General features: G+C 70.6%; 50 protein-coding genes and 5 pseudogenes (1 of these 55 only partly in view). 28 read left to right on the forward strand and 27 right to left on the reverse strand.

The genetic code is table 11. The features are described 5' to 3' along the window. Nucleotides 1-161 precede the first annotated feature (161 nt). Nucleotides 162-1,514 (reverse strand): NAD(P)-binding domain-containing protein, encoded by a 1,353-nt coding sequence (locus ACH4MY_RS36305; RefSeq protein ID WP_398008842.1) that lies wholly within the window; start codon nt 1,512-1,514, stop codon nt 162-164. Between the two features lie 114 nt (nt 1,515-1,628). Between ACH4MY_RS36305 and ACH4MY_RS36310 the strand changes: the two genes are divergently transcribed. Then, entirely contained in the window at nt 1,629-1,994 is a 366-nt protein-coding gene (locus ACH4MY_RS36310) for an ArsR/SmtB family transcription factor (protein WP_398008843.1), read from the forward strand. Next, nucleotides 1,991-2,485 (forward strand): GNAT family N-acetyltransferase, encoded by a 495-nt coding sequence (locus ACH4MY_RS36315; RefSeq protein ID WP_398008845.1) that lies wholly within the window; start codon nt 1,991-1,993, stop codon nt 2,483-2,485. The genes ACH4MY_RS36310 and ACH4MY_RS36315 overlap by 4 nt, the downstream gene beginning before the upstream one ends. A gap of 26 nt (nt 2,486-2,511) precedes the next feature. Here the strand turns inward: ACH4MY_RS36315 and ACH4MY_RS36320 are convergent, their stop codons facing one another. From ACH4MY_RS36320 to ACH4MY_RS36335, 4 genes are all read right to left on the reverse strand, one after another. Continuing rightward, on the reverse strand, nt 2,512-3,672 hold the full coding sequence (locus tag ACH4MY_RS36320; protein WP_398008846.1) for a hypothetical protein: 1,161 nt from the start codon (nt 3,670-3,672) through the stop codon (nt 2,512-2,514). Between the two features lie 245 nt (nt 3,673-3,917). Further along, nucleotides 3,918-4,973 (reverse strand): ArsO family NAD(P)H-dependent flavin-containing monooxygenase, encoded by a 1,056-nt coding sequence (locus ACH4MY_RS36325; protein ID WP_398008848.1) that lies wholly within the window; start codon nt 4,971-4,973, stop codon nt 3,918-3,920. Beyond that, nucleotides 4,970-6,049, reverse strand: coding sequence for an ACR3 family arsenite efflux transporter (gene arsB, locus ACH4MY_RS36330; RefSeq protein WP_398008850.1), 1,080 nt, complete (start codon nt 6,047-6,049; stop codon nt 4,970-4,972). The genes ACH4MY_RS36325 and arsB overlap by 4 nt, the downstream gene beginning before the upstream one ends. Further along, on the reverse strand, nt 6,046-6,354 hold the full coding sequence (locus tag ACH4MY_RS36335) for an ArsR/SmtB family transcription factor (RefSeq protein WP_398008852.1): 309 nt from the start codon (nt 6,352-6,354) through the stop codon (nt 6,046-6,048). The genes arsB and ACH4MY_RS36335 overlap by 4 nt, the downstream gene beginning before the upstream one ends. Before the next feature lie 113 nt (nt 6,355-6,467). On the opposite strand from ACH4MY_RS36335, the gene ACH4MY_RS36340 reads away from it, so the two are divergent. From ACH4MY_RS36340 to ACH4MY_RS36350, 3 genes are all read left to right on the forward strand, one after another. Continuing rightward, nucleotides 6,468-6,887: an arsenate reductase ArsC gene (locus ACH4MY_RS36340; protein ID WP_398008854.1), complete on the forward strand. Its 420-nt coding sequence runs from the start codon at nt 6,468-6,470 to the stop codon at nt 6,885-6,887. 6 nt (nt 6,888-6,893) lie between these two features. Next, complete coding sequence (gene trxB / locus ACH4MY_RS36345) at nt 6,894-7,874, forward strand: thioredoxin-disulfide reductase (RefSeq protein WP_398008856.1); 981 nt, start codon at nt 6,894-6,896, stop codon at nt 7,872-7,874. A 275-nt stretch (nt 7,875-8,149) separates the two neighbouring features. Next, the gene (locus tag ACH4MY_RS36350) at nt 8,150-8,932 is read left to right on the forward strand and encodes an IS5 family transposase (RefSeq protein ID WP_398008858.1); all 783 of its coding nucleotides are present in this window, start codon (nt 8,150-8,152) and stop codon (nt 8,930-8,932) included. On the opposite strand, the gene ACH4MY_RS36355 is transcribed toward ACH4MY_RS36350, so the two are convergent. After that, nucleotides 8,898-9,392, reverse strand: a complete 495-nt coding sequence (locus ACH4MY_RS36355) for a hypothetical protein (protein WP_398008859.1) — start codon at nt 9,390-9,392, stop codon at nt 8,898-8,900. The two genes, ACH4MY_RS36350 and ACH4MY_RS36355, sit on opposite strands and share 35 nt — an antisense overlap. Nucleotides 9,393-9,703: 311 nt before the next feature. Here ACH4MY_RS36355 and ACH4MY_RS36360 point away from each other — a divergent pair, with 311 nt between their 5' ends. Continuing rightward, the gene (locus ACH4MY_RS36360; RefSeq protein ID WP_398008861.1) at nt 9,704-10,714 is read left to right on the forward strand and encodes a recombinase family protein; all 1,011 of its coding nucleotides are present in this window, start codon (nt 9,704-9,706) and stop codon (nt 10,712-10,714) included. Between the two features lie 33 nt (nt 10,715-10,747). Here the strand turns inward: ACH4MY_RS36360 and ACH4MY_RS36365 are convergent, their stop codons facing one another. Both ACH4MY_RS36365 and ACH4MY_RS36370 read right to left on the reverse strand, forming a co-directional pair. Further along, on the reverse strand, nt 10,748-11,356 hold the full coding sequence (locus ACH4MY_RS36365) for a transposase (RefSeq protein ID WP_398008955.1): 609 nt from the start codon (nt 11,354-11,356) through the stop codon (nt 10,748-10,750). Continuing rightward, nucleotides 11,242-11,853 carry a winged helix-turn-helix domain-containing protein gene (locus ACH4MY_RS36370; RefSeq protein ID WP_398008863.1) on the reverse strand — a complete coding sequence of 204 codons (612 nt, stop codon included), beginning with the start codon at nt 11,851-11,853 and terminating at the stop codon, nt 11,242-11,244. The genes ACH4MY_RS36365 and ACH4MY_RS36370 overlap by 115 nt, the downstream gene beginning before the upstream one ends. Before the next feature lie 563 nt (nt 11,854-12,416). Between ACH4MY_RS36370 and ACH4MY_RS36375 the strand changes: the two genes are divergently transcribed. Next, the gene (locus ACH4MY_RS36375) at nt 12,417-12,908 is read left to right on the forward strand and encodes a DUF5655 domain-containing protein (protein WP_398008865.1); all 492 of its coding nucleotides are present in this window, start codon (nt 12,417-12,419) and stop codon (nt 12,906-12,908) included. A 96-nt stretch (nt 12,909-13,004) separates the two neighbouring features. Here ACH4MY_RS36375 and ACH4MY_RS36380 read toward each other — a convergent pair whose 3' ends face one another. Beyond that, complete coding sequence (locus ACH4MY_RS36380) at nt 13,005-13,751, reverse strand: DNA-methyltransferase (RefSeq protein WP_398008866.1); 747 nt, start codon at nt 13,749-13,751, stop codon at nt 13,005-13,007. A gap of 565 nt (nt 13,752-14,316) precedes the next feature. On the opposite strand from ACH4MY_RS36380, the gene ACH4MY_RS36385 reads away from it, so the two are divergent. From ACH4MY_RS36385 to ACH4MY_RS36415, 7 genes and pseudogenes are all read left to right on the forward strand, one after another. Next, nucleotides 14,317-15,459, forward strand: a complete 1,143-nt coding sequence (locus ACH4MY_RS36385; RefSeq protein ID WP_398008868.1) for a C40 family peptidase — start codon at nt 14,317-14,319, stop codon at nt 15,457-15,459. A gap of 90 nt (nt 15,460-15,549) precedes the next feature. Then, nucleotides 15,550-15,858, forward strand: coding sequence for a DUF6112 family protein (locus ACH4MY_RS36390; protein WP_263550123.1), 309 nt, complete (start codon nt 15,550-15,552; stop codon nt 15,856-15,858). Further along, a complete protein-coding gene (locus tag ACH4MY_RS36395; protein ID WP_398008870.1) occupies nt 15,858-16,547 on the forward strand; it encodes a hypothetical protein in 690 nt (229 codons plus the stop codon). Before ACH4MY_RS36390 ends, ACH4MY_RS36395 begins: the two co-directional genes overlap by 1 nt. A gap of 27 nt (nt 16,548-16,574) precedes the next feature. Further along, nucleotides 16,575-18,005, forward strand: a complete 1,431-nt coding sequence (locus ACH4MY_RS36400) for an ATP-binding protein (protein ID WP_398008872.1) — start codon at nt 16,575-16,577, stop codon at nt 18,003-18,005. A gap of 137 nt (nt 18,006-18,142) precedes the next feature. Beyond that, nucleotides 18,143-18,787, forward strand: a pseudogene (locus ACH4MY_RS36405) (SCO6880 family protein); the annotation flags it as partial. Between the two features lie 203 nt (nt 18,788-18,990). Beyond that, nucleotides 18,991-19,209: pseudogene (locus tag ACH4MY_RS36410) on the forward strand (helix-turn-helix domain-containing protein); the annotation flags it as partial. Between the two features lie 1,239 nt (nt 19,210-20,448). Continuing rightward, nucleotides 20,449-21,635 (forward strand): annotated as a pseudogene (locus tag ACH4MY_RS36415) (dihydrofolate reductase family protein). A gap of 16 nt (nt 21,636-21,651) precedes the next feature. Here the strand turns inward: ACH4MY_RS36415 and ACH4MY_RS36420 are convergent. Together ACH4MY_RS36420 and ACH4MY_RS36425 are read right to left on the reverse strand one after the other, a co-directional pair. Next, nucleotides 21,652-22,497: pseudogene (locus ACH4MY_RS36420) on the reverse strand (IS5 family transposase). Nucleotides 22,498-22,638: 141 nt separating this feature from the next. Then, on the reverse strand, nt 22,639-22,785 hold the full coding sequence (locus ACH4MY_RS36425; RefSeq protein ID WP_398008874.1) for a hypothetical protein: 147 nt from the start codon (nt 22,783-22,785) through the stop codon (nt 22,639-22,641). A gap of 128 nt (nt 22,786-22,913) precedes the next feature. Between ACH4MY_RS36425 and ACH4MY_RS36430 the strand changes: the two are divergent. From ACH4MY_RS36430 to ACH4MY_RS36460, 7 genes and pseudogenes are all read left to right on the forward strand, one after another. Then, nucleotides 22,914-23,093 (forward strand): annotated as a pseudogene (locus tag ACH4MY_RS36430) (universal stress protein); the annotation flags it as partial. 127 nt (nt 23,094-23,220) lie between these two features. Next, nucleotides 23,221-24,693 (forward strand): AAA family ATPase, encoded by a 1,473-nt coding sequence (locus ACH4MY_RS36435; protein ID WP_398008957.1) that lies wholly within the window; start codon nt 23,221-23,223, stop codon nt 24,691-24,693. Nucleotides 24,694-24,814: 121 nt separating this feature from the next. After that, on the forward strand, nt 24,815-25,144 hold the full coding sequence (locus tag ACH4MY_RS36440; protein ID WP_398008876.1) for a CBS domain-containing protein: 330 nt from the start codon (nt 24,815-24,817) through the stop codon (nt 25,142-25,144). Then, a complete protein-coding gene (locus ACH4MY_RS36445; protein WP_398008877.1) occupies nt 25,138-25,269 on the forward strand; it encodes a hypothetical protein in 132 nt (43 codons plus the stop codon). Before ACH4MY_RS36440 ends, ACH4MY_RS36445 begins: the two co-directional genes overlap by 7 nt. 417 nt (nt 25,270-25,686) lie before the next feature. Further along, nucleotides 25,687-26,145, forward strand: coding sequence for a Crp/Fnr family transcriptional regulator (locus ACH4MY_RS36450; protein ID WP_266971796.1), 459 nt, complete (start codon nt 25,687-25,689; stop codon nt 26,143-26,145). 27 nt (nt 26,146-26,172) lie between these two features. Further along, nucleotides 26,173-26,811: a CBS domain-containing protein gene (locus ACH4MY_RS36455; RefSeq protein ID WP_398008879.1), complete on the forward strand. Its 639-nt coding sequence runs from the start codon at nt 26,173-26,175 to the stop codon at nt 26,809-26,811. 51 nt (nt 26,812-26,862) lie between these two features. Next, a complete protein-coding gene (locus ACH4MY_RS36460) occupies nt 26,863-27,549 on the forward strand; it encodes a response regulator (RefSeq protein ID WP_398008881.1) in 687 nt (228 codons plus the stop codon). 6 nt (nt 27,550-27,555) lie between these two features. Here the strand turns inward: ACH4MY_RS36460 and ACH4MY_RS36465 are convergent, their stop codons facing one another. The 4 genes from ACH4MY_RS36465 to ACH4MY_RS36480 are packed head-to-tail and all read right to left on the reverse strand — an operon-like array spanning nt 27,556 to nt 33,726. Then, complete coding sequence (locus ACH4MY_RS36465) at nt 27,556-29,289, reverse strand: GAF domain-containing protein (protein ID WP_398008959.1); 1,734 nt, start codon at nt 29,287-29,289, stop codon at nt 27,556-27,558. A gap of 51 nt (nt 29,290-29,340) precedes the next feature. Continuing rightward, nucleotides 29,341-31,959, reverse strand: coding sequence for a cation-translocating P-type ATPase (locus ACH4MY_RS36470; protein ID WP_398008883.1), 2,619 nt, complete (start codon nt 31,957-31,959; stop codon nt 29,341-29,343). 7 nt (nt 31,960-31,966) lie between these two features. Then, complete coding sequence (locus tag ACH4MY_RS36475; protein WP_398008885.1) at nt 31,967-32,827, reverse strand: universal stress protein; 861 nt, start codon at nt 32,825-32,827, stop codon at nt 31,967-31,969. Continuing rightward, on the reverse strand, nt 32,824-33,726 hold the full coding sequence (locus ACH4MY_RS36480; RefSeq protein WP_398008886.1) for a universal stress protein: 903 nt from the start codon (nt 33,724-33,726) through the stop codon (nt 32,824-32,826). The genes ACH4MY_RS36475 and ACH4MY_RS36480 overlap by 4 nt, the downstream gene beginning before the upstream one ends. Nucleotides 33,727-33,972: 246 nt before the next feature. Here ACH4MY_RS36480 and ACH4MY_RS36485 point away from each other — a divergent pair, with 246 nt between their 5' ends. Both ACH4MY_RS36485 and ACH4MY_RS36490 read left to right on the forward strand, forming a co-directional pair. Next, nucleotides 33,973-34,596, forward strand: coding sequence for a CBS domain-containing protein (locus ACH4MY_RS36485; protein WP_398008888.1), 624 nt, complete (start codon nt 33,973-33,975; stop codon nt 34,594-34,596). A 22-nt stretch (nt 34,597-34,618) separates the two neighbouring features. Beyond that, nucleotides 34,619-35,608, forward strand: coding sequence for an Acg family FMN-binding oxidoreductase (locus tag ACH4MY_RS36490; RefSeq protein WP_398008890.1), 990 nt, complete (start codon nt 34,619-34,621; stop codon nt 35,606-35,608). Nucleotides 35,609-35,616: 8 nt separating this feature from the next. Here the strand turns inward: ACH4MY_RS36490 and ACH4MY_RS36495 are convergent, their stop codons facing one another. Genes ACH4MY_RS36495 through ACH4MY_RS36505 form a run of 3 tightly spaced genes read right to left on the reverse strand, consistent with a single transcriptional unit; the run spans nt 35,617 to nt 39,856 of the window. After that, nucleotides 35,617-38,007, reverse strand: a complete 2,391-nt coding sequence (locus tag ACH4MY_RS36495) for a glycoside hydrolase family 65 protein (RefSeq protein WP_398008892.1) — start codon at nt 38,005-38,007, stop codon at nt 35,617-35,619. Then, nucleotides 38,004-38,777, reverse strand: coding sequence for an HAD family hydrolase (locus ACH4MY_RS36500; protein ID WP_398008894.1), 774 nt, complete (start codon nt 38,775-38,777; stop codon nt 38,004-38,006). Before ACH4MY_RS36500 ends, ACH4MY_RS36495 begins: the two co-directional genes overlap by 4 nt. Further along, a complete protein-coding gene (locus ACH4MY_RS36505; RefSeq protein WP_398008896.1) occupies nt 38,777-39,856 on the reverse strand; it encodes a zinc-dependent alcohol dehydrogenase family protein in 1,080 nt (359 codons plus the stop codon). The genes ACH4MY_RS36500 and ACH4MY_RS36505 overlap by 1 nt, the downstream gene beginning before the upstream one ends. A 177-nt stretch (nt 39,857-40,033) precedes the next feature. Between ACH4MY_RS36505 and ACH4MY_RS36510 the strand changes: the two genes are divergently transcribed. The 4 genes from ACH4MY_RS36510 to ACH4MY_RS36525 all read left to right on the forward strand — a co-directional run bounded on the left by ACH4MY_RS36510 (nt 40,034) and on the right by ACH4MY_RS36525 (nt 43,391). After that, on the forward strand, nt 40,034-41,461 hold the full coding sequence (locus tag ACH4MY_RS36510) for an MBL fold metallo-hydrolase RNA specificity domain-containing protein (RefSeq protein WP_398008898.1): 1,428 nt from the start codon (nt 40,034-40,036) through the stop codon (nt 41,459-41,461). 75 nt (nt 41,462-41,536) lie between these two features. Beyond that, on the forward strand, nt 41,537-42,190 hold the full coding sequence (locus tag ACH4MY_RS36515) for a CBS domain-containing protein (protein WP_398008900.1): 654 nt from the start codon (nt 41,537-41,539) through the stop codon (nt 42,188-42,190). 53 nt (nt 42,191-42,243) lie between these two features. Beyond that, the gene (locus ACH4MY_RS36520) at nt 42,244-42,726 is read left to right on the forward strand and encodes a BON domain-containing protein (protein ID WP_398008902.1); all 483 of its coding nucleotides are present in this window, start codon (nt 42,244-42,246) and stop codon (nt 42,724-42,726) included. A 5-nt stretch (nt 42,727-42,731) separates the two neighbouring features. Then, the gene (locus ACH4MY_RS36525; protein WP_398008903.1) at nt 42,732-43,391 is read left to right on the forward strand and encodes a DUF4389 domain-containing protein; all 660 of its coding nucleotides are present in this window, start codon (nt 42,732-42,734) and stop codon (nt 43,389-43,391) included. Here ACH4MY_RS36525 and ACH4MY_RS36530 read toward each other — a convergent pair. From ACH4MY_RS36530 to ACH4MY_RS36560, 7 genes are all read right to left on the reverse strand, one after another. Then, the gene (locus ACH4MY_RS36530; protein ID WP_398008905.1) at nt 43,361-46,090 is read right to left on the reverse strand and encodes a cation-translocating P-type ATPase; all 2,730 of its coding nucleotides are present in this window, start codon (nt 46,088-46,090) and stop codon (nt 43,361-43,363) included. The genes ACH4MY_RS36525 and ACH4MY_RS36530 overlap by 31 nt on opposite strands. Nucleotides 46,091-46,718: 628 nt before the next feature. After that, nucleotides 46,719-47,222 carry a flavodoxin domain-containing protein gene (locus ACH4MY_RS36535; protein WP_398008907.1) on the reverse strand — a complete coding sequence of 168 codons (504 nt, stop codon included), beginning with the start codon at nt 47,220-47,222 and terminating at the stop codon, nt 46,719-46,721. Continuing rightward, nucleotides 47,219-47,680, reverse strand: coding sequence for an Hsp20/alpha crystallin family protein (locus tag ACH4MY_RS36540; protein WP_398008909.1), 462 nt, complete (start codon nt 47,678-47,680; stop codon nt 47,219-47,221). Before ACH4MY_RS36540 ends, ACH4MY_RS36535 begins: the two co-directional genes overlap by 4 nt. Nucleotides 47,681-47,898: 218 nt before the next feature. After that, the gene (locus ACH4MY_RS36545) at nt 47,899-48,312 is read right to left on the reverse strand and encodes a CBS domain-containing protein (RefSeq protein ID WP_398008911.1); all 414 of its coding nucleotides are present in this window, start codon (nt 48,310-48,312) and stop codon (nt 47,899-47,901) included. 242 nt (nt 48,313-48,554) lie between these two features. Next, nucleotides 48,555-50,957 carry a phosphoenolpyruvate synthase gene (ppsA, locus tag ACH4MY_RS36550; protein WP_398008912.1) on the reverse strand — a complete coding sequence of 801 codons (2,403 nt, stop codon included), beginning with the start codon at nt 50,955-50,957 and terminating at the stop codon, nt 48,555-48,557. A 128-nt stretch (nt 50,958-51,085) separates the two neighbouring features. Beyond that, nucleotides 51,086-52,096, reverse strand: coding sequence for a universal stress protein (locus tag ACH4MY_RS36555; protein WP_398008914.1), 1,011 nt, complete (start codon nt 52,094-52,096; stop codon nt 51,086-51,088). Continuing rightward, nucleotides 52,093-52,998: a universal stress protein gene (locus ACH4MY_RS36560; RefSeq protein ID WP_398008916.1), complete on the reverse strand. Its 906-nt coding sequence runs from the start codon at nt 52,996-52,998 to the stop codon at nt 52,093-52,095. Before ACH4MY_RS36560 ends, ACH4MY_RS36555 begins: the two co-directional genes overlap by 4 nt. A 224-nt stretch (nt 52,999-53,222) precedes the next feature. Between ACH4MY_RS36560 and ACH4MY_RS36565 the strand changes: the two genes are divergently transcribed. Continuing rightward, nucleotides 53,223-54,086, forward strand: a complete 864-nt coding sequence (locus ACH4MY_RS36565) for a universal stress protein (protein ID WP_398008918.1) — start codon at nt 53,223-53,225, stop codon at nt 54,084-54,086. 238 nt (nt 54,087-54,324) lie between these two features. Here the strand turns inward: ACH4MY_RS36565 and ACH4MY_RS36570 are convergent, their stop codons facing one another. Then, the gene (locus ACH4MY_RS36570; RefSeq protein ID WP_398008920.1) at nt 54,325-55,032 is read right to left on the reverse strand and encodes a helix-turn-helix domain-containing protein; all 708 of its coding nucleotides are present in this window, start codon (nt 55,030-55,032) and stop codon (nt 54,325-54,327) included. Then, a protein-coding gene (locus tag ACH4MY_RS36575) for a universal stress protein (RefSeq protein ID WP_398008921.1) crosses the window boundary here: on the reverse strand, nt 55,032-55,240 show its 3' portion. Its footprint extends 691 nt past the window's final position; 209 of the gene's 900 nt are visible here — the last part of the coding sequence; the start codon falls outside the window, past its right edge; the stop codon is at nt 55,032-55,034. Before ACH4MY_RS36575 ends, ACH4MY_RS36570 begins: the two co-directional genes overlap by 1 nt.

Genomic DNA, 55,240 nt, shown 5'->3' on the forward strand with positions numbered 1-55,240 from the left:
GGTGGGGGGGTTGTGGGGGGTTTTCTGGCGGGGTATGGCTTTTTAGACTTTCCCCGGGGGGGTGGTGGGGGGGGCGGCCGGGGGGGGGGGGGGGGGGGGGGGCCCCCCCCCCCCCCCCGCCCGGGGCGCGCCCACGCCGGCCTTGGTGTTGGGCATGTTGGTCAGCAGCCGCCGGAGGCGGGGGCGCCGATGGTCAGGGTCGCGGGGGCCGCGCAGCAGCCCCCGCCGCTGGCTTCTTCGGCGGCCTGGGGCTGGTCGAAGAGACCCGCCCCGCCGCACACGCCGGTCTCCGGGAGGGTCAGCTCCACGCGTTCGGCGGCTTCCTGGTCGCCGGCGAGGTGGGCGGCGATGGAGCGGACCTGCTCGTAGCCGGTCATGGCCAGGAAGGTCGGGGCGCGGCCGTAGGACTTCATTCCGACCAGGTACACGCCCTTCTCCGGGTGCGAGAGCTCGTTGACGCCGTGCGGGTAGACGGTGCCGCAGGAGTGCTGGTTCGGGTCGATCAGCGGGGCCAGCTCAGTGGGGGCCTGGAGGCGCTCGTCGAGGCCGAGGCGCAGTTCGGAGACGAAGGACAGGTCGGGGCGCAGGCCGGTGAGGACGATGACCTCGTCGACCGGGTCGAGGCGGCGTCCGTCCTCGGCGACCAGGACCAGGCGGTCGCCGTCGCGTTCGACTGTGTCGGTGCGGAAGCCGGTGACCGCGTCGGCGTATCCGTCGTCGACGGCGGCCTTGGCGGCGAGGCCCAGGGCGCCGCGGGCGGGCAGCTGGTCGGCGCTGCCGCCGCCGAACGTGGAGCCGGAAATGCCGCGCCGCAGGATCCATACGGCGTGGGTGCCGGGCGCTTCCTTGGCGAGTTCGGCGAGGTAGGCCAGGGCGGTGAAGGCGGAGGCGCCGGAGCCGATGACGGCGGTGCGCTTGCCGGCGTAGCGGGCGCGGGCGGCCGGGTTCTTGAGGTCGGGGATCCGGTAGGAGATCCGGTCCGAGGCGGCCTTCTCGCCGAGGGCGGGCAGGCCGTCGCCGCCGATGGGGCTGGGCGTGGACCAGGTGCCGGAGGCGTCGATGACGGCGGAGGCCAGGATGCGTTCCTCGGTGCCGTCGGCGTTCACGATGCTGAGGGTGAAGGGCTGCTGCTCGCGGTCGGCGTCCACGATCCGGTCGCGGCCCTGGCGGGAGACGCCGGTGACGGTGGCGCCGTAGCGGACCTTGACACCGAGGACGTCGGCGAGCGGCTGGAGGTACAGGTTGGCCCAGTCCGCGCCGGACGGGTAGCTCGCACCGTCGGGGGCGCTCCAGCCGGTGGGGGCCAGGAGCTTCTCGGCGGCCGGGTCCACAAGCTCGGACCAGGTGGAGAACAGCCGTACGTGGCCCCATTCGCGTACCGCCGCGGCGGCGGCCGTTCCGGCTTCCAGGACCAGGGGCGTGATGCCGCGCCCGGTGAGGTGCGCTGCGGCTGCCAGGCCGGCGGGGCCCGCTCCGATCACGGCGACGGGCAGGGCTTCGGTGGATGCGTTCACGGCGGGCTCCCCAATTGATTCGACGTCTGTCGATGTCCTGACGCCTCAAGAATGCCTCCGGTATCGACGTTCGTCAACATAGACATCTGTCGAAGTTCGAAGGATGATGGGGGCATGTCCACTGTGAAGGTGTTGCCGCTGCTGGAGCCGGAGGCCGTGGCCCCGTGCTGCCCGCCCCTGACCGAGCGCCCGCTGACGGCCGAGGAGGCCGAACGGACCGCGCTCATGTTCAAGGCCCTCGGCGACCCGGTACGCCTGCGCCTGTTCTCCGCCGTCGCCTCCCACGAGGGCGGCGAGGCGTGCGTGTGCGACATCTCCGACGTAGGCGTCTCCCAGCCCACCGTCTCCCACCACTTGAAGAAGCTCCGCGAGGCGGGCCTGCTCTCCTCCGAACGGCGCGGGACCTGGGTGTACTACCGGGTCGAACCCGCGGTGCTCGGGGCCATGGGCCAGCTCCTCACCCGCGCGGCCGCCGCATGACCCTCACCGTCGCGCCGCTGACCAGCGCGCACGCGGACGAGGCCCTGGCGATCTACCAGGCGGGCATCGACGAGGGCAACGCCACCTTCGAGACCACCGCACCGACCTGGGCCGAGTTCGACGCGGCGAAGCTGCCCGAGCACCGCTTCGCCGCCCTGGACACCGACGGCAAGCTGCTGGGCTGGACGGCCGCCACCAAGGTGTCCGACCGCTGCGCGTACGCCGGAGTCGTGGAGCACTCGGTCTACGTCCACCCCGCAGCCCGGGGACGCGGCGTGGCGGGGCGGCTCCTGGCCGCCCTGGTGGAGTCGACCGAGGCCGCGGGGATCTGGACGATCCAGTCCGGGGTCTTCCCCGAGAACGCCGCCAGCCTCGCCGTCCACGTGCGGGCCGGGTTCCGGGTCATCGGCACCCGTGAGCGCATCGGCCGTCACCACGGCATCTGGCGTGATGTGGTCCTGCTGGAGCGCCGCAGCCCCCGCGTGATGTGAGGTCAGGCCATGGTCGGGGGACCGGTTCACGGTGCCGGGGGCGGTCCGGCTCGGTCGTGTCCGACCACGGTGCCTTCTTCGAAGGCCCGGTTCCAGGCTTCGCTGTAGATCTGCAAGTCCTCTGCAGGCAGTTCGAGGTCCCCGTGTACGCGCACGGTGGTGGTGTCCCACGGCCGTCCGTCGCGGCGGGGGGTGAGCAGGACACCGAGTGTGGAGGATTCGTCGGTTCGGGCGGTGCGTGAGGTGACCTCGTGGTGCCGAAGCTGCACGTAGGCCGAGAAGGCGGCCTGGACGTCGCGGTCGAAGCGGGTGGCCGCGCCGACGATGAGCTGGCGTGTTCCGTCCTCGTGGAGGAGGCGCCGGAAGCGCCATTTGCAGTGCTCATCGGGCACGTACGGGACATCGCGGAGCATGTCCAGCAGCAGGTGACCCCACTCCGCCCTGGCCGATACGGGAAGCCGGTCGAGGTCGGAGAGCACGGTGAAGCGGTTGAGCTCGGTCATCGAGTCACCGAGCCGGGTGAGAGCGATGTCTTCGAGCATGATGCGGATCATCCGGTGGACGTTCGTGCCGTCGCTGCCCGCGGGAGCCTGCGGCAGCCGCGGAGCGGAGAACAACGTCCCGCCGGCCCCGACCAGCTCGGTGTCGATGTCCGCAGGGGGTGCGGCAGCGTCTGCGGCGGCGAACTCGTAGTACCGCACGGGCTCGTCACCGAGGGGTACGGCAGGTTCGTCGGCGGCCCGGAAGAGGTAGTCGAGTACGGCGGTCGTGGAGCGCAGCTGATCGAAGAGGAAGTCCCAGTCACGGCGGGTGAGCGCGATGGCGGGCATGCCGAGTGTCTGCCATGTGGCCACGGCGTTCCGCGGTACGCGGGGGTGGTCCAGCAGGAACACCGCAATCCATTCGAACGCGTTGCCGTCGACGCGCAGTGTCCGGTCGCGGCCGTTGACCATGTCCGAAGGCACCATGCGCAGTTGCCGTACCGTGCCCTTGGCCTGGCTCATCGCCTTGGCCGCCACCTTCTGAATCCAGATGATCTCCTGGGCGTCGGCTTTGGGGTTGATGGTTCGGGCCTTGACCTGCACGACCGCGCCGCGGTTGCCGGCCAGGAGCAGCCGGTCGCCCAGTTCCCGGCGGCCTGATCCCTTGGTGGCGTGAGCGGCCTGCCGGAACACGAAGTCGGGCATGCCCCAGACGGCCGCTGCCGTGTGGGTCGCCTCTTCGGCTCCGGGGCCGTGCTCGATGTGGGATGGCAGAGGCAGGGCGGGTGGTATGCGACGTATGTGGGTGCCGGCGGGGGTGTCCACGATGAGCGTGAGCGCATCAGGGTCATCGTCTTGAAGGGGAAGCCACAGGCCGGGTGCAGGAGGTCGCGTCACGTGGCCATTAGACGCAATATTCAGCCAGGGTGTCCTGATCTTTGCGAAATCTGTCAGTGCACAAGGTCGGCGATCTGGCGGGCGGCTTCCCGGGCGGGGCGGCCGGCGCCGATGAGGGTGGCGGAGGCGGGGCCGGTCCAGTCCCCGTAGCCGAGCAGGTGCAGGCGCGGCTCGTCCACGGCGCGGGTGCCGGCGGTGGCGATGTGGCCACGGCTGCCGCGCAGGCGCAGGGCGGCGAAGGGGGCGAGGGCGGGCCGGAAGCCGGTACACCAGATGATCGCGTCCGCCTCGGCCCGGGTGCCGTCGGCCCATTCGACGCCGGTGGCGGTGAGGCGGGCGAACATCGGCTTCGCACGGAGTAGCCCGGCGTCGCGGGCGGCACGGACCGGGGGTACGGCGACGATGTCGCCGAGGGAGGCGACGCCGCCGCTGTCGGTGCGTCCGGCGTCGAGGGCCTGGCGGCGGGCGGTTGCGGCGTCGAAGAGGGCCCGGCCGTCGATGTCGTCGGCGAGGTAGCGGGGCGGCCGCTGGGTGACCCAGGTCAGCTGGGCCGTGCCGGTGAGGTCGGCGGCGATCTGGGCGCCGGAATTACCTGCGCCGACCACGACGACGCGCTGCCCGGCGAACTCGGCGGGGCTGCGGTACTGCACGGTGTGCAGCTGACGGCCGGTGAACTCCCGGCGGCCGGAGACGGCGGGCAGGAAAGGCCGGGTCCAGGTTCCCGTCGCGCTGACGACCGCACGGGCCTTCCAGTCGCCGCCGTCCGTCTCGACGCGCAGGAAGGCGCCGTCGCGGTGGACGGCCGAGACCCATACACCGCGGTGGACCGGCAGCTCGTAGCGCTTCTCGTAGTCGGCGAGGTAGGAGACGACGTGCGCCGCGTCCGGGTAGAGCTCGCCGGGCTGGGGCGGCATGAGCCGGCCGGGCAGGGAGGAGCACTGGGCCGGGGAGAACAGGTGGAGGGAGTCCCAGGTGTGCCGCCAGGCCCCGCCCGCGTCCGCCTGGGCGTCGAGGATGACGTGCTCGACGCCCAGGCGGCGCAGGTGGTAGCCGGCGGCGAGCCCGGACTGGCCGCCGCCGATCACCACCACATCGGTGCGGAAGGTCACGCGACCGCCGTGAACTTCTTGCGCCAGGCCAGCGATACGTAGACCAGCGCGACCAGGACCGGAACCTCGATCAGCGGGCCGACGACCCCGGAGAGGGCCTGCCCGCTGGTGACGCCGAAGGTGGCGATGGCGACGGCGATGGCCAGCTCGAAGTTGTTGCCCGCCGCGGTGAACGCAAGGGTGGCGGTTCGGTCGTAGTTCAGACCGATGGCCTTGCCGAGGGCGAAGGTGCCGAACCACATCACCGCGAAGTACACGAGGAGCGGCAGTGCGATCCGGATCACGTCCAGCGGCTGGGAGGTGATGGTCTTGCCTTGGAGGGCGAAGAGGATGACGATCGTGAACAGCAGCCCGTACAGGGCCCATGGGCCGATCTTCGGCAGGAACTTCGCCTCGTAGGTCTCGCGGCCCAGCTTCTTCTCGCCGATGCGGCGGGTCAGGAACCCGGCCAGCAGCGGGACGCCGAGGAAGATGACCACGTTGAGGGCGATCTTCCACATGGAGATGTCGAGGTGCTCGCCGTCGCCCAGGCCCAGCCAGCCCGGCAGCAGGTCGAGGTAGAACCAGCCCAGCACGCCGAAGGCGATGACCTGGAAGACCGAGTTCAGGGCGACCAGGACGGCGGCGGCCTCGCGGTCGCCGCAGGCGAGGTCGTTCCAGATGATGACCATGGCGATGCAGCGCGCCAGGCCCACGATGATCAGGCCGGTGCGGTACTCGGGCAGGTCGGCCAAGAAGATCCAGGCCAGCGCGAACATCAACGCGGGGCCCAGAATCCAGTTGATGACGAGCGAAGAGATCATCAACTTGCGGTCGCCGGTCACCGCGTCGAGCTTGTCGTAGCGGACCTTCGCCAGGACCGGGTACATCATCACGAGCAGGCCGACCGCGATCGGGAGGGAGATCCCGCCGATCTCGACCTTGGCGAGGGCGTCGTTCAGGCCGGGGATCAGGCGGCCGAGCCCGAGGCCGAGTGCCATGGCGAGCAGGATCCAGACCGCGAGGAAGCGGTCGAGGGTGGAGAGCTTCCGGACGACCGAGGAGTCCTCGGCGGCGGGAGCTTGGGTGGGGGTCACGGACAGGCCCTCTTGTTCTCGGCAGCGGTGCGAGCGGACTCGGCCAGGTCGGCGAACTGGCCGGCGAGCTGGGCGATGACGTCCGGGCGCAGCTTGTAGTACACGAAGCGGCCGCACGGCTCGGTCTCCACGACCCCGGCCTCCCGCAGCACCTTCATGTGGTTGGAGAGGTTGGTCTGCTTGGCCCCGGTCTCCTCCACGAGGTGCGTGAGGCAGAGCGTCTCGCGGGCGAGCAGGGTCACGATCTGAAGCCTGAGGGGGTCGGCCAGGACTCGGATCACTTCAGTGTCGACTGACGTCATCATGGACTGATACTGTCACATCACTCCAGGCTGACACCAGTCCGGCCTGACCTGTGATGGTCGGATCGGGACCGGACGGTCTCGAAATCCCCCGCTCGCACACGAAGGAAGAGTCGATGTCCGCCACCCCGATCGCGTCCGTGCTGTTCGTCTGCATCCACAACGCAGGCCGCTCCCAGATGGCCGCCGGGTTCCTGCGCCACCTCGCGGGCGACCGCGTCGAGGTCCGTTCCGCCGGCTCCGTGCCCGGCGACAAGGTCAACCCCTCCGCGGTGGCCGCGATGGCCGAGCTGGGGATCGACATCTCCGACCAGCAGCCGAAGGTGCTGACCCCCGAGGCCGCCCAGGCGTCCGACTACATCATCACCATGGGCTGCGGCGATGCCTGCCCGTACTTCCCCGGCAAGACCTACCTCGACTGGCGGCTCGAAGACCCCGCGGGCCAGGGCGTCGAGGCCGTCCGACCCATCCGCGACGAGATCAAGACCCTCATCGAGGGCCTGATCGCCGACATCGACGCGAAGCCGGAGGCGTAGCCCGCCATGACCATAACGACCCAGGCCGGCGACGTGCGCGACGTCATCGTCATAGGCTCCGGCCCCGCCGGATACACCGCCGCCCTCTACACCGCTCGCGCCCAGCTGAAGCCCCTGCTCTTCGGCAGCAGCATCTTCGTCGGCGGATCCCTGACGACCACCACCGAGGTCGAGAACTTCCCCGGCTTCCCTGAGGGCGTCGACGGACCGGACCTCATGGCGAACATGCGGGCCCAGGCCGAGCGGTTCGGCGCCAAGATGATCGACGACGACATCGTGGCCGTCGACCTCACCGGCGACATCAAGCTCCTCACCGACTCGGAAGGCACCGTCCACCGCGCGAAGACCGTGATCATCGCGACCGGCTCCGGCTACCGCAAGCTCGGCCTGCCCAAGGAGGACGAACTCTCCGGACGGGGCGTGTCCTGGTGCGCGACCTGCGACGGGTTCTTCTTCCGGGACCGCGACATCGTCGTGGTCGGCGGCGGCGACACCGCCATGGAAGAAGCCACCTTCCTCACCCGCTTCGCCCGCTCCGTCACCATCGTCCACCGCCGCTCCACCCTGCGCGCCTCCAAGGTCATGCAGAACCGGGCCTTCACCGACGACAAGATCTCCTTCGCCTTCGACAGCGAAATCGCCGAGATCAAGGAGAGCGACACCAAGCTCTCCGGCGTCGTACTGCGCGACACCTTCACCGGCAAGACCCGAGACCTCGACGTCACCGGCCTGTTCATCGCGATCGGCCACGACCCGCGCACCGAGCTGTTCACCAGCCAGCTCGACCTCGACGACGAGGGCTACATCAAGGTCGAATCCCCTTCGACCCGCACCAGCCTGCCCGGCGTCTTCGCCGCCGGCGACGTCGTCGACCACACCTACCGCCAGGCCATCACCGCAGCCGGCACCGGCTGCGCCGCAGCCCTCGACGCCGAGCGTTACCTCGCCGCGCTGGCCGACCGGCAACCGGCTGCCGTCACGATCTGACCTCAGTGGCCGTTGTTCTATCGATCGTGGTGGGCGTGAGTTCGAGTGTGGTTGCCCGGCCGGGTGATCTTCTGGTGCTCTGGGCATGAAGGCAGGGCCTCCCGAACAGCTCGTGGGTGTCGAATCCATCCGAGCGTCAGGAGACCCTGGTGCCGCAGTCTTTCGTGTTGTCCACCGCGTCGTCCAACTCGTCTTCCCGGTCGTGTGACTGCCTCGCCCACGTGTACGGGAATGCGGTTGATCGTCCGAGCCGGGAGCCTCGGTATCCGTCGGACATGACGGACGCGGAATGGGCTGAGGTCCGTGCCGCGCTTCCGGTGCCGGCCTGGCTGGAGGGCCGGGGCGGGCAGCCGGAGGGCTACTGCCACCGGCAGATGGTCGACGCGGTCCGATACTTGGTCGCGGGCGGTATCTCCTGGCGGGCGATGCCCGTGGACTTCCCCGCGTGGGACCGGGTTTACGCCTTCTTCCGGCGCTGGCGCGACAAGGGCTGGACGGCCGAGTTCCATGATCGGCTGCGGGACCGGATCCGTGAAGTGGCCGGACGCGACCGGGAGCCGACCGCGGGCATCATCGATGCCCAGTCGGTGAAGGCGGCCGCGTCGGTGCCGGCCGCGTCCAGGGGCTTCGACGGCGGCAAGAAGGTCAACGGCCGTAAGCGCCGCATTGTGGTGGACACCCTCGGCCTGCTCTTGGCCGTCGTGGTCACGGCGGCGTCCGTCACCGACCGGGACGCCGGACAGAAGTTGCTGGCCCGGCTGTGCGAGCGGCACTGGCGCATCACGCTGGTCTGGGCCGACGGCGGCTACACCGGCCAACTCGTCGACTTCGCCCGCAACGTGCTGCGGATCGCGCTGACGGTAGTCAAACGCAGCGACGACACCACAGGCTTCGTCGTCCTGCCGAAAAGATGGCTTGTCGAGCGCACGTTCGCATGGCTGATGCACTCACGCCGCCTGGCCCGCGACTACGAAACCCGCACCGACAGCGCCGAGGCGATGATCAGGTGGTCGATGAGCATGGTCATGAGCCGCCGCCTCGCCCGGCGACGGCGCTGAACATCCCCGGTCGTCCCTCCGCGATCCAGCCTCGCGCGGCCAGGCGTTTCACCTTCGACCGGACGCCCTCCACCTTCGCGGGCACCGGCTCCAGCCCGACCGCCACCGCGAGCTGCCGACAGTCCATCGCCCCGGCACCCGACCCGCTCTCACCAGTCAGAGCATCCACGAGTTGCTGGTAATCCGGCGCCAGCACCGCAGCAGCGAGCCCTTCCCGCCACACGGGGACCACCGAGCCGGCCACCGCACCCATCACCCGCGACGGCCCCTCGCCGACCACCACGACCGGTGACACCTCCTGGCCTCCGCACGGTTCCGCCAGGACCTCGGCCACCGTCTCGCGGGCGATTACGAACCGCTCCCACACAGCCTCTGCCTCCCGCAGCTCGGCCTGAAGGACGTCCACCCGCTGCCGCGCGACGCGTTCACGCTCCTCCAACAGCCCCATCACCGACGGCATCCAGCACCTCCACCGAAGAGACGACACGACATCTCGTCCCTGCCACCGAAACACCGGCCCCATCCCTGACCAGCGAAAACACACCCATCACGCTCGGAAAGACAACGGCTTCTCAGGTCAGGACCCGCTGGGTGGGAGGGAAGCGCCGTGCGCCCTCCCACCCAGCAGCAGGCGCCCTCGATTCTCACAAATGACCATCTGTGAGAGTTCCGCGACAGTCCCGGGAGTGCTCGCGTTTCCGCAGGTCGCCGTTCGCAAAAGTCCTCTCGAAACCCGCATGTTGTGCGACGGGGTTCTGAGAGACTCCCGGCATGGATCTCACGCCCGATCAGGCCGCATTGGCGGTAGAGCGTCACGACTGCCCAAACTGTGACGCGCTCGCTGGCAGCGCCTGCCGCACCCGGGGCGGGAAGACCGCCGCGAAGTACCACACCTCCCGCTTCGTCCTCGTACCCGCGCTCCGCGAGGAACTGGAGATCCTTGTCCCCGCCGACCGCGGGCCCGGCCGCGGGTGGAAGCAGGGCCCGGCGCTCGCCGTCGTACCTGCCCCGCGCACCGAGCGGCTGGTGCGGATCGGGTACGCCAGGACGTCGACCGCGCGACAGGAGCTGGCGAGCCAGCTCGAAGCCCTCCACCGCGCCGAGTGCCACAAGGTCTTCAAGGAGCAGATCAGCACCCGGGTGAAGGTGCGGCCCGAGCTGGAGAAGGCGCTCGCGCTGGCCCACCAGTTCAAGGAGGCCGCCCCCGAGGCGCCCGTCATCCTTACGGTGCACGAGCTTAAGCGCCTGGCCAGGAACGCCGCCGAGCTGATGACGCTGTCCGCCGACCTCCAAGCCGGCGGCATCCAGCTCGAACTCCTCACCGGCCCGCTCACCGGGATCTACGACCCCAACGGCATGGGTGCCATGTTCTTCGCCGTCCTGGCCGTCGCAGGGCAGATCGAGCGCAACTACATCCGGGAGAAGACCCTCGAAGGCCAGGTCACCGCAGCGGCCAAGGGCAACCACGGTGGACGCCCGAAGGTCATCGACGACGACATGCTCACCTTCGCCGTCGCCCTCAAGGACAAAGGTGTCCCCGTCCCCGAGATCGCGAAGAAGCTGACCATCAAGACCGGGAAGAACGCGGGCAAGCACCCCTCAGTGGCCTCGCTCTATCGGGCACTCGCCGAAGGCGAGGCAGCCGCGGCGGACGACCACCTGCCGCTGCGGCCCAAGCCCGTCCGCATCCGCCGCCCCGAGGACCCACTCACCGCCGCGGAGATCGACCTCCGCGAACGGCTTCAGTCCCAGCCCCATCCGAACGCCGAGAGTCGCAGTTGAGAGCCGCAATCAAGGCTTACTGACTTCGGCTTGTCAGGGTGAAGCTGGTGTGTCGAGGGTCAGGCCGGTGCCGGCTATGAAGCCGTCGAGTGTGTGGGGCCGGTATTGGAGGCGTTTGAGGCGGTTGCGAACGAGTGTTTCGAGCTGGTCGAGGGCCATGACGGCGAGGTTGGCGAGGCTCCGCTTGACGTGGGCCCATACCCACTCGACGGGGTTGAGATCAGGCGAGTAGGCGGGCAGCAGGAACACCGTCAGCCATTCCCGCTCGGCGACGAGGTCCCGCATCCTGCGCGAGACGTGGGTGTTCAGCCGGTCCCAGACCAGCACGATGGGCGCCCTGACCAGCTGGTGCACGCCATCGATCAGCGCGATGAAGTCCCGCTCGCCCATGCTGCGGCGTGTGCCCTTCCCCGCCGGATGGCTCCGCAGGCGGTGACACAGCCGGGTCCGGGACCCCGGTCGCATCGCGATCAGCCCGGCCACCGAGAGCCGTCCCGAACGCCGGCCGCTGATGGTGACGACCGGAGTCACCCCGCGCCGGCCCCAGGTCCGTCCCCTCGGCGGCCTGCGGGTGAAACCTGCTTCGTCCTCGAAGCAGACGTAGCCCCCGCAGGCCGCCCTCGCTCTTTTACCTCCGCCCAGGTCGCCTCCTTCCACGCGGTGACAACCTGCTCATCACGCTCAGCCACCCGCCGGGCGGGGACCTGCGGAGAGAAACCGAGCCGGTGCATCAACCGCGTGGCACCCGAGACGCTGTAGGAGACGTGGAACTTGCGGCCGATCAGCGTGGCCACCCGCGTTGCGGTCCACACCTGGTCCTCCACCCACCCATGCACGGCCGGACCCTGCTCCAGATACACGGCCAGCTTCTCCAAAGACCGCTGGGACAGACGGCACCGCGACCCACTTGGCCCCCGGGAGGCCAGAGCCTGGACACCACCGTCTCGCCACAACTGGTGCCACAGATAGGCCGACTTCACGCTCACCCGCAGCCGTCGCGCAACCTCCGACGGCTTGACTCTCTGCTCGAAGAGTTCAACCGCCTGCATCCGTACCGTCTCCCGGCGCCGACGCCCCGCAGGCGTCAGCCCGCCCCCATCCGCATCTCTCACACACCACCGATACAGCCACCCACCCACACGAATCAGGGACTTCGCGAAGATTCACCCCGACGAGCTCAAGTCAGTAGCGCCAACGGCTGTACCGCTGGCCCCCATGGCCGAGGTTGGCAAGAACGCGGGCAAGTCGCCCTCGGTCGCCTCGCTCTACCGGGCACTCGCCGAAGCCGAAGCCGCCACGGTCGAAGACGACCTGAACACCAAGACCCTCAGCTAGATCCCATGATCAATCTCGTCGATAACCGCTGTACCGATGTGCCCCGAGGCCGGGGAAGCAGCCGGGCGGGCTCCGTGGGCCACACGCTACCGGCCGCTGCGGATCACCATCCGCACCTGACCGCCGTCGACCTAGGACGTCCGCGAAACGTCACCCGATCGAGGGGTGGGGCCACTTCAGACCGTTCTTCTGCGACACCGCCCCGACCCGTCACCCACACGGCCCAAAAGTGGGGCCAGTCGAAACCGTTCCAGTGGGGCCACAACACACCGTCGAGAACACGGAGGTCTTCGGGATCGTACGGGTACCACAGGCACAGCGCATTGTCCGTGGCGTAGCGATGTTTGGACGCGGCACCCGGATTGGCGTGGACCCGGGGGAAGTCCTGGGGCCGCTGCCCGTACGTGTCGTACCGGGGATCGGCGTAGAAGCTGACCGTGACCAGGACAGGATCCGTTTCGCCGACGACGTCGAGGGTGGAGAGGCGGTAGGTCAACCGCCCGTCTCCGTTCCTGCGCCGGCGGGTGCTGGTCTCGTCCCGGAGTGCCTGCGGGACCTGTTCGCGGAGGTGGACGAGGCGCTGACGGCGTGGGGCGAGGTCGAGGTGGCGGCGCTGCGGCACTACATCGCCTACCGGCGGCTGGTGAACGTGGCGTCGGTGATCTTCCGTCCGAAGCGCCAGGTCATCCTGGTCTATCTCAGACTCGACCCGGACTCGGTCGTGCTGGAGGAGGGCTTCACCCGGGGCATGCGTGGTGTCGGGCATCTCGGGACGGGGGACCTGGAGGTGCGTATCGCTTCGGTGGAGGACCTGGAGAAGGCGGCGCCGTTGATCCGGCGGGCGTTCGAGGCGGCCTGAGACAAGCGGAAGGGCGGCTGGAGCATCGGTTTCTCGATGTTCCAGCCGCCCTTCGGCGTCTGCGGCCCGCCGGCCCCGGGTTGTTCGTTCTCATGATTAGTTCTCCGGTCCGGCCAGGGTGAAGTCGTCCTGTTCCAGCTCGGCGCGCAGGCGCCGTTCGGCGATGTCGGCGTAGTGCGGGGAGAGTTCGGCGCCGACGAAGTTCCGGCCTTCGCGGAGGGTGGCGACGCCCGTGGAGCCGCTTCCGGTGAAGAGGTCGAGGACGGTGCCGCCTTCGGGGCAGACCTGGACGAGCTGCCGCATGATCCCGACGGGCTTCTGGGTGATGTGGACCCGGCCCTTGCGGGGCTGGGAGGCGATGTAGTGGCCGGGGAGGTAGAGGTCGCGGGTGTTGTCGAGGGATCCCTTGACGCCCCAGACGATGAACTCGGAGTCCTGCTTCGGCCCGCCCTTGCGGGGCCGGCTCGCGGGCTTGATCCACGGGAGGGTGCCGCTCCAGGTCCAGCCGGCCATCTGCAGGGCGTCGGTCGTGGTCGGTTCCTGGCGCCAGTCGGAGAAGACCATGGCCACCGCGTGCTCGGTGGAGGCCCGGTACGCCTCGGTGAGCAGTTCGGTCAGCCAGGAGCGGTAGGAGCGCTGGTCGCGGTTCTCGCCGGGGAAGTCGGCGAGACCGTGCGCCGAGTTGCTGGTGACGTACTTGGCACGGGCGGTGCGTCCGGTGCGCTCAGAGCTCGTACGTCCGCCGGAGTTGTACGGGGGCTCGGTGATCACGGCGTTGACGCTCTCGTCCGGGAGGGACTTCAGCACGGTAAGGGCGTCGCCTCGGTGCAGCGTGTAGCTCATGGGAGGGCCTTTCTTCTGGACGCGGAGGGTCGTGAGCCCGTACCGGACAGCGCGCAACGGCGCTCGTTCCTGGCGGGGTTGTGCCGGAGGTTAGCCGTGGAGTCCGGCCGAACCCAACGAAGCGGCGGTGGCTCGGGGCCAGGGTCGGGGGTCGTTTGGCGCGGCCGGAATCGCGGTCTACTGTCTCGCCGTGTCACCGGGAAGAAGCCTCGCTCCACCCCCGCTGACCTGTGCTTATCCGTTCCGCAGCGCACGGATAAGCGTGTTCCCCTCGTGTCCCCTGCCGTCAGGAGCCCCTGGTGTTCTGCCTGAGATTACGAGCGCGGCCGGCTGCCGCGCGTGACCTGAGACCGGCGTCCGGGAGCCGCCAACTCCCCTGACCCCGGGCCCGCCCGAGCGGCGGATGCACACCGGCGCGGTGCCGGCGGCTTTGCACGAGAAGCCGGCACCGCGCCTCCTACGAACATCGAGGAGCCGCTGCGATGCAGCATGTCCTGATACCTCCGCGCCCCGACCCGACGCCGTCACCCGGCCGGCCCCGCCGCCCCGGTGAACGGCGGCGGCGATGAAGAAGACCGCGAAGGGCGTCGTCGGACTGTTCACTGCCGGCTCGATGCTGCTGGTCGTGCCGGTCCTCGCCTTCGGCGCCGGTACCGCTTCGGCCTCCTGCCCGACCGGCGGCGCGCAGTCCGTGGACACCGCGGCGGTCGCCGGCCAGGTGAAGGCCATCCTGGAAGGCGGCGGCAGGGCGTCGGTCTCCGTGCCCGGTCTGGACAATCCGGCCGAGCAGATCCCTTTCGCCAAGACGATCCAGGCCACCGGCGTCGCGATGAACATCCCGGCCCGGGGGCAGATCGTGGCCCTGGCGACCGCCCTGCAGGAGAGCGGGCTGCGGAACCTGACCTGGGGCGACCGTGACTCGCTGGGCCTGTTCCAGCAGCGGCCTTCGATGGGCTGGGGTACGGCGAACCAGATCCTCGACCCGGTGCACGCCAGCACCAAGTTCTACGAGGGGCTCAAGAAGGTCTCGGGCTGGGAGTCCCTGTCGATCACCCAGGCCGCCCAGGCGGTGCAGCGGTCGGGCTTCCCGGAGGCGTACGCCAAGTGGGAGCCGCTGGCCACGGCCTTGCAGAAGGCCATCGAGCCCCTGCTGGCGAAGGCCGGTGGCGGTGGCGTGTCGCCGGATCCGGTGCCAGACGGTGCCGGCGGTCCTTCGCCCGGCACTGCGGGCGGCTGCAGCGCCGACGGGGACGGGACCGACTTCGGCACCATCCCGGCCGGCGCGCTGCCCAAGGACTACAGCATCCCCGCCAACGCTCCGCGAGAAGTCCAGACGGCGATCCGGTGGGCGCTCGGGCAGCTCGGCACGCCGTACCAGTGGGGCGGAACCTGCACCGATTCCCATGGCGACACGGCGATGGCCCGGTGCGACTGCTCCTCCTTGATGCAGCAGGCGTATAGGGCCGCCGGGGTCACGCTGACGCGGACGACGTACACGCAGGTCAAGGAGGGCAAGGCGGTGTCGGCCGACGCCCTTCGGCCGGGTGACCTCATCTTCACCGAGGGCACGGCCGCCGTGCCCGAGCACGTCGGCATGGCCATCGGCCAGGGTCTGATCGTGCACGCCCCGCGCCCCGGCGACGTGGTCCGCATCACGACCGTCGCCGCCTGGAAGCCAGGGATTCTCGCGGTCCGCCGAGTCGTCTGACCGGCGCTTCTCCACCCCTCTTCCCCCTTTCCCGCGCCGCCGCTCCGCCCTCACGGGCTTCGGCGCGCATTCATTCGAACTGGAGTTCTCGTGTATCTCGCCGAACAGGTCATACAGCTCGCCTACGACCCCGGGATCAAGCCGAACGAGGGCGGGCTGCCGGGCCTGAACGTCCTCAAGCAGGTGATGGGATCCATCAACCTCTTCGGGCTCGTCGCCGTGGTCGGCGCCCTCGCCGTCAGCGCGGGCGTGTGGGCCTGGGGCCACCACTCCGGCGGCCACCAGGCCGAGGCCAACGGCAAGAAGGGCGTCCTGGTGAGCGCTGGCGCGGCCCTTCTGCTCGGCGCGGCGAATGGTGTGGTGGCGTTCTTCAGCACGCTGGGGACGCAGGTCCACTGATGCCTTCCCACTCCTCCAACCCCGGCGGCGCATCTCGCGTGCGCCGCCGGGCGTTGCTCGGCACCGTCGTCCTGGCGCTGCTCGTCGCCCTCGCCAGCCTGGCCGCCTACCTCACCCGCGACGGCAGGCCCCCAGCCAAGACCGCGGCGGCACCTCCGAGTTCGCCGACGTCTTCCTCCTCGGCCGTCGCGCCGTCCGGGCCTCCCACGGTGACCACCCGTCCCCGCGCCCTGCCGGTTCCGCCGAAGACCAGCGACCCGATCGCCTTCGGGAAGGCAGCCGCAACGGCGTTGTGGTCGTACGACACCCGCGCGTACCCGCAGGCCGAACTGCGACGCGCTCTGCACGCGTGGCTGACCCCGGAGGCCAAGTACGCCGACGCGGCCTCCGTCGACCGGGGGATCCCCTCGCCGGTGCTGTGGAAGGAGATGGCCGCCAACGGCCAGTTCGCCACCGCCACGGTGAACGAGGGGCACTTCCCGAACGCCTTCACCCGGGCCCTTCAGGAGGACCCGGGCGCGATCACTACGGCGTACATCTACGCCGTCACGGTCTCGGGCAAGCAGACGATCGCCTGGAAGGGCTCGCCCGCCGGCGGCGCGGAGAGCCGCTCCACCACCCTCGCGGTCCAGTGCCGCCCCAACCAGCCCTGCGCCCTGGCCGGCGTCATGCCGTCCGTCGCGCCCTGACCCCCGCTCACGAAAGGAGGTACCACCATGGACGTCTGCGGCCTTCCCCTGATGGACAAGGTGTGCACCGCCGTCGACTTCGCCACCAACCCGGCCGGGGCCGTCACCGACGGCATCGGCGCGTGGATCGCGAAGTCGGCAGGAGAACTGGCGGCCAGCGCGGCGGACCTCGCCACCAAGGCCGTCAACCAGACGACCGCCATCGACCTCAACGCCGGCTGGTTCCGGGACAACTACCAGCTTCTGCTGCCCATCGGGCTCGCCCTGACCGTCGGCACGTTCTGCATCCAGCTCATGCTCGCGGCCTGGCGGCGCGACGAGCGGGCCCTGGCCCAGGCCGCGATCGGCACCATGACCGGCGTCCTGTTCAGCTTCTGCGCCATCACCTTCACCACCGTCGCCATCACCGTGGTCGACGCCCTGTCCGACGGCCTGTTCCAAGCCGCCAACACCTCGGTCGACGACGCGATCCGCCGCGTCGTGAAGATCAATGAGTTGGGGGCGATATACGGCCTGGGCTGGGGCGTTCCCGCCTTGGTCGCCCTGGGGTGCGCGATCGGCTCCTTCCTGTACTGGGGCGTCATGGTCGCCCGGAAGGTCGGCGTCTTGATCATGGTCTCCCTCGCCGTGCTCGCTGGCGCGGGCGGCGGTTGGGAGGTCGCAAAGCGCTGGCGGCGCGGCTGGATCGAGGCCACCGCCACCCTGGTCGTCTCTAAACTCCTGATGACCATCGTCTTCCTGATCGGCGTCTCCGCCATGGGCAAGAGCGACGCCAACGACGGCCTGTCGGCCCTGTCCGACGCGATGGCCGGCATCGTCGTGATGGTCCTGGTGCTGCTCTGCCCCTACGCGACGTACAAGTTCATCCACTGGGCGAGCGACGGCAGCGGCCACGACGACCTGCACCGCACCAGCGTCGCCGGCATGGCCATCGCCGCCGGGGCGGCGAAGACCGCCGCCAGCCTGGCGATGCAGGTCGGCACCGGAGCCCCCGCTCCCCAGGGACCGAGCCAGGTTCCCGGCGCGGGTGCCGACGGCGTCGCCTCCGGCATCAACCCCGCCGGCGGCAACCTCAGCAAGGAGGGCATCGACGCTGGCCCACCAAAGCAGCAGACCCGCTTCCGGTACGGCGAGGACCCGAACGCCCCCGGCGACAAGGGCCGGGCCCTGATCCAGCGCCCCGGCATCCCGCCGCTCATCACCCGTCCCGGCGGGGACGAAGCAGCCCCGTCCGCCGACGAGATCCCGGCCCCGGCGGCCCCTTCCGGTGTTCTCACCGGCGCGTCGGCTCCAGGCGGCAGCATGGTCTCCGTGCCGTCCGCCGCCCCCGGATCCCCGTGGTTCGCCGCCCGGGCCGCGCCGCCGGCCACACCCCCGCCGGCCTCGACCCCACCGGCCGTCGGTTCCCCGACACCGACCACCTGGGTGTACCCCACCCAGCCGCCCTCGGGTTCCTGACCCGTCACCACCGGGGGCGGACTGCCCCTCCGCAGTCCGCCCCCCTCTCGACCCGACCATCAAAGGAGTTCCGTCATGTCCTCCAGAAGAGCGCCGCACGCGCCGTCCCTCGTTCGCTCCCATCGTCTGGAACCCCCATGTCCGGCAAGCACCAGGCCGAAGTCCCCTCGGCCACCGTGAAGTTCCCCCACCGAAGCAGGCGCGGCGTCCTGCTCGGCCTGACCGCCCCGCAGCTCCTCGTCGCCGGACTCACCGGCCTTCTCCTCCTCGCCGTGATCCTCGCCCGCGGCGTGGTCGGCGCTCTCGCGCTCATCCCCCTGTGGGCCGTCATCGCCCTGTTCGTCTTCGTACGCCACCGGGGCCGTGCCCTGGCGGACTGGGCTCCAGCGTCGTCCGGTACGCGCTGCGCCGGATGCGCGGCCAGCTCGTCTGGCTCACCCGCCCCTCGCGCCGGCCGACCCGCGAGGGACTGCTCCACCTGCCCGGCACCGCCGCCAGCCTGCGCGTGGCCACCGCTCCCGACGGCCGGTACGGTGCGGTCCACGACCCGCACCACGGCACGCTGACCGCCGTGGTCAAGGTCTCCTCCCGCGCCTACGCCCTGCTCGACCCGGGCACCCAGCACGCCAACGTCAGCGGGTGGGGGCGGGCTCTGGCCGCGCTCGCCCGGACCGGGCAGGTCGCCCGCGTCCAGGTGATCGAGCGCACCGTCCCGGACTCCGGTGACAGCCTGCGCCGCTACTGGGAGGAGCACGGCCGGGCCGACACCCCGGTGGCCGGTCGTACGGCGGCGGACCAGGTGCGCGGTGCGCTGATGGCGCTGGCAGATGGTCAGCTCCGGAGCGCGATGGAATCCGAGCGGGGCCGCGGGCGGGAGCCCCTGGATGGAGCCTCGCTCGTTGGCTCCGCAGGCCCCTTTCGACGAGAGCCGGTGCAGCCGGTTGCGACCATGGGGCGAGCCGACGTTGACGGTGAGGGGGAACGCATGGGGCAGCAGCCGAACCAGCTGACTCCGGATGCCGGCCCGTGGCATCGCTGGGGTTACGAACTCCGCCAGTTCCGCGAGGCTCGTGGGTTGTCACAACAGGCGCTCGCGCACCGGGCATTGATCGACCGCTCGCATCTAGGGCGCTTCGAGCGTGCTGAGCGTCCCGTCCCCCGGCACGTAGCCGTCGTCCTCGACGAGGTGCTCGACGCCACCGGCGCCCTGGTTCGGTGCTGGGACGAGGCGGAGCGCATGGCTCCCCAGGACGACTCCGGTGTCGTGTCCAGGGCCAGGACGACTGATCATGGGGCCAAAACACGGGACTATGGGGCCAGTGCCCCGGGAACACTGGCCGTGAGCGAGTTCGGGCAGGCAGGCTCTGGCGGAGACGACGAAGACACGGTCGTCGTCCCCGCCCGCATCCACGGAAGGATCCTCTTCGTGCCCGTGCCCCGCCGTGTTGTTCTCGCCTCCGGGCTCGCCGGCCTGGCTGCGACGGCCATCCCGGCCACGACGGCAACGGCTGCCACCGAACTCGCCGACTTGGGATCCCCCTTCGAGTACTTCGCGCAGCTCCGCCGGGTGATGATCCAGGCAGAGGCCCTGATCGGCCCCCGGCACGTGCTGCCCGCGCTCCAGCAGCACCTCGTCTCCCTGGCCGTTAGGCGCCGAGCGGCCCGTGGCGCCGACGCCGTCGCATTCCTCGCCCTGGAGCCGCGATACGAGGAACTGGCGGGCTGGTTCGCCCAGGACATAGGCGATGAGCGCGCCGCCCGCGGCCATACCGCGAAGGCACTCGACGCCTCCCACATCGCCGGAGACTCCGACCTCACCGCGTACATCCTCGGGCGCAAGGCACAGCTCGCGGTCGACACCGGACATCCCTCCGACGCCCTCGGCCTCGCCACCGCTGCCCGGCGCACCGCCCGGGCCGGAAGTCGTCTCGAAGTGATCGCCATCCTGCACGAGGCCCATGCCCACGCCATGCTGGGTGAAGGCGGCGAAGCCCGCAGGGCCTACGACTCCGCACTCACCCTCCTCGGTAGCGCGGACACCGACGGCGTTTGGGGCTCCTGGCTCGACACCGCCTATGTCAACACCGCCCGCGCACGCTCCCTCGCCGCACTCGGCGAATACGAGCAGGCCGCAGCCGGCTTCGACAGCGCCATCGCGGCGCTTCCCCCCCCTCCTATCGCCGGGATCGCGGTGTCTACCTCGCCCGCGCAGCACGTGCCCATGCGGGCACAGGCAATATGCCCCTGGCTGCCCGTATCGGCGCGCAGGCCGTGGGGATTGCCGCCGAGACCGGATCCGCACGGTCATCGGCCAGCTCGACCGGCTCGACCGGATGCTCGCCCCCGCAGCTGCGGAGGACGGCGTCGCGGAGTTCCGCGCCGCGCTCGATCGCATCGTCCTGCATCCCGCCTGACCCAACCGCACACACCCTCTGGAGATCGCGTGCCCCGCCCGTACGTACTGCTGTCCGCAGCCGTGTCGCTCGACGGCCACCTCGACACCCGTCCGGGCGAGGACCGGCTCCTGCTGTCCAACAAGGAGGACTTCGACCGCGTCGACTCCGTACGGGCAAGCGCCGACGCGATCCTCGTCGGCGCCGGGACACTCCGTGCCGACAACCCCCGCCTCCTCGTCAACTCGGCAGAGCACAGGACGGCACGGATCGCAGCAGGCAAGCCGGAGTACCCGCTCAAGGTCACCATCACCGGCACCGGTGATCTCGACCCCGACTGGAAGTTCTGGCACCACGGCGGGGACAAGCTCGTCCTGGCCGTCGGCGACGCAGCCGCCGCGAAGGCCCGCGCCAACCTCGGCGACCTGGCAACCGTACAGAGCGTCCCCGTCGAGGCCGTGTGGCCGACCGCGCTCGACCTCCTCGGCGACGAGTACGCCGTCGAACGGCTCATGGTCGAAGGCGGCGGCACCATCCACACGCAGCTCCTGGAGGCAGAGCTCGCCGACGAGCTGCAGCTCGTCATCGCCCCGCTTCTGGTCGGCCAGCCCGATGCGGTACGGATGCTCAGCCCGGCGCACTACCCCGGCGGCCCCGCAGCCCGTCTCCGCCTCCTCGAGACCCGCCAGATCGGCGACGTGGTACTCCTGAGGTACGCCCCCAAGGACACCTCGACGGAGCCCCGATGAGCACCACACCCTCCCCCACTGCCCCAGGCACCGGCCACGAGCCCAACACCGCGGACCGGAACTGGATCACCCTCGCCTGCAGGCTGGCCGCCCTCTGCCCACCCTCGACGACCGCCTTCAGCGTGGGAGCCGTCATCGTCGCGGCCGATGGGAGCGAACTCGCCCGCGGATACTCCCGCGAGAACGACCCCCACGACCACGCCGAGGAAGGCGCCCTCGCCAAGCTCCCCATCGGGGACCCCCGGCTCGCCACCGCCACGATCTACAGCTCCCTGGAGCCCTGCGCCAAACGAGCCTCCCGCCCCCGCCCCTGCACCCGGCTCATCCAGGACGCCGGCCTCCGCCGCGTCGTCACCGCCTGGACCGAACCCGACACCTTCGTCGCCGACGCCAACGGCACCGGGATCCTCGAAGACGCCGGCGTCACGGTCGTCGTACTGCCGGAATACGGGAATGCCGCACAGGCACCCAACCTGCACCTGCTCTAGGTCCTGTCGTCAAATGTCACGCCCACATCAGGAGTGAGGCGAGGGTGACGGCTGCTTCGTAGGACTGGGCGGTCTTGTCGTAGCGGGTGGCGATGCCGCGCCACTGCTTGAGGCGGTTGAAGCAGCGTTCCACGACGTTGCGGTGCTTGTAGGCCTCGCGGTCGAAGGCCGGCGGGCGGCCGCCTTGGCCGCCTCGCCGGGTCGGTTGCGGATCTGGTCGGCCCGCTCGGGAATCGTGTGGATGATGCCCTTGCGACGGAGCCACGCGCGGATCGCCTTCGAGCTGTAGCCCTTGTCGCCAGGACGTGATCGGGCCGGGTGCGGGGCCGCCCTGGTCCGATCCGGGGCACTCGGATCGCTTCCATCACGGCGGTGAACTGGGTGCAGTCGTTGGTGTTGCCGCCCGTGACGGAGAATGACAGCGGACGGCCGCGGCCGTCGCAGGCCAGGTGGATCTTGCTGGTCAAGCCGCCTCTGGACCGGCCGAGGGCCGGGTCGCGGAGCCCCTTTTTCGGGCCCCGGCAGCATGCTGGTGGGCCCGGACGATGGTGGAGTCGACGGACACCAGCCAGTCGATGTCGCCCGCGGCGTCCGCCTTGGCCTGGGCGGTCCGCAGCATCCGGTCGAACGTTCCGCCCGCCGCCCACCTGCGAAAACGAGTATGGAGCGTGGCCCACGGCCCGTATCGCTCGGGCACGTCCCGCCAGGCCGTCCCGGTCCGGAACTTCCACACGATCCCGTTCAGGACTCTGCGGTCGTCCAGCCGCTTCCGCCCCCGCAACGACTCGGGGAGCAGCGGCCGGACGAACTCCCACTCGGCATCCGACAGTTCATGACGACGTATCACGACACCATGATCCATCAGTGATGATCATTTGAAGACGCCGCCTAAGTGCCGAATCAGGCATCGTTAGCCCTGTTGTGATGTGATGCGCCGTCCGGGTGCTGTGCCGGGCGGCTGTGACTGGGCGCCGCACTTGGCCCGTCTGGCCAGGAACGGCGCTCAGATCATCGGCAACGGCATCAGGGCCAGGGCGACGGCTGCGAGGACGATGCCGACCGTGGAGTGCCCGGCCTCGCCTGCCCGGACAAAGGCCCGCACGGCAGCGCCCGGGACCAGGCCCACCCCGCTTCCGAGCCGGGTCTCCACGCCGCCCGCATGCGCGGCACGACGATGTGCGGTACTCCTCGGGGGTGAGGGACGTGAGCGTCGGCCGTGGGCTGCCGATGTCCACCCGTCCGTCCATCCCGGAGTCGTACGAGACGGAGACAGTCGCCATGGAGCCATTCGTCACGGTCGGCCTCGACGGCTCACCCGAAAGCATGGCCGCCGCCCGCTGGGCCGCCGACCAGGAGCTCCACCCGGGCCTCGTGATCACCGGCGACCCGATTGCCGACGACGCCCGGCACGCCCTGCTCAAGGCGGCCTCGGAGTTCGCGCCGACAGTGCTCGGTTCATTCAGCCGTCCCCATGGCTGAGTCGAACCGCCTCGGGGAGGCGATCACGTCAGCGCGTCAGGACAACGCGTCCGTGCTACGGACCGCCGCCTCCGGCACCAGCGCCGGCTCGCTTCCGCGGGCGGAGGTGCGCGAGACCCACACCGCGGTGGTGTTCTTCGTCGGCGAGCGGGCCTACAAACTCAAGAAGCCGGTGGACCTGACGTTCCTGGACTACACCACCGTCGAGGCGCGGCGGGTGGCGTGCGAGCGGGAGGTCGCTCTCAACCGTCGCTTCGCCCCCGACGTCTACCTGGGCGTGGGTGAGCTGAGCGTCCCGCACTCGGCATCACCCGAACCTCTCGTGGTGATGCGCCGCATGCCGGCGGAGCGCCGCCTGGCTCGGCTCGTACGGGAGGGCGCGGTGGTCGACGATGATCTGCGGGCCGTCGCCCGGCTGCTCGCCACCCACCACGCGAAGGCGGTCCGCACGCCGGACGTGGACGCGCAGGGCACGCGGGACGCACTGTCTTCCCGCTGGGAGGCGAGCTTCGCACAGGTCCGTGCGCTCGACGCGGATGGCCACGCGCCCGAGGGCGTGGAGGAGATCGAGGAGCTGGTCCGCCGCTACCTCGCCGGCCGCGAGTCGTTGTTCGACACGCGCATCGAGCAGGGCCGGATAGTCGACGGACACGGCGACCTCCTCGCCGACGACATCTTCTGCCTCGACGACGGCCCCCGGGTGCTGGACTGCCTGGAGTTCGACGACCACCTCCGCTACGTCGACGCCCTCGACGACGCCGCCTTCCTCGCCATGGACCTCGAACAGCTCGACGCACCCGAGGCCGCGGCATTCTTCCTCGCCCGCTACAGCGAGTACTCCGGCGACACCTCACCCCCCTCACTGGGCCACCACTACGTCGCCTACCGCGCCTTCGTCCGCGCCAAGGTGGCCTTGATCCAAGCAGGCCAAGGCGCGCCCGGCGCCGCCCCCGCCGCACAGCACCTCATCACGACGACTCTGCGTCACCTGCGCGCCTCCGTCATCGGCCTCACGCTCGTGGGAGGACTCCCCGGCAGCGGCAAATCCACGCTCTCCGGCGCGCTGGCCGACCGCTTGGGCGTCACCCTGCTCAGCAGCGACCGTCTCCGCAAGGAACTCGCGGGCATCCCTGCCGACCGGCCCGCTCCCGCTCCGTACGGCGAGGGCCTCTACACACCCGAATGGAGCGACCACACCTACGCGGCCCTGCTCGAGCGCGCATCCACCCTGCTGTCCCGTGGCGAATCCGTCGTCCTGGACGCCAGCTGGTCGGACGGGAGGCAGCGCGAAGCCGCCCGGCTCGTGGCCGAACGAACAAGCGCCGACCTCGTGGCCCTGCACTGCCAGGTCCCGTACGACACGACGGCGGCCCGCCTCGGCACACGGGCCGCCGGACCGTCCGACGCCGACCTCGGCGTAGCCACCGCCATGGCCGAGCAGGAGCCGCCCTGGGCAGAGGCTGTCGCGATCGACACCAGCGGCCCCCTGGAGGCCGCTGTCGCCCAAGCGCTGTCGGCGGTACGCCCTTTCGGCTCCAGCCCCTTGGTCTTCCGGCGGCCTTACATGACGGCGGACTAGGACGACGCGGATGCGGCCGTCCACGACCAGGCCCACGCCACGACTCACCCATCGCCCGGGAACATCCGAGCCCGGCTGGCGCACGAACTCCTGCTGTCCCACGGATTGTAGGAGCCGGCCGATGACGGTATCCGAGGCGATGAGCCATCCGGCGGTGTCCGTACCGACAGGAACACCGTTGCGCCATGTGGCCCGTGAGATGGCCGAGTACGGAGTCGGCTCCGTACTGGTGACCGAGGGCGGGACCCTCCGCGGCATCGTCACCGACCGCGACCTCGCGCTGGGTGCCCTCGCCGGGGGCCTGGACGCGAACGACGCGGTGGATTCGCTGATGACCTCGCCCGTCGTCACCGTAGGCGTCACGGACGACATGCGGCCTACCGGACCTTCCGAGGATCCGGGTTCCGGCGTCTGCCCGTACTCGACGGTCAGCGGGTCGTGGGCATGCTGACCGTCGACGACATGCTCATCGACGTGTTCCAGCGGCTGGCCGACCTGTTGGGCCCGGTCGCCTGGAGCATCCTCGAGGAACCCCCCGGGCCGCCCTCCGCGGGCAGCCGTTCACGCGGGGCATGACAGCGGGCGCCCAGCGGCCGGACCAAGCGGCCGTCGACCATGCACCGGCCGGCCCGTGCAGGACGGCAGACACCACCCGATGCGGCTGCTGCGCGGCACCGAACTGAGCACCGGCCGCGATCTGAGACTGACCCAGCATGTTCATCGACGCCTTCGACCGCTGCGTGACCTTGGAGCACTCCCCCACACGTCAACGTTGTCGGCCACGCCACCACCCGACTGATCGACAAGCGCCCGGGCATCGGCGCCGGCCTCGACGACCGCGCCACCCGAGTGCGTCGGCTTCGGTGTACGGCATCAGATCGACAGCCGCAGAAGCTCCCACGCCACGAGGTACGAAGAGGGGGCCATCCGGCCCTCCCTCTCCCCGTGAAGTGGAGCAGAAACTGGATGCGGACACCGACGAGGAGGTCCCCGATGAACTCTGTTCCTTCCCCTCGGCTCGCGACGGCTCTGTCCGCCGACCAACATGACCGCCTGATGGCATGCGCCCGCCCGGTGGACCTCCCTGAAAGCACCCGGCTGTTCGAGGAGGGCGATCCCGCCCAGCGCTTCTGGATCCTGCGGACGGGCACGGTCACCTTGGACGTCTCGGTGCCTGGCGCACAGCCGGCGGTGATCGACACCGTGAACGCGGGTGAGCTGCTCGGATGGTCATGGCTGTTCGCCCCCTATCGCTGGCACTCCGGGGCGGAGGCCATGACACGGGTGCGGGCGTACGAGTTCGACGCGGTGGCCGTGCGCATGATGATGGACGCCGATCCGGGCCTTGGCTCCGCCCTCGGGCACCTCGTCGGGCAGACCCTCGCTCGTCGTCTCGTCTCCGCCCGAGTGCGGCTGCTCGATCTGTATGCCCCGCACGGCAGCGGCCTGTAGGCCCTCGTCCACACCCCGGAGAACGTCATGCCTGCCTCGCGTTACACCGTCAGCGACGTCATGACCCACACCGCCATCGCGATCGGCCGTGACGCGCCCTACAAAGAGATCGTCGCGCTCTTGGACCAGTGGAAGGTGAGTGCCCTTCCTGTCCTCGAGGGAGAGGGCCGTGTCGTCGGAGTCGTGTCGGAGGCGGATCTTCTGCCGAAGGAGGAGTTCCGGCTCGACGAGCCCCGCCCGAACGAATTCGCCGAGGCGGCCAAGGCCGGAGCCCTGCGGGCGGGGGAACTCATGTCGAGTCCGGCCGTGACCGTCCACCCGGACGCCTCGCTCGCCGAGGCGGCACGGATCATGGCCACGCGGAAGGTGAAGCGGCTGCCGGTCGTGAGCGAGATCGGGATGCTGGAGGGGGTCGTCAGCCGGAGCGACCTGCTGAAGGTGTTCCTCCGTACGGACGGCGAGATCGAGGGAGAGATCCGCCGCTCCGTCCTTGGCGAGTCGGCTGCCCCGGCAGGGCTTGACGTGTCCGTGCTGGAGGGTGTGGCCACCCTTCACGGTGAGCTCGCCGACCGATCGCTGGTTCCGCTGCTCGCCCGCGCCGTGCGAACGGTGGAGGGTGTCGTCGACGTACGGATGGATCTCGGCGCCCACGAAGACGCCGCATGACGGACAATCCTTGTGGGGGCAGGTACGCACCCACCGACCACAGGGGTCGCCATGTCCGATCTGCCAGCAGCCACCGCACCCACGCGGGTATTCCTCGTCGATGACCACGAGGTCGTCCGCCGGGGCCTTCGTGACCTCATCGACGACGAGCCCGACATGGAAGTGGTGGGCGAGGCCGCGACGGCGGAGCAGGCGCTGGCCAGGGGCCCCGCCCTGCGGCCGGACGTGGCGGTCCTCGACGTACGCCTGCCCGACGGGGACGGCATCTCGGTGTGCCGGGAGCTGCGGTCTCGGATGCCTGACGTGGCCTGCCTGATGCTGACGTCGTTCGACGACGAGGACGCTCTGCTCGACGCGATCATGGCGGGGGCGGCCGGGTACGTCCTGAAGCAGATCAAGGGGTCGGATCTGGTGTCGGCGGTGCGGACCGTGGCCACCGGGCAGTCGATGCTCGACCCGGCCACCACCGCCCGGCTGATGCACTCGCTGCGCGACCCCGAGGCGGCGAAGCCGCCGGAGGACGAGCGGCTCACGGTGCTGTCCGACAGGGAGCGGTCCGTACTCGATCTCATCGGCGAGGGTCTCACCAACCGGCAGATCGCCAAGCGGCTCTATCTGTCGGAGAAGACCGTCAAGAACCACATCTCACGGCTGCTCGGCAAGCTCGGTGTGGAACGCCGCGTACAGGCGGCCGTCATTGCCGCGCAGGTCCACGAGCACGACACCGAGGAGACGTAGAGGCTTTCATGCCCGCTCGGCCGGGAGCGGGATCCGCCACTCGAGGACCGTACCGCGGCCCGACGCCGCTCGCGCGTGTGCCGACAGGCTGCCGCCCAGCCGCTCGGCCCGTTCGGACAGATTCCGCAGTCCACTGCGGCTGCCACCCTGCGGAATGCCGACCCCGTCGTCGCTCACCGTCACCGCCAGCACGCCCTCGTCGGCCACGACCGACACATCCGCCCTTCGGGCCCGGGCGTGCCGCGCCACATTGGCGAGCGCTTCCCCGAGAACGGCGAGCACCTCCTCGGCCGCTTCCGCTGGTACATCGGTGTCGATCAGGCCCTCCATACGCAGCGCCGGAGCGAATCCGAGCATCGACGCAGCCGAATCCACGGCCTTGACCACGCGGTTTCGCAATTTCGGGGCCGTTCCCGGGGTGCCGTGTTCCCGGAGGCCGAAGATGGTCGACCGGATGATCTTGATGGTGGCATCGAGATCGTCGATGGCCCGGGTCAGCCGGTCCACGGCCTCCGGGTGCTCGACGAAGCGCCGGGCGCTCTGCAGCGTCATCCCCGTGGCGAAGAGGCGCTGGATCGCCAGATCGTGGAGGTCGCGGGCGATCCGGTCGCGGTCCTCCAGAAGACTCACCTGTTCGGCGTCACGACGGCGCTCGGCCAGTTCGAGCGCCAGCGCCGCCTGCCCCGCGAACCCGGGAAGAGCGGTGACCTCGGCGGTCGTGAAGAGGGGCCGCCCGTGGCGCCGCGCGAGGATCAGCACCCCGCTGAGTCGCTCCTTGGTGCCGACCGTGACAGCCACTGCCGGTCCGAACCCCTTCCACCCTTCCGACTGCACCGTGATGCGCGGCTCGTTCTCGACGTCGACGACCGTGACCAGACCGTCCTGCGCGAGGGCGGACTCGACCAGGGTTCCTTCGCTGTTCGGGAGGACGACGCCCCGGTGCGCTTCGGATCCCTCGCCGTGGGCCAGCGAGCCCCGCAGCTCGCCGCACGGTCCGACCAGGTAGAAGACCCCCATGTCGGCGCCCGCGATGTCCACGGCCTGCTCCAGCATCCCACCGAGGACCTCGGTCTCCTCCGCACCGGACAGGAGCGCACTGGTGAAGTCGGAACTGGCCGCCAGCCAGCGCTGTCGCCGGCGGCCCTCCTCGTAGAGGCGGGCGTTCTCGATGGCGATGCCGGCCGCGACGGCCAGGGTCGTCACGACGGCCTCGTCCTCGGCGTCGAAGTCGGCTCCTCCACGCTTCTCTGTGAGGTAGAGGTTGCCGAACACTTCGTCGCGGACCCGGATGGGGACACCCAGGAACGTGTGCATCGGCGGATGATGGGCCGGGAAGCCGTACGAGGCCGGGTGCTCGGACAGCTCAGCGAGGCGCAGCGCCTTGGGGCTGCGGATCAGTTCGCCGAGGATGCCGTGTCCGGACGGTAGCGCGCCGATCCGCTCACGGAGTTCGTCGTCGATGCCGATGGGAAGGAATTCGGAGAGCTTCCGGTCGTCACCGATGACGCCCAGGGCTCCATATTCGGCGTCCACCAGAGTCACGGCGGACTCCAAGATGTCGCGCAGCACCTGCGGCAGGTCGAGTTCACGGCCCACGGACATGACGGCTTCGAGCAGCCCGTTGAGCTGGTCCCTGGTGCCACGCACCTCGTCGATACGCACCTGGACCTCGTCGAGCAGCTCGTCGAGTCGTAGCCGTGGCAGCCGTGTACCCGCGGACTTGGTGTCCTCCCGGCCCATCGAAACCTCCGGCTGCATCGAGCGCACGGGCTGCACCCGAAGCGCGCACTCTCACCGTAGTCCGGATGAACCACCCGTTCCTGTCGGGCCCCCTGGGTGGAAGGCGGTCCGTACGACGCGGGCCGCGACGAATCCGGCGGGCGTGCATGCGAGAGCGATCCCGGCGCCGGCCCAGCCGAGCGGCTCCGTCTCCAGGACCGAGCCCAGGAAGGGTACGTACAGCGCTGCCGCCGCCAGAAAGGCAGAGACGAGGACGGACAGGGGGAGGAACGGGTTCTCCTTGGTCAGAAGTCGGGTGCGCAGCCCCAGTACGACGCCCAGCTGCGCGGCGAGCAGGGCGAGGAAGAGGACGCTCTGCCAGGCGAGCCCCAGTGCCTCGGCGGCGAGTCCTGCGCCCAGGGAGGCCGCCGTGACGACAGCCGCGAGAAGGAGCAGCCTCTGCCAGGCACCACCGCCGAGGATGTGCTGGTCAGGTGGGCGCGGCGGGCGGTGCATCGCTCCCGGTGACGCGGGCTCGGCGCCCATCGCCACGCCGGTGAGACCGTGTGTCAGGAGGTTGATCCACAGGATCTGGCCCGCGCGAAGGGGCAGCGGAAGTCCCAGGAGCGGGCCGATGAGCATCACGAGGATCTCTGCCGCGCCGCCGGCCATCCCGTAGACGAGGAAGCGGCGGATGTTGTCGTAGACACGACGCCCCTCCTCGACGGCCGCCACGACCGTCGAGAGCTCGTCGTCGGTGAGGACGAGGTCCGCCGCCTGCCGCGCCACCTCCGTTCCCCGCGCGCCCATGGCGACGCCGATGTCGGCGCGGTGCAGGGCGGGGCCGTCGTTGACCCCGTCGCCGGTCATCGCGGTCACCGCTCCCCTGGCGCGCCACGCCTCCACGATGTCCAGCTTCTGTTGGGGGTCCGTGCGAGCGAAAACCCTCACCGAGGTGAGGTCGGCCACTCGTCCCGCGGCCACGTCCGCCCCGGTGACGACTCGGCCTTCCGTCTCGCCGTCGTCGCCCAGGAGTGCGACGTGGGAGGCCACCGCCCGCGCGGTCGCCGGGTGGTCCCCGGTGATGAGGACGGGGGTGATGCCGGCCGCACGGCAAGAGGCGAGGGTGGCGGCGGCATGCGGCTTGGGCGGGTCGCTCAACGCGACGAGGCCGAGGAGCATGAGCCCCGACTCCGCTTCGGTGACCGGGCTCGGGACGTCGTTCCGCATGCCCGACGCCACCGCGAGCACACGGTACCCCCGGGCGGCCAGGCGCGCGGCCTCCTGGCGGGCCGCCGCGAGCGCGTCCGGAGGATCGAGTAGGACGGCTGGGTCGAGTACGGCTTCGGGAGCGCCCTTCAGACAGACGAGCACCCCGCTTCCGCCAATCTTGTGGAGCGTGGTCATGCGTCTGCGGAGGCTGTCGAAAGGCGCTTCTCCGACCCGGGGGCGGGTCACGGACAGTTCCGTCGGCTCCTGGCAGCCCATCTTGGCCGCGGCCGCCAACAGCGCGGCTTCCATGGGGTCGCCCAGCGCCGTCCAGCGGCCGTCGGACGCCCTGTCGTCCGCCGGACGCAGCGTGGCGTCGTTGCACAGGGCGGTGACGGTCAGGAGCTCCGTCAGCGGTTCGAGCTCGTCCGCCTCCGCCGGCCTCCCGGCAACAAGGGCGTCGCCTTCGGGTTCGTACCCCACACCCGTGAGCTCGGCACTGACTCGCGGTGTCCAGACGTGCTGGACGACCATGCGGCCCTCGGTCAGGGTGCCGGTCTTGTCGGTGGCGAGGACGGACACCGAGCCGAGCGTCTCCACCGCGGGCAGCCGCCGCACCAGGGCGTGCCGTGCGGCCATGCGTCTGGCTCCGAGGGCGAGGGCGAGGGTGACGACGGCGGGCAGGGATTCGGGGACCGCTGCGACGGCCAGGCTGATGGCGGTGACCGCCATCGTGCCGAGCGGGAGTCCCCGCAGCAGGCCGAGGGCGAAGACCAGGGCGCAGAGCGCGAGCGTCACTGCCGCAAGGACGCGGCCGAGGGCGGCGAGGCGGCGCTGCAGCGGGGTCGGCTCGCGACGTTCGTCCAACAGCGCCGCGATGCGGCCGAGAGCGCTGGACGCCCCGGTCGCCGTGACCACGGCCACGCCCCGGCCGCGGACGACGACCGTGCCCGCGCTCAGCGTCGCGCCGGGGTCCTTGTCGACGGGCACGGACTCCCCCGTGAGCATGGACTCGTCCACCAGCACGGCGGACGCCTCGGCGAGCTCGGCGTCGGCGGCGACGATGTCGCCCTCACCGACCAGGAGGACGTCGCCTGGGACGATCGACGCCGCCGGGAGGTCTCGGACGGCGCCGTCGCGCCTCACTCGCGCGTGGGGGGCGGTGAGGGCCGAGAGGGCAGCGACGGCGTTGTCGGCCCGGATCTCCTGCGCCACGCCGACGGTCGTGTTCACGAGGACGACCAGTCCGATGACGATCGCGTCGGGATGGTCGCCGATCGCGAGGGTCAGCACGACGGCCCCGAGGAGCACCATGATCAGTGGGTCGGTCAGCTGGGCCAGGACCCGCTTGTGCAGCCGTACGGGCTTCCTCGCGGTCACCTCGTTGGGGCCCGCGTCGGTGAGCCTCCGGGCGGCCTCCGCCTCGGTGAGTCCCGTCGTCTCCCGCACCGAGGCGAGTGCCCGGTCCGCCGACGCCGTCATAGCCCGCTCACCCGGCAGGGACAGTGATCACTGGACAGTGAGCGCGGTGCAGCAGCCCGTGGACGACGGAGCCGACGCGCATCCCGGTGTACCCGCCCCGGCCCCGGCGGCCGACGACGATCGCAAGGGCGTGCTCGGCCGCGTCCGCGAGCATCTCTACAGGGGACCCGATGGGCACTTCGTGGGTGAGCCAGATGTCGGGATACTTCTCCGCCCAACCCGCGGTGGTCTCCGAGAGCAGGCGGCGCTCGGCGTGGAACAGCGTGTCACCGCTCTGAAGGGAGAAGACGGGCGGCTGCCAGACGGCGATGGCGCGCAGTGCGCAGCGCCGGAGGTCCGCTTCCTCGAAGGCCCAGGCCAGGGCTGACCGGGAGGATTCGCTGCCGTCGACGCCGACCACGAGGTAGGGCGTCTCCTGCGTGACGTTTTCCGCGCCGCTGACGACCACCACGGGGCAGTGCGCCTTCGCGGTGACAGGGACGACCAGGGAACCGGCGCTCAGGAACTCCTCGGTACGACTGAGGTGCCGGGAGCCCAGCACGATCATCTCGGCCTCGTGCGACAGGCCGACCAGGGCTCCTGCCGGGAATCCGTCGAGGAGGGAGGAGGTGGCCTTGATGCCTGGCTGCCGGGCACGCACCCAAGCGAGTGCCGTACGCAAAGCTTCCGTGCCGGCCTGCCGCCGTGCCAGGTGACGAGGGGTGTCGTCGACGTGTTGGGTGTCGTGCGGCGGGGGTACGGCGACCATCAGGCGCAGTCCCGCTCCTCGCAGGTGGGCCTCGTCCGCGGCCCAGGCAAGGGCCAGGTGCCAGTTCTTGACCGGGTCGATACCGACGACGATGTCACGGCGGTCCGTGGTGCGTGTCATGACGTGCTCCCGTGGCCGGGCCCTTGCCGGGGGATGAGCTCCACGGGGCAGTGGGCGTGCTGCAGCAGGCTGAGCGTGGTCCGTCCGATCGTGGGTCCGAGGTACCCGGGTGACCGGCGACCGCCGACGACCAGCAGGTCGGCCTGGTGCGACGCCTCGACGAGAGCTCCGGGCACGCTACGGTTCCTCTGGCTGTCGGCGTGCACGGTGAGTTTCGGGAACTCCTCTCGGACCCGGTCCAGAACCGAGGACGGCACGCCTACGTGATCGCGGGCCATCTCGCCGTCGTCTTTGTGCGACGCGGCCCGTGAGCCGACGGACAGCCCCGTACTCCGAATGTGCAGGAGCCGCAGCGGTACCTTGCGCAGCTGGGCTTCTCGGGCCGCCGCACGGGCACAGCCAATGTCGGCCTCGTCCCGGATCGCCGCAAGAACCAAGCCGGCCTCGACGGGCTCCGCGGCCCCGCGCACCACGACCACGGGCGTGGTGGCGCCGGCCGCGACCTCAAGACCGACCGATCCGAGCAGCAGCGAAGAGAACCCGCCAAGCCCCCGGTGTCCGACGACAATCGTGCCGGTCAGGGCGGCGGCTCGTCGCAGACTGCCGGGGGCCGGGCCCCCGGCGAGTTCCTTGACGACCACCAGCTCGGGGTGGCGCGCCGAGATCGCCTCGGCGGTCCGGTCGAGCAATTCGCTTCCCGCGTGTCGGCTCGTGACGATCTCCACCTGGGACAGAAACGGGCCCGGTGGGTCCGTGTCCGCCGCATGAACGAGGCAGAGGGTGCTGCCCCTCAGGGCCGCCTCCGCCGCAGCCCACGTCACCGCCGTGCCTGCGGACGCCGATCCGTCGACGCCGACGACGACCCTGCCGAGGCCGGAACGGGCTGTGGTTCCGTCCATGGCTCCTCCTGATGCGATCCCAGGGACTACTTCCACCCTGACACAGCGGGTCCCGAGCGGCCGGAGGGCCGCTGGGGCCAATGACGGGACCAAAGGTCCTACCCGGGCGGGTAGAGCGCGGACCGGCGGTGACGAGCCCGTTCGGTCCTGAGGGTGGACCATTCGGCCCTCGCCGACCCCGAGCGCTTGTCGGAGGGTGGTGACACAGGACAGCACCGTCCGACCCCTCGAACAGGAGGCGCGGCGATGAAACACATGAAGGTCGGCGGTCTGATGACCGACGACGTGGTCTCCGCCGTCCCCTCGACGTCGTTCCGGGAGGTGGCGAAGCTGTTCGCCGAGCACGACATCAGCGGAGTCCCCGTCGTGGACGAGGACGACCATGTCGTCGGAGTCGTCTCCGAGAGCGACCTCCTGGCCCGCCACGAGCTGACTGCGCGGGACCTGATGACCACGCCGGCCGTCACAGTGCACGCCGAGGAGACGGTGGCGGACGCGGCACGGCTGATGGTGCGGCGCGGAGTCGAGCGCCTTCCCGTGGTCGACGAGGAGGAACGACTGGTAGGCATCGTGACCCGCCGCGATCTGCTCTGCGTCTACCTCCGCCCGGACGCGGAGATACGGCACCGCATCCGTGAGGACGTCCTCACGGACGCCATGGACCTGCCCGGGGACGTGGTGGACGTGCACGTCTTGGACGGCGTGGTGACCTTGGGGGGCCGCGTCCGGCGGCGGAGTCAGGCCCTGATGCTCGTCGGACTCTCCGAGAAGGTCGACGGCGTCGTCGCCGTCGTGGCCCGACTGTCCTTCCACGAGGACGACACGCGTCTCGCGTCCTCCACCCGGACTCCGCACAACATCTCTTGGTGACTCAGCGCAGACAGGACGAACCGTGTCTACCACCGCTTTGACCCGATCACTCGTGACGTCGCTGATCGAAGACGCCGTCACGGCTCCCTCGATGCACAATGCGCAGCCGTGGAAGTTCGTCAGCAAGACGGGTACCGGCGTCATCGAGCTGCACGGCGATCCGCTGCGCGGCATGCCGCACGAGGACCCCGACCACCGCGCCCTCCACCTCGGCTGCGGCGCCGCCCTGTTCGGTCTGCGCGTCGGCGCCGCGCACAGAGGCCGGCACGCCGCGGTCCGGCTGCTGCCCCGCCCCGAAGACCCCTGGCACTTCGCCGACGTGGAACTCCACGGTGCGGACGACGTCGACCGCGGTCTCGGCCCGCTCCACGCGGCCCTGTCGCGGCGCCACACCAGCCGTTTCCCCTTCACCGAGGAGCGGATCCCCTCCGAGGTGATCGACGGTCTACGGGCCTCGGCCCTCCTGGAGGGCTGCCAGCTGGTCGTGCCGGGTGACTGGCACACCGACGCCGTCCTCGAGATCGTCCACGACTCCGAAAGGTTCGAGGCCGCGGACGCGGCGGTTCGCGCGGAGATCGCTGCCTGGATGCGCACGGGTGCGTCCGGCGAGGACTCCGAGACCGAGGGCATCCCTTCGTACGCCTTCGGCCCGCGGCAGTACGACGTCACCTCTCCGGTCCGGGACTTCGACTCGCCCCGGCACGTCCCGGACCGCGCTTCGGCACGCTTCGAGAAGCGGCCGCAGATCGCCCTCCTCGGCACGGTCGAGGACAATCCGCGGCAGTGGCTGATGGCAGGCCAGGCGCTGCACCGGGTCCTGCTCCGGGCCACCCTCGACGGTCTGTCCACCTCCCTCATGTCCCAGCCCCTGGAGTGGTCCGAACTCCGCTCCGTCGTGCGAGATCCGGCTTCTACGACGGGCTTCGTCCACATGATCATCCGCCTGGGCTACGGCCCCCAGGGCCGAGCCACGCCGCGTCGCCCTGTCTCCGAGGTGCTCACCTTCGACTGAGCCGCCCCTCACAGACGGAACCAGCGCTCCTGTCCGGGTGCGACGGTCACCCGCCGTCCGCCAGGGAGCACGACGGCGAGCGGGCCCTCGGGCGAGGCGGGAACCCAAACTGCCAGCCGCCCGGGAAGCATCCGCAGGCGCACCCCTCGATGAAGGCCGCAGCACAGGGTGAAGGTGAACCGTGGGACCTCCGTGAGCGTCACCGGAGCCACTCGAAGCCCTTCCGGTCCCGTTTCCAGACCGGTGATCCCGCGTTCGACGAGGTCGATCGTGCCCGCCATCGCCCCGAGGTGGATGCCCTCCCCCGTGGTTCCGCCCTGGACGTCGGCCACGTCGGCAAGCAGCGCCTCCTCGCAGTAGCGCCATGCGTCGGCGCCCTTCTGCCGGGCCAGCACCCACCCGTGGACGAGGCTGCTGAGCGTGGAGCCGTGGCTGGTGCGGCGCAGGTAGTACGCGACGGTGGCGCGCCAGGTCTCGTCGTCCAGCGCGTAGCCGAGCCGCCCGAACAGGCCGTACAGCTCCTCGGGCCGGAAGAGGTAGCCGAGCATGAGGGTGTCGGCCTGCTTGGACGCCTGGTAGCGGTTGACGGTGTCGCCCTCGGCCTCCAGGATCCGGTCGAGCCGACGGATGTCGCCGTAACGGGCCCGGTACGCCTCCCAGTCGAGCTCCGTCAGCTCGCCATATCCCTCGAACTGGCTGACCACGCCCTGGTGGAACGGCACGTGCAGGCGCCGGGAGACGTCCTCCCAGCGAGTGAGTTCGCCGTCGTCCAGCGACAGTTGCTCCGCCAGTTCCGATCGGCGGGCCTCGGGCAGTTCGCCGAACAGATCGAGACCGCGGGCGAGCACCCACGCGGCGGTCGCATTGGTGTAGGCGTTGTCGTCGATGCCCGGGACCGTCGCATCGGGATAGGCGTCGTGGTACTCGTCCGGTCCCACGACCCCCCGGATGCGGTAGCGGCCGAGCGCGGGGTCGAAGGCGGCGGCCCCGGACCAGTATCGGGCGACCTCCAGCAGGATCTCCGCACCGGCCGAGTGGAGGAATCCTCTGTCGCCGGTGGCCTGCGCATACTTCCAGACGTTGAACGCGACAGCGGACCCCACGTGGCGCTGGAGCCGCGAGTGGTCGGCAAGCCAGCGTCCTGAGCGCGGGTTCAGGTGCAGGTCCTGGGTCTCCTCGCGGCCGGAACTCGCGCTCTGCCAGGGATACATGGCCCCCTGATGACCGGCGCGGCGGGCCGCTTCGCGGGCGGCCGGCAGTCGTCTGTGCCGGTACATGAGCAGCGCCCGGGCCACCTCGGGGAAGTGGAGGTCGAGGTAGGGCAGGACGAAGAGCTCGTCCCAGAAGACGTGTCCCCGGTATGCCTCACCGTGCAGCCCACGCGCGGGCACGCCCACGTCGAGGTCCGCCGTGTGCGGGGACAGCGTCTGCAACAGATGGAACACGTGCAGCCGCAGGATGCGGCCCGCCTCACCGGGCACATGAAGCTCCCCCTGCTCCCAGACGCGCTGCCAGGCCGCCTTGTGGGCGGAGAGCAGCTGAGGGAAGGCCGGAGCACGAGCGATCACGTCAGTGGCTGCCGTGAGCGAGTCGGCGGCGGGCCAGTCCATCGATGTGTGCAGCGCCAGCGTCTTCACGACCATCGCCGGACGGCGGGGAACGACTGGCAGGTGGTACGTCTGCTCGGTGCCGGCGGAGGTGGCCACTTCCCGCGCGGGCCGCGCGGGGCGGGTCACCGTACGCACGGCCATGGCGATCCGGATGCCCGGGTCGACAGTACGGCAAGAGATCCAGGCGACGCCGTCGGGCTCGAATCCGGTCCGGTGATCGCCGAGATGACGCCCGTCCAGGTGCCGATAGCGCTCGACTCCGGCGTTGGTGACGGAGCCGTCGAGAACCGACTGCACCTCGACGGAACCCCTCCAACCATAGGCGCGAAACAGCGTGCACTGGGCCGCCAGTCCGGGTTGCCCCATGTGAACGAGGCGGATGTGGCTGACGCGCAGGCCGCGCCTGTGGGCGTCCTCGAAGAACAGACGTCGCGTGAGAACCCCCGCACGCAGATCGAGCTGCACGTCGTAGTGGCGCAGTTCGCCGGCGTCGGGGGTGAGCCAGTCGCCCGGCGGACCGTCGTCCGGGAGGCAGCGGTAGCGCAGAAGCGTCCAGTTGGGAAGGTTGACGAGATCCTCGTTCTCGACCTGCTGCCCTGCGACAGACGAGGTGAGCCGGTCGTAACAGCCGGCCATATAGGTGCCCGGGTAGTGCACACTCCCTGCAGTGCACTCGGGAGCGGAACCCCGAGTGGCGAACCGGCCGTTACCCAGGGTGCAGAGCGCTTCGACGAGCGGCTCGCGTTCCGGGTCGTACCGGTCGTAGCGCCACGTCCAGCCGGTGGTCATCCGCGCTCACCCCATACGCTCCGGACCAGCGTCGTCAGATCGGGAACCACCATGTCAGCACCCTGCTCCCGCAGGAGGGCTGCTGCGCCCCCCAGCGGTGTGCGGTCGACACCGACGACAAGACCGAAGCCGCCGCTTCGTGCAGCCTCGACTCCGGCGAGGGCATCCTCAGCGACTGCGGCCTCCTGGGGGCGGCTGCCCAGGAGGGCGGCCGCCCGCAGGAAGAGCGCGGGGTCCGGCTTGCCGGCGAGGCCGAGCCTGGCGGCGTCCTCGCCGTCCACGATCACCGTGAGGAAACCGGCGAGCCCGGCGGCACTGATCAGCGTCCGGGCGTGCCGGGAGGCGGAGACGGCAGCGCACGGCACACCCGCCGTGCGCAGGGCCGTGAGGGCGGGCCCTACGTCGGCGAAGGCCGTGACGCCTTCCGTACGAAGCAGATCGACGAACGCCCGTTCCTTGTGTGCCGCGACGGCCCAGACCGTGCCGCAGCCGGGGGCGTCGTGGGGCTCTCCCCGTGGGAGGTGAAGGCCGCGGGCGGTGAGGAAGGCCGCCGCACCGTCGTACCGGGACCTTCCGTCGACGAGTCGACGGTACTCGGCGTCCGCGTCGAAGGGGGGCTGTGTCCCGCTGTCGGGCGCGAGTCGGCCGAGGCATGCGTCGAAGGCGATCTTCCATGCCGCCGCGTGCACGACGGCGGAGTCGAGCAGAACACCGTCGGTGTCGAGGACAACGCTCTCCGGCGGCCGAGAGCCCGGGCCTCGGCCGTTCATCAGGCCACCGACGTGTCGGGGAGGCTCACGACCGTGTGCTGCGGGCCGCCCAGCGCGACTTTGATGGCGCCGGTCTGAGCCGCACGGCCGAAAACGTCGTAGGCCTCCTCCATCTCCCCCAGCTCGAACCGGTGGGTGAGCAGTTCTGCCGACGGCAGCCGCCCCGCGGCCATCATGCGCAGCAGCATGGGCGTGGACGAGGTGTCCACCAGCCCGGTGGTGATCGTGACGTCCTTGATCCACAGGTCTTCGAGGTGAAGGGTCGCCGGCTTGCCGTGGACTCCGATGTTGGCGACCCTGCCGCCTGGCCGGACCATGCGCGTGCACATCTCGAACGCCTCCGGGACACCGACGGCTTCCATGACGACGTCGGCGCCGAGGCCGTCGGTCAGATCCGCGACGAGCTGTTCGGGGCCTTCCCCTGCGTTCACTGTGGCGTCCGCGCCCAGGGCGCGGGCGGCGGCCAGCCGGGACTCGGCGAGGTCGACGGCGACGATGCGGCCGGGGCTGTAGAGGCGCGCCGTGATGACGGCGGCGAGGCCGATGGGGCCCGCGCCGACCACGACCACCGTGTCGGCGGGGCGCACCGCGCCGTTCAGCACGCCGACCTCGTAGGAGGTGGGGAAGATGTCGGCGAGCAGGACGGCGTCGGAGCTGTCGATCGAGTCGGGCAGCGGGTGGACGGAGAGGTCGGCGAAGGGGACCCGGACGTACTCGGCCTGTGTGCCGTCGACGGTGTGGCCGAGGATCCAGCCGCCTCCGCCCCGGCACTGTCCGTAGCGGCTCTCACGGCAGAAGCGGCACCTTCCGCAGGCCGTGATGCAGGAGACCAGGACCCGGTCCCCCGGCTGAACCGTGCGGACGTCGCGCCCGGTCTCCACCACCGTGCCGACCGCTTCGTGTCCGAGCACCCGGCCGGGCGTCACCTCCGGGACGTCCCCTTTCAGGATGTGCAGGTCCGTGCCGCAGATGGTGACGACGTCGATCCGGACAATCGCGTCGGCGGGGTCCTCGATGACCGGGTCGGGTACGCCCTGCCAGGCGATACGCCCCGGGCCCTGGAAGACGAGTGCCTTCATGGCGCCCACCCACTTCCTGTCGTGCTTCGCCGCGGTCCTCGTCCACCAGGCTCCGTCCGGTACTCGGGGCGACGCATGGGCCGGTCGGCCCCCCGATGTGCCCGTACGGACTCTCGGGGCGGGCCGGGTCAGGGTGCGAGGGTGGAGACCGGTACACGTTCCGAAGGAGGGACGGCCATGTCCGAGGCAGCCCCGAATCCCGCTCCCACGCCCCCGCGGCCGGCCCTGCTGAGTTTCCTGGGTGGCGTGGGGACGGTCACCGGCAGCAAGTTCCTGGTCGAGAGCGACCATGCGCGGATCCTCCTCGACTGCGGTCTCTTCCAGGGTTTCGCGAAGCTGCGGCACCGCAACTGGGAGCGGTTCGCCCGCGACGCCGCGGATGTGGACGCCGTGGTCGTCACCCATGCCCACCTGGACCACTGCGGCTATCTGCCCCGCCTGGTGCGGCAGGGATTCCGGGGCCCGATCCTGACCAGCGCCCACACCGCCCGGCTCGCCGGGATCGTGCTGCGCGACAGCGCACGGCTCCAGATGGAGGCCGCCCGGCACGCCAACGAACACGGCTGGTCCAAGCACCGCCCGGCCAAGCCGCTCTACGACGACTCGGACGTCGAGAAGACCCTGGCGTTCTTCGACCCCGTGACCGTCGGCGAGGACGTGGAGATCATGGTCGGCACTCGGCTGACGCTCCACCACGGCGGACACATCCTCGGCTCGGCATGGGCGCACCTCACGCTGGAGGACGGCCACACCCTGGCCACCTCCGGGGACCTGGGCCGCCCAGGGCACCCGCTGCTGCTGCCGCCGGAGCCGTTCTCGGGCGCCGACGTACTCCTCATGGAGTCCACCTACGGCGACCGCCACCACGACCAGGAGTCCGCCCGGTCGGAGTTCGCCGCCGTCATCGCCCGCGCCCTCGCACGAAACGGCACCGTCGTCATCCCGGCCTTCGCGATCGACCGGACCGAGGTCGTCCTGCACGAACTCGGCCGCCTGCGCGACACGGGCATCCTGCCCCGCTCGGTACCCGTGTACGTGGACAGCCCCATGGCCCTCGCCGCGCTCGACGTCTACCAGGACGCCGTACGCGAGCACTCCGCCGAGCTGCGGCCCGAGATCCTCGCACGTGGAGAGGGCGCGCTGAGCCCGGAACCGTTCCTCGCGGCGCGCACGGTGCAGGAGTCCATCGACATCAACAGCACGCACGGGCCCGCCGTGATCGTCTCCTCGGCCGGCATGGCCACCGGCGGCAGGGTCCTGCACCACCTCCACCGCCTTCTCCCGGACCCGCGCAACGCCGTGGTCGTGGTCGGCTTCGCGGCGGCCGGCACCCGGGCGCGAGACCTGGTGGACGGAGCCCGGACGCTCAAGATGTTCGGCGAATACGTGCCCGTACGGGCCGAGATCGCCGACGTGCCCCACTTCTCGGCCCATGCCGACGCCGGACAGATCATCGGCTGGCTCCGCGGCGCTCCTCCCCCGCACACCACCTACCTCGTCCACGGCGAGCCGACGGCGTCCGAGGCGCTGCGCGATCGCATCGACCGCGAACTGGGCTGGACGGCCGTCGTACCCCGCTCCGGGGAGGCCGTCCTGGTCCGCTGACCCGGTCCCACCGGTCCCCGGCTGCGCCCTGCGGCAGCACTGGTGCGCCGATCCCTCAGGGCAAGGAAGAGAGCGATGACACCTCAGCCGTTCACCGTCGCCGACGTGATGACAAGGAAGGTCGTCGCCGTCCAGCCAGGCGCGGAGTTCAAGGAGATCGTCGCCGCCATGGAGCGGTGGAAGGTGACGGCCGTCCCCGTCGTCGAAGGCGAGGGCCGCGTCGTCGGGGTGGTCTCCGAGGCGGACCTGCTCCTCAAGGAGGAGCTCCACGATCACCGCCTCGGACTCGTCGAGCAGATGCGACGACTCGACGCCACGGCTAAGGCGGGGTCCCGCCGGGCCGAGGATCTGATGACCTCGCCCGCCGTCACCGTCGCTCCCGGGGCGTCCCTGCCCCGGGCCGCCCGCCTCATGGCCTCCCACCACGTCAAACGGCTGCCGGTCGTCGACGCGAGCGGCACCATCCAGGGGATCGTGAGCCGGTCCGACCTCCTCAAGGTCTTCCTCCGCCCGGACGAGGATCTCGCCGCCGAAGTGCGCCGCGACGTCGTCGAGCACCTTTTCCCGCTCTCTCAGAGCCGGGTCGACGTGCGTGTCGACGCCGGAGTCGTGACGCTGTCCGGCGAGGTCCGCGACAGCACGCTCGTCCCGCTCGCAGCCCGCCTGACCCGCGCCGTCGAAGGCGTGGTGGACGTACAGTGCGAGCTCACCGCCCAGGGCCGGACGTAGCCATGTCCGGCCGTTCCGGTGCGGGTCACGAGGCCACCCGACATGCTCGAAGCATGTCCCAGGTCACCAGTACCGACCTGTACGAGGTCACGATGGCCCTCTCGTACCTGCGGGAGGACATGCGGGCACCGGCCAGGTTCAGCCTCTTCGTCCGCGACCTCCCCCGGGCCGCGGATTCCTGGTCGCGGCGGGGCTCGAACCGGCCAATGGACCGGGCCAGCGTCAAGCGCCTGCCCGTGGTCGACGACGACGGGCGCCTCGTGGGTGTGCTCAGCCGCAGCGACCTCGTCCAGCTCTTCCTGCGCCGGGACCGGGCGATCCAGGAGGAGATCGTCGAAGACGTGGTCACCCACACCTTGAGGCTGAGCCCGTCGGCCCTCTCGGTGGAGGTCGACGACGGCCGGGTCACCCTCAGTGGCACGGTCCGCCACCGCAGCCTCGTTCCGGTGCTCCTCAGGCTCTGCAACAGCGTCGATGGTGTCGTGGGGGTCGTCGACCGGCTCAGGTACGAAGACGACGACCTGTCGAGGAAGTGACGATCATGGACACCCCTGGCGCCCCGCACAGTCCCGTGGCGGTCTCCGCCGAACTCGACAGCCGGCTGTCCCGCTGGCTGTGGTTGGTCAAGTGGATCCTGGTGATCCCGCACTGGATCGTGCTGTGCTTTCTCTGGATCGCCTTCTTCGTGGTGACGGTGATCGCGTTCTTCGCGATCCTCTTCACCGAGCGGTTCCCACGGGGTCTGTTCGACTTCAACCTCGGCGTGCTCCGCTGGTCCTGGCGCGTCTCGTACTACTCGTACGGCGCACTCGGCACCGACCGCTACCCGCCCTTCAGCCTGGGCCCCGAGCCCGACTACCCCGCCCGGCTCGACATCGCCTACCCGGAGCGGCTCTCCCGCTCGATGGTCCTGGTCAAGTGGTGGCTGCTCGCCATCCCCCAATACCTCGTGATCGCCTTCTTCACCAGCGGCGTGCACGCGGGATGGTGGAGCGGCGGCCTGATCACCCTGCTCACGCTCATCGCGGCCTTCGCCGTGGCCTTCACCGAACGGTATCCGCGTGACCTGTTCGCCCTGATCGTCGGCCTGAACCGCTGGGTCCTGCGCGTCGCCGCCTACGCGAGCCTCATGACGGACGCCTACCCGCCCTTCCGTCTCGACCAGGGCGGTCACGAACCGGGGACGGCCGCCGTCCGATGACGGCGCCGCCTGGCGCGCCGCACCTCGTCGGTGCCCCACACCAGGAGCGGGAAGGTCGCGATGAGCAGGACGACGTCCAAAGGAAGCGCGGCTGTGCCGAAGAGGTCCTGGAGCGGGGGCACATAGACGAGGGCGGCCGTGAAGGCGAGCTCGAAGGCGATACCGGCGAGCAGCAGGGGATTCGAGAAGACTCCGATGTCGCGCAGTGCCGCATGGTCGGTGCGGGCCGCGAAAGCGGTGCCGACCTGGCAGGTGACGATGCCGGCGAAGGTGGCCGTTGTGGCCGTCACGTAGGCGTGGTGCAAGGGGCTGCCGGTACCCGTGGGGTCGCCCGGCTGCCAGCCCGCGCGCCACAGCACGTAGAAGTAGCCCGCCATGACGAGAACCGCCGACGTGAGCCCCAGGTACCCCCAGCTCCGTATGAGCATGTCGCGGGAGATCACACTCTGGTCCCGCGGCCGGGGCGGCCGCTGCATGATGCCGGGCTCGGAACGTTCTCTGCCGAGAGCGAGGGCGGGCAGGGTCTCGGTGCCGAGGTCGATGGCGAGGATCTGCAGCACGGTCAGGGGGAGCGGTACCGTGCCGGCGGAGAGCGCGAAGACGAGGAAGGGCACGATCTCCGGAGTCGCGTGGGCGAAGATGTAGACGATGAACTTGCGTACGTTGTCGTAGACACGGCGCCCGGATTCGACCGCGGTCACGATCGTGGCGAAGTCGTCGTCGGTGAGCACCATGGTGGCGGCCTCGCGGGCCACGTCGGTGCCGGAGCGTCCCATGGCCACACCGATGTGCGCGCGGTGCAGTGCGGGGGCGTCGTTGACGCCGTCGCCGGTCATGGCGACGATCCGGCCGTGGGCCCGCAGGGTGTCCGCTACCTTGAGCTTCGTCTCGGGCGAGGACCGGGCGAAGACGATCTCGTCGTCGCCTTCCACGAGGAGGCGGTCCAGTTCGTCGTCGCCCAGCGACTCCGACGCCGCGACCACGTGCAGGCGGGGTACTCCGATGCCGACCTCCCGGGCGACGGCTGCGGCCGTGGCGCCGTTGTCGCCCGTCACGACGTGTACCCGGATCCCGGCCTCGTGGCAGCGGCGGACGGCCTCGGCCACCTCGGGGCGCGGCGGGTCGTACAGCCCGACGAGCCCGAGCAGGGTCAACCCCGACTCCGCGTCCTGGCGGCGTGACGGCAGCTCCGCGCCACTCGGCACGTCGCGTACGGCGACGGCCAGGACCCGCATGCCGTCCCGGGCCAGCTCGTCAGCCGCCGTGCGGGCCTGATCCGCCCCCGTTCCGGGCAGGAGGCGGTCCAGCACCGCCTCGGGCGCTCCCTTGACCACGATCCGCGTGGGGCCCTGCGTCTCCCCGCCCCGCGTCTCCCCGCCCTGCACGACCGACATCAGGCGCAGCCGCGGATCGAAGCGGAACAGCGCCCGCCGTCCCGCGTCGCGCCGACCCAGGTCCAGCGGAGCCCCGTGGTCGGCGGCCCCGGCGACGAGGGCGGCCTCGGTGGGGTCGCCGTGCAGTTCGCCGTCGGCTTCTCGCGTGACGGTGGTGCACAGGGCGCCCGCCCTCGCCAACTCCTCTGCCCAGGGGCCCGGCTCCGCCCCGTGGTCGACCGTCCACAGAGCCCTGAGACGCATGCTGTTGCGGGTGAGTGTGCCGGTCTTGTCCGTGCAGATGACGCTCGTGGAACCGAGGGTCTCCACGGCGCTGAGCCGTTTGACCAGGGCGCCCCGGCGGGCCAGGGCGCGGACGCCGACGGCGAGGGCGAGGGTGATGGTCGGGAGGAGTCCCTCGGGGACGTTGGCGACGAGTAGCCCGATGGCGAACGTCAGGGAGTCGGTGACCGGAAGCCCGACCGCCACCCCGAGGACGAGAAACACGACGCCCATGCCGGTCGCGACGCCGGCGATGAGCCACGCGACCCGCTTGACCTGCCGTTCCAGAGGGCTCGCCTCACGCCGCGTCCGCTGGCTGAGCGCGGCGATCCGACCGAGTTCGGTGTGGTGTCCGGTGGCGAACACGATGGCGCGGGCCTGCCCCTCGACACAGGTCGTCCCGCTGAAGACGAGGTTCGGCTCCTCAAGCAGGGGGGCGCCGAGGATCCCGGCTGAGGCGATCCGTTCCACCGGCACGGACTCGCCCGTGAGCATCGACAGATCGACCTCGACCCCACCCTCGGTGACGTGCGCGTCGGCGGGGACCTTGTCGCCCTCCTCCAGGAGGATCAGATCGCCCGGTACGAGGTCACGGGCCTCCACGACGCGGGGCTGCCCGTCGCGTACGGCGACGGCGTGCTCGGGCAGATAGCGGGCGAGCGTCTCCACCGCCCGCTCTGCCTGACGTTCCTGGAGCAGGGCGAAGGCCGCGTTGACGGCGATGACAGCGATGATCGCCCAGCCGAGGACCGCCAGGTCCGCGACGAAGGCGAGAGCGGCGGCAGCCCACAGCAACAGTGCCAGGGGGTGGACCAGCTGCCCGACCAGCTCGCGCCCGAAGGAGGAGCGCACCTTGCGCCGCACTTCGTTCGGTCCGTGGACGGCGAGGCGCCGGGCGGCCTCGCGGGCCGAGAGACCATCCGGCCCCGTGGCGAGTTCACGACGTAGCCGGGGCAGTGGTTCGCTGGGGTCGAAGGGCAACGCCTCTGTGGAGGGAGCGGTCCGCTCCGGGGTGGCACGGCTGCTGCCGGCGCGTTCATTCATCGTCGTTCCCCGCACCGCTTCCCCGATGGAGTCGGCCGGACCATACGGGTTCCACTTGCTCCCACTCGCGTTCCCAGGCCGCGAGCCGGTGACCTTCGGTCCGCCGTCGTACGAGTAGGACCACGGCGGCGCCTGTCGTCCCTGTGACGCCTGCCGCCGCCACACCGCCCGACATCGAGGTCAGGGCGCGGTCGGCAGCACTGCTGGGGGGCCGGGCGGGGGACCCTGCGTCGTCCACCCAGATCGTCACGGCGCGTCCCTCCGGCGTCCGGGGCGGGACGTGGATGTTCCCAGACCGGCGGACGTGCTCGGGCTGTTCCCACACTGCCGGTGCGACGGCCTGCGGCTTCGTGCCGTACCGGGTGGCGACGGGCGGGTCCTTCGTCGGCCCGGTGGTGGTCGCGGTCACCTGATGTCGGTGCGCGGCGAGTTCACGGTCGGCCTTGGCTCCCGCCGACCACAGGCTCCCTGCGGCCACAGCACCGCAGATCACAGCGAACATCAGGACGAAGACCAGGGCGGCGCGCCGTGCGGGTCCCCTGGGCGGGGTGGTACCGCTCCCCGGCTCGTGGTGGAGCATGCCGCACCTCCCGTTATGGTGGCCTCGCCAACCTGTTGGCGGCTCGGTTCAGGGGGTGGCGCCGAGTTCCGTTCCGATGTGGTGGGCCCATGTCCGGATCCGTTCCGGATTCCGGAAGTCACCGCCCTTGCCCCGGGCCACCATGTGCCGGGCGACCGGGTCCGACGTCTCGGCGGTCACGGCGCCGCCGAAGGTCATGTGCTCGCGAGCACCGAGCTTCCTCATCCGCCGGGCGACTCCTCGTACGGGCGGGATGTCGTGCTGTTCCGCGGAACTGTCGACGGGACCGCTGCTGAACAGCCAGAGAGGCCGACGCCTGAGCTGGTCGGCGTTGCGCCGGGCGCATCGTCGTGCCTTGCCGGTCCAGTGCCCGGCGTAGAGGGCTCCGCCGAGGACGACTCCGTCGTAGCCGCTGACGTCGGTGACGGTGTCGGCCGGCAGGACGACGGCATCGAAGCCGTCGTCCTGGAGCGTCTTGCCGATCTCTTCGGCGATCCCGGCGGTCGCGCCGGCCTTGCTGCCGTAGGCGACCAGGACACGTTTGGCGTTCATGACGCCGCTCCCTCGGCTGGCTTGTCGGTCCGCTTCACCGGAATGGTCCGAACGGACGTGGTCTCCTCCTCGTCAGGCATCGGGACGCGAATGGTGAGAATGCCGTCCGCGTACGACGCCTCGACGTCGTCGGCGGGGATAGTGGCCGGGAGGCGCACGGTCCTGCGGAACGATCCGTAGCGGAACTCCGAGTGCTCCTTGTCCTCCTCGCTCTCGCTGTGCTCCGCGCTCACCGTGATGAGGTTGTCGTCGACGGTGATGCCGATGTCGTCGTCCGGTTCCATGCCCGGCAGCTCGGCTCGCAGCACGTACACGCCGTCACCGCTGGTCATCTCGATCGGGATGGAGTGGGCGGCTGTCGCGGGTCGCCACCCGGGCAGCCCGGGGAACTCCCGGTTGAACCAGTCGTTGAAGTCGGGGAAGAGGCTGTGCCTGCGTTCCACCTTGCTTCCGGCCATTTTCTGCTCCTCGTGTACGGGGCCCAGGACGGTCGCCGTGGACCCGAGTAGGTGCGGACAGGCGGCGGATCGGGTTGCGGAGCCCGGTCCGACTCCGTAACCCACTCTTCCACCCAGGAGGTCGCGTGGCGCAGTGTCCAAGGGGGCTGTCCGACGGGGCCGAACGGGCCGCACCAGGAGGGGACCGACCGGCCCATGGCGCCACAGCGCCGATGCTGTCAGCGGCAGATCTCCTCGACGAAATGGCCCACCCGTTCCTCCGGCAGGTGCCGCGCCAGGTCAGCCTCACTGATCATGCCGACCAGGCGGTGGTCGTCTATCACGGGCACGCGGCGGATGCGGTGGTCCTGCATCGTGCGGAGCACCACTCCGCTGTCGGCGCCCGCGTCCACGGTGACCGGCTTGCCCTGGGCTAGGTCCCCGGCCGTCATCCGGTGAGGGTCCTTCCCCTTGGCGAGGCACTTCACCACGATGTCCCGGTCGGTGATGATGCCGTGCAGCCGGTCGTCCGGCCCGCAGATGGGCAGCGCGCCGACATCCAGTTCGCTCATGCGGCGTGCGGCGTCCATGAGGTTCTCGTTCTCCTGCACGCAGCTCGCACCGGCGTGCATGATTTCCCTTGCGGTCGTCATGGCCGCGTCCTCCTTCCGTCCCCCTGTTCGCGATCCGGCTGATTCGCCGTTGGTTCACAGGAAGAGCGTCGACACGCTGATGGTGTGTACCGGGCGCATGGGTCGCCCATTCGCCCCTTCCACGGGCAGCTGGTGGTTCCTGGGCCGACCGGGCAGCGCGTCTCCCGTGGCCGCCCGTCGAGCGTGCCGGACCGACGGCTCGGTGTCCCGGACGACTCGGTGTCGTGTCTTCCTCGGCATGGTCACTCCTCCCTTCGTCCGGTGCCGTTCTCGAGTCTCGTCTCCGCGCTTGCCACGTGCCGTTTGACGGCTGCGAAGCTGTCCGGCGCTACGGAGATGGAGTCGAGGCCGGCCTCGACCAGGATCGCGGTGAACGCCGGATCGTCGCTGGGCCGCTGCCCGCACAGTCCGACCGGCCGGCCCGCCGCGTGGGCGCGGACGGCGAGGGTCTGGATGCTGCTGACGACGGCGGGGTCCCGCTCGTCGAAGACATGGGCGAGGGCCTCGGAGTCGCGGTCGACGCCGAGGGTGAGCTGGGTGAGGTCATTGCTGCCGATCGAGAATCCGTCGAAGCGTTCCGCGAACTCCCTGGCCAGGATGATGTTGGCGGGGATCTCTGCCATGACGTAGACCTTCAGCCCGTTCTCGCCACGTACCAGTCCCTCGGCCGCCATCACGGACAGTACGCGGTCGGCCTCGCCGAGGGTGCGGCAGAAGGGGATCATGACGACCACGTTCGTCAGCCCCATCCCCTCGCGCACGCGACGCAGTGCGCGGCATTCGAGGACGAAGCCCTCGCGGTAGCCGTCGCTGTAGTAGCGGCTCGCACCACGCCAACCGATCATGGGGTTCGCCTCGTCCGGTTCGAAAGGTCGGCCGCCGAGGAGCTTGGCGTACTCATTGGTCTTGAAGTCGCTGGTGCGCACGACGACGGGCGCCGGCCAGCGCGAGGCGGCGATCCGGGCGATGCCGTGGGCCAGCCGGTCGACGAAGTAGTCGCCTCGGTCGAGGTAGCCCTCGGTGATCCGCTCGACGACATGCCGGTCGTGGGCGTCCAGCCGCTCCGGATGCAGCAGGGCCATGGGGTGGACCTTCACCTGGTGGGCGACGATGAACTCCAGGCGCGCCAGTCCCACTCCGTCCGCGGGGAGCCGCCACCAGCGGAACGCGGCTGATGGATCGGCCAGGTTCAGCATCACCCGGGTTCGGGTGGCGGGCAGTTCCGCGAGGTCGGTCTGGGTCTCCTCGTACGGGAGCAGCCCTTCGTAGACACGTCCGCTCCCTCCCTCGGCACAGGAGACCGTGACGGAACGCCCGTCACGCAGGATCCGTGTCCCGTTTCCGGTTCCGACGACGGCGGGGACGCCGAGTTCGCGGCTGACGATGGCGGCGTGTGAGGTGCGCCCCCCGTGGTCGGTGACGATGGCGGAGGCCCTCTTCATGACGGGTTCCCAGTCCGGGTCGGTGACGCCGGTGACGAGGACGCCGCCCGGTGGGAAGCGGTCGAGGTCGACGGGCGCGTCGAGCGCCACGACACGGCCCTGGCCGATGGCCTCGCCGACCGCGATGCCTTCGACGAGCGGTTCGCCGGGAGTGGCGGTGAGCCGGCGGCGGGTCAGCGTGGTGGTGCGCCGACGCGACTGGACCGTCTCGGGGCGGGCCTGGACGATCCAGAGCTCGCCAGTGAGGCCGTCCTTGGCCCATTCGATGTCCATGGGGCAGCCGTAGTGCTCCTCGACGGCCGCCGCCCAGCCGGCGATCGTGCGGATCTCCGCGTCGTCGAGGACCTGCTGGTTCCGCTCACCGTCGGGTGTGTCGACCGTGCGGGTCAGCCCGGTGTCCGCGTACACGGCCTTCAGCCGCTTGGCTCCGAGGCGCACGTCGATGACGGGGTCGAGTGCCGGGTCCTTCATGCTCGGCTTGAACACCGTGTACTCGTCCGGGTCGACCTGTCCACTGACGACGGTCTCCCCCAGCCCCCAGGCGGCACTCACCACGATCACGTCCGGGAAGCCGCTCTCCGGGTCGAGGGTGAAGGCGACCCCGGCGCCGGCGAGATCGGAGCGGACCATGACCTGGACGCCGATGGACAAGGCGACGGCGAGGTGGTCGAAGCCCATCCGTTCGCGGTAGTCGATCGCACGGTCGGTGAACAGCGAGGCGTAGCAGCGCGTGCATGCCTCCAGGAGTGCGTCGGAGCCGCTGACATTCAGGTACGTCTCCTGCTGCCCGGCGAAACTCGCTTCGGGCAGGTCCTCCGCGGTCGCGCTGCTGCGCACGGCCACCTCGGGCGACTCCCGACCGATCTCCTCGGCCAGCTGCTCGTACGCCGCGAGCACGGCATCCCGCAGAGGCACGGGCAACGGCTCCACGAGGAAGAGGGACCGGATGGCCGCCCCGACCTCATCGAGCGGGGCACCCTCATGCAGTCTGTCGATCTGTGCCTCAACGCGACGGCGGAGGTCTCGGGAACCGAGCAGTTCCTCGTACGCTTCGGCTGTGGTGGCGAATCCCGGAGGGACGCGGATGCCCGCGCCCCTGAGCCGGGTGGTCATCTCGCCCAGCGAGGCGTTCTTGCCACCCGCTCGGCCGACGTCGTGCCGCCCGAGTTCCGTGAACGGTACGACGTGTCGTATCGGTCCCATGGTCTTCTCCACGGCTCTCGGGCCTCCTCAGTACGGCAGGGGCCGGCCGGACGGCGTGCGCAGGTCGAGGGGCGCGGGCCCGCGGGGGCGGCCCGGCCGGGGGTTGATCCGGATGCGCTGCATGATGCTCACCTCTCCGCAGAACCGGCCGACGGACCGGGGGCGTCCTCTCGCCCCACCGTCCCGCGTGGAGGTGGTCGCGCCCCAGTGCCGAGCGGGGCAGCGGGCACGGGCCGGTCGGTCGTACCGGGACGGGACCGGTCGGCCCATGCCGGGTCGCCGGTCCGGCGCTCGCGTTGCGGAAGGGGGACAGTGATCAACGGACACGGGGCACGGTGCAGCAGGCCGTGAACCGTCGAACCCAACCGCATGCCGGAGTAGCCGCCACGGCCTCGGCGACCGACCACCAGAGAGAGGGATTCTCGGGACGCCAGGGCGAGTTGTTCGACCGGGTGTCCCCGCAGGACCTCTTGGGAGATGGCGACGTCCGGATACCTCTCCGCCCAGCCCGCCACCGACTCGGCGAGCAGCCGACGCCGCTCGGCCAGGCCCTCTTCACCGTCGTCGTGGGCGAGGACGGAACGGGGCCAGACCCAGACGGCCCGCAGCCGTGCCTCGCGTAGGCTCGCCTCCTCGACGGCGAAGGCGACCGCGGCCTGTGAGGACTCGCTTCCGTCCACGCCGACGACGACGGTCGGTGGGTGCACGGCGGTGCGCTCAGGTGCGCGGACCACGACGACGGGACAGTCCGCCCGTGCCGTGAGCGGGGCGACCACGGAGCTCTCGCTGAACATCTCGGCCGGCCTGCCGAGACGGCGAGAGCCCACGACGACGAGTGCGGCGTGCTGCGCCATGTCGCGCAACACGGTCGCCGGCACACCGTTCACGCGTTCCGTCGCGATCCGCAGACCGTCGTGCAGTTCCCGGACGAGGTCCTCCGCGTTGGCGATCGCCGACTCCGCACGGATACGCAGGGCGCTCTGGCGGGCGAGCGCGTCGTACCGGAGCCCGTCGTGGGCAGGCGGTACGGCGACGACCAGCCTGAGCACCAGTCCTCTTCGTACGGCCTCGTCGGCGGCCCAGACGAGAGCGGGGACCGACTGCTCCCGAGGGTCGACACCGAGCAGTATCTCTTTCACGTCTCCTCGACCCGGGCGGCGAAGGCAGGTGGGACGATCTCCACCGGGCAGTGGGCATGATGGAGCAGGACGTGGGCGACTCGCCCCAGGGACGGACCTACGCCCAGCGCGCGGTGCTCTCTGCCCATCACCAGCAGATCGGTATGGGCACTCGCCTCCACCAGGATCCCGGGCGTGCTCGTGCCCGTCTCGACGTGATGGCTGACGATCAGCTGGGGGTAGAACTCCTGCGCGAGGTCGGCGAGCGACTTGATCTCGTGCACGCGTTGTCGTGCGATCTCGTCGAGGTCGTCAAGCATGGTCGCGACACTGCCGACGTGGGTGAGCAGGTTCCAGACGCTCACCAGCCGCAACGCCGCCTTACGGGCGTCGGCCTCGGCGGCCGCGACAAGCAGCCAGCCCAGATCCGAAGCCCCGTGCACGGCTGCCGTCACCGAGCCCGACGCCGGCCGGTCACCGTCACCACGGACCACGATCACGGGCACCTCGGCGCGGGCCGCCACGCCCAGACCGACGGATCCGAGCATGAGTGCGGAGAAGCCGCCGAGCCCCCGGTTGCCCACGACGATCGTGGCCCGGTGGCCGGCGGCCGCCCGGAGACCGGCGACCGGCTCCTGCCGGCCCAGCTCCTTCGTGACGGCAAGGTCCGGAAAGAGGTCACGGACCGCGCTCGCGGTCTCGGTCAGCAGGTCGCGACCCGCTTCACGTACCGCCTGGATCGTCTCGGCATTGGAGAAGATGGCCCGACGGTCGGTGTCGGCGGCGTGCACGAGATGCAGGGACCGCCCCCGTCGGTCCGCCTCGTCAGCGGCCCACAGCACGGCCGCGCGCGCGGAGGGGGACCCGTCCACTCCCACGACGACGTTGCCGAACTCCGGTCGGGCCGGGATCACGCTGGTCATGGCTCCTCCTCCGGGGTACACCCGAGGCTCGGGAGCGCGTCCCGAGGGGCGACATCTCCCACACTGGCATCGGGGTGGGCCTCCTCGGCATGGGCCGTTCGGCCCCGATCGAGCCCTGCCCGGCCCTGCTGCCGGAAGCGACATGGCACCAACCTGAACCTGAGATGTCCTGTCCGATCCGGACCCGGGACGGGGCGGAGAGGACTCGACGAGGGAGGCACGCCATGACAGCCCAGGTCACCGTCGGTCTGGACGGCTCTGCTGAAAGCCTCACCGCCGCCCGTTGGGCCGCGACGCAAGCGGTGCTGCGCGAAGTGCCCCTCAGGCTGGTGCACGTGGAGGAATGGCCGCGCATGCCGGAAGTACCCATGGCGTACGCCCGCACACTCGCCCACGACGAGCAGACCGAGAAGTTGATGCGGGAGGAGACGAATCGAGCGCGGAAGAACCATCCCGACCTCGAGGTCATCACGGAGCATGCGCATGGCCGGGCAGCCGAGGAACTGACAGCCGCCGCGAACGAGGCGGATCTGACGGTCCTCGGTTCGCGCGGACTCGGCGGCGTCCGCGGCTTCATCATCGGCTCGGTCTCCCTTGCCGTCGTCGGCGCGGCACGACAGCCGGTCGTCCTCGTACGCGCGAAAGACGAACGGGCAGGTCCCGGAGGCGGGATCGTGGTGGGCGTCGACATCCACCACCCGTGCGAAGCCCTGCTCGGGTTCTCCTTCGCCGAAGCCGCCCGAAAGGGCACGCCGCTGCGCTTCCTCCACAGCTGGACGCTTCCCGCCTCGTACGGCTACGCGGCCGTCGTGGACCCGGGGATCGGCGAGGAGCTGGGCCGCCACCTCCTCGGGGGGCTGGACGACCTGCTGGAGCCGTGGCGGAAGCGGTACGCGGGCGTGGAAGTGGAGGCCGAAACGGTGGTGGGCTCGCCCGCGTACCAGCTGGTCGAGGCGTCACAGACGGCGCAACTCGTCATCGTGGGACGCCGGAGTCGGAACGTCCCCCTCGGCCCGCATCTGGGCCATGTCGCCCACGCGGTCATCCACCACAGCCCCGCGCCGGTCGCCGTCGTCCCCTTGATGTGAGAGGACGACGGCGGCGACTGCTCGGACTGCGACTCGCGAACCCGGCCGCGGAAGACGCGCCACCGTCGCGCATGAGTTGGGACGGTACCCGTCGTTGGCGACGGTCCGGCTCCCCCTCCCCCTCCCCCTCCGTGAAGAGAAGCCCCGACTCCACGGTGAGCCCGGGGCGCGTTCAGGTCCTCCGAGCCGACGAACGCGATCGCCGACGCCTGCTCACTCAGCGGCCCCTGACGGCGCGTCACTCAGCGGCCCCTGACGGCGCGCCGGGCGCGCCCGGCACCTGGATGCGCCGTCCGGTCACCCGGCGCGGCGAGAGCGTCACCACGGTCTCCCGCCCGTCCCCAGCCCACGGCGCCGAGTGGACGGCATCCTTGATTCTCTGCACCTCGGTCTCCTCCGACACCGTGCGTGCCTGACCGACAAGGAGGACGCTCCAGCCCTGACTGAAGGCTTCGTCCAGGTGGTCCTCCTCGAAGGCGACCTCCGCCCCGGACGCCGAGGCGCGCGCGAGGGTCGAGTCCGCAGCAGTCATGAAGACCACACTCCCGTCGACGACCTGGTAGTTCACGGGGAACACCATCAGCCCGTCCCGTCCTTCGACGGCGACCCGGCCGACCCCGTGCCCGTCGAGCAGCTCCCAGCACTCGGCCTCGCCGATCTCCTCCATCCGTGCCCGGTACCCGGCGCGGGCTCCTCCGGGTGCGAGGTCCGCCGTGTACCCGGTGAGATCCTGGACGGTGGTCTCCAGGGCGTTCGCGAGCCGGACGAGGAACTCGATCCCCGGGGTGGGCACCTGCTCCTCCACGTAGGCGATGTAGCCGGGCGTCGAGCCGGCTCGTTCGGCCACGTCCTCCCAGGACAGGCCGAGTCGGGTGCGCCTGGCCTCGACGCGGCGGCCGAGGTCGCTCGTGGCGCGCGAGGCGCGCGGGTCACCGTCCGTGTTCATCACCCGTCTCCTTCCGTGGTCTCCGGGCGCTGCTGGGGTACGACGGCGACCGGACACGAAGCGTGGTGCAGGGCGCGGTGGGCGACCCTGCCGAGCTCCAGGCCGACGAGACCGTCGCGGCGCCGCGCACCGACGACCAGCAGGTCGGAGGCGGCGGAGCGCTCGGTCAGGACCTTGTGGGCGGGGCCCTCCACCGTGCTCCTGCGCA

This window comes from Streptomyces sp. NPDC017246, assembly GCF_044331325.1.
GTDB lineage: Bacteria > Actinomycetota > Actinomycetes > Streptomycetales > Streptomycetaceae > Streptomyces.

Excerpts from the sequence above, each read along its gene's own strand:
- ACH4MY_RS36310 (WP_398008843.1), top strand. The coding sequence starts at position 1,629 with ATGTCCACTGTGAAGGTGTTGCCGCTGCTGGAGCCGGAGGCCGTGGCC.
- ACH4MY_RS36315 (WP_398008845.1), top strand. The coding sequence starts at position 1,991 with ATGACCCTCACCGTCGCGCCGCTGACCAGCGCGCACGCGGACGAGGCC.
- ACH4MY_RS36320 (WP_398008846.1), bottom strand. The coding sequence starts at position 3,672 with ATGCCCGACTTCGTGTTCCGGCAGGCCGCTCACGCCACCAAGGGATCA.
- ACH4MY_RS36335 (WP_398008852.1), bottom strand. The coding sequence starts at position 6,354 with ATGATGACGTCAGTCGACACTGAAGTGATCCGAGTCCTGGCCGACCCC.
- ACH4MY_RS36340 (WP_398008854.1), top strand. The coding sequence starts at position 6,468 with ATGTCCGCCACCCCGATCGCGTCCGTGCTGTTCGTCTGCATCCACAAC.
- trxB (WP_398008856.1), top strand. The coding sequence starts at position 6,894 with ATGACCATAACGACCCAGGCCGGCGACGTGCGCGACGTCATCGTCATA.
- ACH4MY_RS36350 (WP_398008858.1), top strand. The coding sequence starts at position 8,150 with ATGACGGACGCGGAATGGGCTGAGGTCCGTGCCGCGCTTCCGGTGCCG.
- ACH4MY_RS36355 (WP_398008859.1), bottom strand. The coding sequence starts at position 9,392 with ATGCCGTCGGTGATGGGGCTGTTGGAGGAGCGTGAACGCGTCGCGCGG.
- ACH4MY_RS36360 (WP_398008861.1), top strand. The coding sequence starts at position 9,704 with ATGGATCTCACGCCCGATCAGGCCGCATTGGCGGTAGAGCGTCACGAC.
- ACH4MY_RS36380 (WP_398008866.1), bottom strand. The coding sequence starts at position 13,751 with ATGAGCTACACGCTGCACCGAGGCGACGCCCTTACCGTGCTGAAGTCC.
- ACH4MY_RS36385 (WP_398008868.1), top strand. The coding sequence starts at position 14,317 with ATGAAGAAGACCGCGAAGGGCGTCGTCGGACTGTTCACTGCCGGCTCG.
- ACH4MY_RS36395 (WP_398008870.1), top strand. The coding sequence starts at position 15,858 with ATGCCTTCCCACTCCTCCAACCCCGGCGGCGCATCTCGCGTGCGCCGC.
- ACH4MY_RS36400 (WP_398008872.1), top strand. The coding sequence starts at position 16,575 with ATGGACGTCTGCGGCCTTCCCCTGATGGACAAGGTGTGCACCGCCGTC.
- ACH4MY_RS36440 (WP_398008876.1), top strand. The coding sequence starts at position 24,815 with ATGACGGTATCCGAGGCGATGAGCCATCCGGCGGTGTCCGTACCGACA.
- ACH4MY_RS36445 (WP_398008877.1), top strand. The coding sequence starts at position 25,138 with ATGCTGACCGTCGACGACATGCTCATCGACGTGTTCCAGCGGCTGGCC.
- ACH4MY_RS36450 (WP_266971796.1), top strand. The coding sequence starts at position 25,687 with ATGAACTCTGTTCCTTCCCCTCGGCTCGCGACGGCTCTGTCCGCCGAC.
- ACH4MY_RS36455 (WP_398008879.1), top strand. The coding sequence starts at position 26,173 with ATGCCTGCCTCGCGTTACACCGTCAGCGACGTCATGACCCACACCGCC.
- ACH4MY_RS36460 (WP_398008881.1), top strand. The coding sequence starts at position 26,863 with ATGTCCGATCTGCCAGCAGCCACCGCACCCACGCGGGTATTCCTCGTC.
- ACH4MY_RS36465 (WP_398008959.1), bottom strand. The coding sequence starts at position 29,289 with ATGGGCCGGGAGGACACCAAGTCCGCGGGTACACGGCTGCCACGGCTA.
- ACH4MY_RS36470 (WP_398008883.1), bottom strand. The coding sequence starts at position 31,959 with ATGACGGCGTCGGCGGACCGGGCACTCGCCTCGGTGCGGGAGACGACG.
- ACH4MY_RS36475 (WP_398008885.1), bottom strand. The coding sequence starts at position 32,827 with ATGACACGCACCACGGACCGCCGTGACATCGTCGTCGGTATCGACCCG.
- ACH4MY_RS36480 (WP_398008886.1), bottom strand. The coding sequence starts at position 33,726 with ATGGACGGAACCACAGCCCGTTCCGGCCTCGGCAGGGTCGTCGTCGGC.
- ACH4MY_RS36485 (WP_398008888.1), top strand. The coding sequence starts at position 33,973 with ATGAAACACATGAAGGTCGGCGGTCTGATGACCGACGACGTGGTCTCC.
- ACH4MY_RS36495 (WP_398008892.1), bottom strand. The coding sequence starts at position 38,007 with ATGACCACCGGCTGGACGTGGCGCTACGACCGGTACGACCCGGAACGC.
- ACH4MY_RS36500 (WP_398008894.1), bottom strand. The coding sequence starts at position 38,777 with ATGAACGGCCGAGGCCCGGGCTCTCGGCCGCCGGAGAGCGTTGTCCTC.
- ACH4MY_RS36505 (WP_398008896.1), bottom strand. The coding sequence starts at position 39,856 with ATGAAGGCACTCGTCTTCCAGGGCCCGGGGCGTATCGCCTGGCAGGGC.
- ACH4MY_RS36510 (WP_398008898.1), top strand. The coding sequence starts at position 40,034 with ATGTCCGAGGCAGCCCCGAATCCCGCTCCCACGCCCCCGCGGCCGGCC.
- ACH4MY_RS36515 (WP_398008900.1), top strand. The coding sequence starts at position 41,537 with ATGACACCTCAGCCGTTCACCGTCGCCGACGTGATGACAAGGAAGGTC.
- ACH4MY_RS36520 (WP_398008902.1), top strand. The coding sequence starts at position 42,244 with ATGTCCCAGGTCACCAGTACCGACCTGTACGAGGTCACGATGGCCCTC.
- ACH4MY_RS36525 (WP_398008903.1), top strand. The coding sequence starts at position 42,732 with ATGGACACCCCTGGCGCCCCGCACAGTCCCGTGGCGGTCTCCGCCGAA.
- ACH4MY_RS36530 (WP_398008905.1), bottom strand. The coding sequence starts at position 46,090 with ATGAATGAACGCGCCGGCAGCAGCCGTGCCACCCCGGAGCGGACCGCT.
- ACH4MY_RS36535 (WP_398008907.1), bottom strand. The coding sequence starts at position 47,222 with ATGAACGCCAAACGTGTCCTGGTCGCCTACGGCAGCAAGGCCGGCGCG.
- ACH4MY_RS36540 (WP_398008909.1), bottom strand. The coding sequence starts at position 47,680 with ATGGCCGGAAGCAAGGTGGAACGCAGGCACAGCCTCTTCCCCGACTTC.
- ACH4MY_RS36545 (WP_398008911.1), bottom strand. The coding sequence starts at position 48,312 with ATGACGACCGCAAGGGAAATCATGCACGCCGGTGCGAGCTGCGTGCAG.
- ppsA (WP_398008912.1), bottom strand. The coding sequence starts at position 50,957 with ATGGGACCGATACGACACGTCGTACCGTTCACGGAACTCGGGCGGCAC.
- ACH4MY_RS36560 (WP_398008916.1), bottom strand. The coding sequence starts at position 52,998 with ATGACCAGCGTGATCCCGGCCCGACCGGAGTTCGGCAACGTCGTCGTG.
- ACH4MY_RS36565 (WP_398008918.1), top strand. The coding sequence starts at position 53,223 with ATGACAGCCCAGGTCACCGTCGGTCTGGACGGCTCTGCTGAAAGCCTC.
- ACH4MY_RS36570 (WP_398008920.1), bottom strand. The coding sequence starts at position 55,032 with ATGAACACGGACGGTGACCCGCGCGCCTCGCGCGCCACGAGCGACCTC.